Origin of the sequence: Salinivibrio sp. IB872 (assembly GCF_001995345.1) — a bacterium.
In the GTDB taxonomy this organism is placed as follows: domain Bacteria; phylum Pseudomonadota; class Gammaproteobacteria; order Enterobacterales; family Vibrionaceae; genus Salinivibrio; species Salinivibrio proteolyticus.
The window spans coordinates 57,672-110,462 of sequence record NZ_MUFO01000012.1; the positions used below are offsets into that span (position 1 = coordinate 57,672).

39 protein-coding genes and 2 pseudogenes (1 of these 41 cut by a window edge) are annotated in these 52,791 nt (G+C 49.6%); 11 read left to right on the plus strand and 30 right to left on the minus strand.

Translation table 11 applies throughout. The features are described from left to right. The 5 genes in view from kdsB to BZJ18_RS07065 are tightly spaced (at most 43 nt apart) and all read right to left on the minus strand, a layout consistent with a single transcriptional unit that may run on beyond the window. On the minus strand, nucleotides 1–222 hold the 5' portion of the coding sequence (gene kdsB, locus BZJ18_RS07045) for a 3-deoxy-manno-octulosonate cytidylyltransferase (RefSeq protein WP_077455882.1). It extends 534 nt beyond the left edge of the window; 222 of the gene's 756 nt are visible here — the first part of the coding sequence; the start codon lies at nucleotides 220–222; its stop codon lies off the left edge, out of view. Continuing rightward, entirely contained in the window at nucleotides 219–401 is a 183-nt protein-coding gene (locus tag BZJ18_RS07050; protein ID WP_069587307.1) for a Trm112 family protein, read from the minus strand. The genes kdsB and BZJ18_RS07050 overlap by 4 nt, the downstream gene beginning before the upstream one ends. A 9-nt stretch (nucleotides 402–410) precedes the next feature. Continuing rightward, the gene (gene lpxK, locus BZJ18_RS07055; RefSeq protein ID WP_108743128.1) at nucleotides 411–1,400 is read right to left on the minus strand and encodes a tetraacyldisaccharide 4'-kinase; all 990 of its coding nucleotides are present in this window, start codon (nucleotides 1,398–1,400) and stop codon (nucleotides 411–413) included. A gap of 2 nt (nucleotides 1,401–1,402) precedes the next feature. Further along, nucleotides 1,403–3,157 carry a lipid A ABC transporter ATP-binding protein/permease MsbA gene (gene msbA / locus BZJ18_RS07060; RefSeq protein WP_077455883.1) on the minus strand — a complete coding sequence of 585 codons (1,755 nt, stop codon included), beginning with the start codon at nucleotides 3,155–3,157 and terminating at the stop codon, nucleotides 1,403–1,405. Between the two features lie 43 nt (nucleotides 3,158–3,200). Further along, complete coding sequence (locus tag BZJ18_RS07065) at nucleotides 3,201–5,501, minus strand: DNA internalization-related competence protein ComEC/Rec2 (RefSeq protein ID WP_158011260.1); 2,301 nt, start codon at nucleotides 5,499–5,501, stop codon at nucleotides 3,201–3,203. Between the two features lie 29 nt (nucleotides 5,502–5,530). Here BZJ18_RS07065 and BZJ18_RS07070 point away from each other — a divergent pair, with 29 nt between their 5' ends. Beyond that, nucleotides 5,531–6,088: a DUF2062 domain-containing protein gene (locus BZJ18_RS07070; protein ID WP_077455885.1), complete on the plus strand. Its 558-nt coding sequence runs from the start codon at nucleotides 5,531–5,533 to the stop codon at nucleotides 6,086–6,088. Between the two features lie 200 nt (nucleotides 6,089–6,288). Here BZJ18_RS07070 and lolE read toward each other — a convergent pair whose 3' ends face one another. The 3 genes from lolE to BZJ18_RS07085 are packed head-to-tail and all read right to left on the minus strand — an operon-like array spanning nucleotide 6,289 to nucleotide 9,405. Continuing rightward, the gene (gene lolE, locus BZJ18_RS07075; protein WP_077455886.1) at nucleotides 6,289–7,527 is read right to left on the minus strand and encodes a lipoprotein-releasing ABC transporter permease subunit LolE; all 1,239 of its coding nucleotides are present in this window, start codon (nucleotides 7,525–7,527) and stop codon (nucleotides 6,289–6,291) included. Next, nucleotides 7,524–8,225, minus strand: coding sequence for a lipoprotein-releasing ABC transporter ATP-binding protein LolD (lolD, locus tag BZJ18_RS07080; protein WP_077455887.1), 702 nt, complete (start codon nucleotides 8,223–8,225; stop codon nucleotides 7,524–7,526). The genes lolE and lolD overlap by 4 nt, the downstream gene beginning before the upstream one ends. Then, nucleotides 8,218–9,405: a lipoprotein-releasing ABC transporter permease subunit gene (locus tag BZJ18_RS07085; RefSeq protein WP_077455888.1), complete on the minus strand. Its 1,188-nt coding sequence runs from the start codon at nucleotides 9,403–9,405 to the stop codon at nucleotides 8,218–8,220. Before BZJ18_RS07085 ends, lolD begins: the two co-directional genes overlap by 8 nt. A gap of 202 nt (nucleotides 9,406–9,607) precedes the next feature. On the opposite strand from BZJ18_RS07085, the gene BZJ18_RS07090 reads away from it, so the two are divergent. From BZJ18_RS07090 to BZJ18_RS07100, 3 genes are read left to right on the plus strand one after another with little or no spacing between them, the layout of a single operon-like run. Next, on the plus strand, nucleotides 9,608–10,201 hold the full coding sequence (locus tag BZJ18_RS07090) for a PilZ domain-containing protein (RefSeq protein ID WP_077455889.1): 594 nt from the start codon (nucleotides 9,608–9,610) through the stop codon (nucleotides 10,199–10,201). Nucleotides 10,202–10,205: 4 nt separating this feature from the next. Beyond that, nucleotides 10,206–13,670, plus strand: a complete 3,465-nt coding sequence (mfd, locus tag BZJ18_RS07095; RefSeq protein ID WP_077455890.1) for a transcription-repair coupling factor — start codon at nucleotides 10,206–10,208, stop codon at nucleotides 13,668–13,670. A 41-nt stretch (nucleotides 13,671–13,711) separates the two neighbouring features. Next, nucleotides 13,712–14,581 carry a peptidoglycan binding protein CsiV gene (locus BZJ18_RS07100; RefSeq protein WP_241824929.1) on the plus strand — a complete coding sequence of 290 codons (870 nt, stop codon included), beginning with the start codon at nucleotides 13,712–13,714 and terminating at the stop codon, nucleotides 14,579–14,581. A gap of 112 nt (nucleotides 14,582–14,693) precedes the next feature. Here BZJ18_RS07100 and BZJ18_RS07105 read toward each other — a convergent pair whose 3' ends face one another. From BZJ18_RS07105 to hinT, 9 genes are all read right to left on the minus strand, one after another. Next, nucleotides 14,694–16,088 (minus strand): DEAD/DEAH box helicase, encoded by a 1,395-nt coding sequence (locus BZJ18_RS07105; RefSeq protein WP_077455891.1) that lies wholly within the window; start codon nucleotides 16,086–16,088, stop codon nucleotides 14,694–14,696. 266 nt (nucleotides 16,089–16,354) lie between these two features. Continuing rightward, nucleotides 16,355–17,644: an NAD(P)/FAD-dependent oxidoreductase gene (locus BZJ18_RS07110; RefSeq protein ID WP_077455892.1), complete on the minus strand. Its 1,290-nt coding sequence runs from the start codon at nucleotides 17,642–17,644 to the stop codon at nucleotides 16,355–16,357. Nucleotides 17,645–17,969: 325 nt separating this feature from the next. Then, nucleotides 17,970–19,307, minus strand: a complete 1,338-nt coding sequence (hutW, locus tag BZJ18_RS07115) for a heme anaerobic degradation radical SAM methyltransferase ChuW/HutW (protein ID WP_077455893.1) — start codon at nucleotides 19,305–19,307, stop codon at nucleotides 17,970–17,972. A gap of 147 nt (nucleotides 19,308–19,454) precedes the next feature. Continuing rightward, complete coding sequence (gene ycfP, locus BZJ18_RS07120) at nucleotides 19,455–20,009, minus strand: alpha/beta hydrolase YcfP (RefSeq protein WP_077455894.1); 555 nt, start codon at nucleotides 20,007–20,009, stop codon at nucleotides 19,455–19,457. A 181-nt stretch (nucleotides 20,010–20,190) separates the two neighbouring features. Further along, on the minus strand, nucleotides 20,191–21,036 hold the full coding sequence (locus tag BZJ18_RS07125) for a DUF6279 family lipoprotein (protein ID WP_077455895.1): 846 nt from the start codon (nucleotides 21,034–21,036) through the stop codon (nucleotides 20,191–20,193). Nucleotides 21,037–21,047: 11 nt separating this feature from the next. Continuing rightward, nucleotides 21,048–21,914 carry a phosphotransferase gene (locus BZJ18_RS07130; RefSeq protein ID WP_158011261.1) on the minus strand — a complete coding sequence of 289 codons (867 nt, stop codon included), beginning with the start codon at nucleotides 21,912–21,914 and terminating at the stop codon, nucleotides 21,048–21,050. Beyond that, complete coding sequence (locus BZJ18_RS07135; RefSeq protein ID WP_077455897.1) at nucleotides 21,901–22,479, minus strand: hypothetical protein; 579 nt, start codon at nucleotides 22,477–22,479, stop codon at nucleotides 21,901–21,903. Before BZJ18_RS07135 ends, BZJ18_RS07130 begins: the two co-directional genes overlap by 14 nt. 69 nt (nucleotides 22,480–22,548) lie before the next feature. Next, complete coding sequence (locus BZJ18_RS07140) at nucleotides 22,549–22,947, minus strand: YcfL family protein (protein ID WP_077455898.1); 399 nt, start codon at nucleotides 22,945–22,947, stop codon at nucleotides 22,549–22,551. Between the two features lie 26 nt (nucleotides 22,948–22,973). Further along, complete coding sequence (gene hinT, locus BZJ18_RS07145) at nucleotides 22,974–23,324, minus strand: purine nucleoside phosphoramidase (RefSeq protein WP_069587271.1); 351 nt, start codon at nucleotides 23,322–23,324, stop codon at nucleotides 22,974–22,976. Between the two features lie 204 nt (nucleotides 23,325–23,528). On the opposite strand from hinT, the gene BZJ18_RS07150 reads away from it, so the two are divergent. Beyond that, nucleotides 23,529–24,884 (plus strand): dihydroorotase, encoded by a 1,356-nt coding sequence (locus tag BZJ18_RS07150; RefSeq protein ID WP_077455899.1) that lies wholly within the window; start codon nucleotides 23,529–23,531, stop codon nucleotides 24,882–24,884. Between the two features lie 619 nt (nucleotides 24,885–25,503). Next, complete coding sequence (locus BZJ18_RS07155) at nucleotides 25,504–27,135, plus strand: ABC transporter ATP-binding protein (RefSeq protein ID WP_077455900.1); 1,632 nt, start codon at nucleotides 25,504–25,506, stop codon at nucleotides 27,133–27,135. A 73-nt stretch (nucleotides 27,136–27,208) separates the two neighbouring features. Here BZJ18_RS07155 and BZJ18_RS07160 read toward each other — a convergent pair whose 3' ends face one another. Then, nucleotides 27,209–28,726: a fumarate hydratase gene (locus BZJ18_RS07160; RefSeq protein ID WP_077455923.1), complete on the minus strand. Its 1,518-nt coding sequence runs from the start codon at nucleotides 28,724–28,726 to the stop codon at nucleotides 27,209–27,211. Nucleotides 28,727–28,964: 238 nt separating this feature from the next. Here BZJ18_RS07160 and pabB point away from each other — a divergent pair, with 238 nt between their 5' ends. The 4 genes from pabB to BZJ18_RS07180 all read left to right on the plus strand — a co-directional run bounded on the left by pabB (nucleotide 28,965) and on the right by BZJ18_RS07180 (nucleotide 34,379). Then, nucleotides 28,965–30,347 (plus strand): aminodeoxychorismate synthase component 1, encoded by a 1,383-nt coding sequence (gene pabB / locus BZJ18_RS07165; protein ID WP_077455901.1) that lies wholly within the window; start codon nucleotides 28,965–28,967, stop codon nucleotides 30,345–30,347. Nucleotides 30,348–30,372: 25 nt separating this feature from the next. After that, the gene (locus tag BZJ18_RS07170; RefSeq protein WP_077455902.1) at nucleotides 30,373–31,272 is read left to right on the plus strand and encodes an NUDIX hydrolase; all 900 of its coding nucleotides are present in this window, start codon (nucleotides 30,373–30,375) and stop codon (nucleotides 31,270–31,272) included. Between the two features lie 249 nt (nucleotides 31,273–31,521). Continuing rightward, nucleotides 31,522–32,793 (plus strand): serine/threonine transporter, encoded by a 1,272-nt coding sequence (locus tag BZJ18_RS07175; protein ID WP_077455903.1) that lies wholly within the window; start codon nucleotides 31,522–31,524, stop codon nucleotides 32,791–32,793. Nucleotides 32,794–33,017: 224 nt separating this feature from the next. Next, nucleotides 33,018–34,379, plus strand: coding sequence for an L-serine ammonia-lyase (locus tag BZJ18_RS07180; protein WP_077455904.1), 1,362 nt, complete (start codon nucleotides 33,018–33,020; stop codon nucleotides 34,377–34,379). A gap of 153 nt (nucleotides 34,380–34,532) precedes the next feature. Here BZJ18_RS07180 and BZJ18_RS07185 read toward each other — a convergent pair whose 3' ends face one another. Together BZJ18_RS07185 and nfsA are read right to left on the minus strand one after the other, a co-directional pair. Then, complete coding sequence (locus BZJ18_RS07185; RefSeq protein ID WP_077455905.1) at nucleotides 34,533–35,126, minus strand: acetate uptake transporter; 594 nt, start codon at nucleotides 35,124–35,126, stop codon at nucleotides 34,533–34,535. A gap of 264 nt (nucleotides 35,127–35,390) precedes the next feature. Further along, nucleotides 35,391–36,113 (minus strand): oxygen-insensitive NADPH nitroreductase, encoded by a 723-nt coding sequence (gene nfsA / locus BZJ18_RS07190; RefSeq protein ID WP_077455906.1) that lies wholly within the window; start codon nucleotides 36,111–36,113, stop codon nucleotides 35,391–35,393. Between the two features lie 240 nt (nucleotides 36,114–36,353). On the opposite strand from nfsA, the gene BZJ18_RS07195 reads away from it, so the two are divergent. After that, nucleotides 36,354–36,617 (plus strand): GrxA family glutaredoxin, encoded by a 264-nt coding sequence (locus BZJ18_RS07195; RefSeq protein WP_077455907.1) that lies wholly within the window; start codon nucleotides 36,354–36,356, stop codon nucleotides 36,615–36,617. Nucleotides 36,618–36,748: 131 nt separating this feature from the next. Here BZJ18_RS07195 and BZJ18_RS07200 read toward each other — a convergent pair whose 3' ends face one another. The 10 genes and pseudogenes from BZJ18_RS07200 to BZJ18_RS07250 form a co-directional block, all read right to left on the minus strand. Then, nucleotides 36,749–39,964, minus strand: a complete 3,216-nt coding sequence (locus BZJ18_RS07200) for a response regulator (protein WP_077455908.1) — start codon at nucleotides 39,962–39,964, stop codon at nucleotides 36,749–36,751. After that, nucleotides 39,961–42,819, minus strand: a complete 2,859-nt coding sequence (locus BZJ18_RS07205) for a PAS domain-containing protein (RefSeq protein ID WP_077455909.1) — start codon at nucleotides 42,817–42,819, stop codon at nucleotides 39,961–39,963. The genes BZJ18_RS07200 and BZJ18_RS07205 overlap by 4 nt, the downstream gene beginning before the upstream one ends. A gap of 24 nt (nucleotides 42,820–42,843) precedes the next feature. Next, nucleotides 42,844–44,493 (minus strand): diguanylate cyclase, encoded by a 1,650-nt coding sequence (locus BZJ18_RS07210; RefSeq protein ID WP_077455910.1) that lies wholly within the window; start codon nucleotides 44,491–44,493, stop codon nucleotides 42,844–42,846. Beyond that, nucleotides 44,483–44,875 carry a response regulator gene (locus tag BZJ18_RS07215; protein ID WP_077455924.1) on the minus strand — a complete coding sequence of 131 codons (393 nt, stop codon included), beginning with the start codon at nucleotides 44,873–44,875 and terminating at the stop codon, nucleotides 44,483–44,485. The genes BZJ18_RS07210 and BZJ18_RS07215 overlap by 11 nt, the downstream gene beginning before the upstream one ends. 427 nt (nucleotides 44,876–45,302) lie before the next feature. Continuing rightward, the gene (locus BZJ18_RS07225) at nucleotides 45,303–46,118 is read right to left on the minus strand and encodes an arylamine N-acetyltransferase family protein (protein WP_077455911.1); all 816 of its coding nucleotides are present in this window, start codon (nucleotides 46,116–46,118) and stop codon (nucleotides 45,303–45,305) included. 60 nt (nucleotides 46,119–46,178) lie between these two features. After that, nucleotides 46,179–46,502, minus strand: a pseudogene (locus tag BZJ18_RS07230) (LysE family translocator); the annotation flags it as partial. Between the two features lie 233 nt (nucleotides 46,503–46,735). Then, a complete protein-coding gene (locus BZJ18_RS07235) occupies nucleotides 46,736–47,458 on the minus strand; it encodes an AbiU2 domain-containing protein (RefSeq protein ID WP_077455912.1) in 723 nt (240 codons plus the stop codon). A 394-nt stretch (nucleotides 47,459–47,852) separates the two neighbouring features. Further along, a pseudogene (locus tag BZJ18_RS17555) lies at nucleotides 47,853–47,948 on the minus strand (RidA family protein); the annotation flags it as partial. 8 nt (nucleotides 47,949–47,956) lie between these two features. Continuing rightward, nucleotides 47,957–50,779, minus strand: a complete 2,823-nt coding sequence (locus tag BZJ18_RS07245; protein WP_077455914.1) for a DEAD/DEAH box helicase — start codon at nucleotides 50,777–50,779, stop codon at nucleotides 47,957–47,959. Between the two features lie 80 nt (nucleotides 50,780–50,859). Further along, nucleotides 50,860–52,656, minus strand: coding sequence for a tetratricopeptide repeat protein (locus tag BZJ18_RS07250; RefSeq protein ID WP_131825270.1), 1,797 nt, complete (start codon nucleotides 52,654–52,656; stop codon nucleotides 50,860–50,862). Nucleotides 52,657–52,791 lie beyond the last annotated feature (135 nt).

Here is a 52,791-nt window from a genome sequence, read left to right on the forward strand (position 1 = left end):
TTGGTGATCATCTCGGGTCAAGCAGACTTCACCACCGAAAGCCTCGACGGCAGAAACAATCCGTGCATCATCCGTCGCAACGATGACTTGTTTGGCACCAGCGGCTTGAGCGCGCTCGTAAACGTGTTGGATCATAGGCTTTCCGCCGATATCAGCGAGTGGTTTTCCCGGTAATCGGCTTGAGCCATAGCGCGCGGGGATCACCACATAAAAGTCTGTCATCCCTGAACCTCTTCCAATGACATATCACGTGCTTCAGATTCGAGCAGCACCGGGATCCCATCTTCAATCGGATACGCAACACGGTCGAACTTACACACGAGTTCATTATTTTCTTTATTGAAGTAGAGCTTACCCTGACAAGAAGGACAAGCCACAATCTCAAGCAGACGGTGATCCATAAGTTTCCTTTAATTTTTATGCTTTTTCAGGTGGTGAAGCTTTTCTAGCACATAGTTTGCCGCTGTGTCAGGGAGTTTCGCTGCCACAGGCAAATACCACCAATTGTCTTGAGCAATGCCTTGATATTTCACAGCATCTTTTTCGGTCATCAATAGATGTTGCCCCTTTGCGGCTAAACTGTCTAGCGCTTCGGCACTCAATGATTGATGATCTTGCACCGCTTCACTGTGTACCGGGGTCACACCCATTTTTTGTAAGGTGGCAAAAAAGCGTGGCGGATGACCTATGCCCGCCATCGCGACCACCTCAGGGAGAATCGACACCTGACAACGTTGGCCACTACGTAAATTCACCGCTTCGGTCGGTACCAATGTCATCGGCCACTCCCCTTGGTGCGGCTCACCTCCATTGTTGACCACCATATCCACGGTATCGAGACGTGACGTCTGCTCGCGCAATGGTCCTAATGGAATATAGTGCCCGTTTCCGAATCGACGCTGACCATCCACAATCACAATTTCGAGGTCGCGATCGAGCCGGTAGTGCTGCATACCATCATCCGTAACCACTACATTGACGCCCTCATCGAGGAGTCGTTTAACTGCCGCGCTACGATCCGGGTCAACACAAACAGGCACTTGAGTACGGCGGGCAATCAAGACCGGCTCATCACCGGCCACGCGAGGAGAGGTTGTTTGCGACAACAACAATGGATACTGTTCCGACTTCCCCCCATAGCCACGTGATACCACTCCGGGACGGTAGCCTTGGGCCTTCAGTTGCTCCACCAGCCAAACCACAAACGGCGTTTTGCCATTGCCGCCGATCATGATGTTACCCACCACAATCACAGGCACGGGCGCGCGATAACTGGGGGCTTTACCACTCAGATAGCGCTGACGACGATAGCGTGCCACCGCGCCAAATAGCTTGCTGATGGGCCACAAAGGGGCGGCCCAAACCGGAACATCTTCACGAAACCAAAGTTTTTCAACCATGGTCAGTCACCAAATTGAATACGGTGCAACTGGGCATACGCACCGTCTTGCTCTAACAGCGCCTGATGGTTACCACGCTCAACAATTTCACCTTCATCCACAACGAGAATTTGATCCGCATCCTCAATCGTGGATAAACGGTGCGCAATCACCAACACAGTGCGGTTTTTTTGCAACTCGTCCAATGCTGCTTGAATGGCGCGCTCAGATTCAGTATCCAATGCCGAGGTCGCTTCATCCAAGATCAGTACTGGTGCGTTACGCAGCAGCGCACGAGCAATGGCAAGGCGTTGACGCTGACCGCCTGATAAGCTGACGCCATTCTCACCAATAATGGTGTCATACCCTTCATCCAATTCACGAATGAAGTCGTCTGCATACGCTAGTTTTGCCGCCTCAATGATCTGCTCACGGGTGAACTGATCTTCGGCTGCATAGGCGATGTTGTTGGCGACCGTGTCGTTAAACAGGTGGACATTTTGCGAGACCACCGCCACATGTTGGCGCAGATTGGCCAGCTTATATTCATCAATGGGCACGCCATCCAATGTGATGGTGCCACTGTCGATGTCATAAAAACGCGTTAACAGATTGGCAATGGTACTTTTGCCTGAGCCGGAACGTCCCACCAGCGCCAAGGTTTGCCCGGCAGGTAATTCAAAGCTGACATTGCGAAGCGCAGGCGCTTCTTTGGATGGATACGTAAAGACGACATTGTCCACCTGAATATCGCCCTTCACACGATCCGCTTCATGCTCACCGGTATCTTTTTCGGTGTCGAGTTCCATCAGATTGAACAGGCTGTGACACGCTGCCATGCCTCGTTGGAACTGCGACGTGACGTTAGTGAGGGATTTTAGTGGACGCATCAAACCAAACATCGCACCGAACACCACTGCAAACGTACCGGCAGTTAGCTCGGAGCGAATCGCCTCGGTATTCGCCAGTACCAAGACCACGACCAGCGCCATCGAGGCAATCAGCTGGATCACTGGGTTAGCAATAGCTTGAGCAGAGACCAGTTTCATCGTTTGTTGGCGCATGCGATTACTGACTTTATCAAAGCGCGCTTTTTCAACGTCTTGGCCACCGTAGCTCAGGACAACTTTATGTCCTTTCAGCATTTGTTCTGCCGAGCTAGTGACGGACCCCATGGCATCTTGCATATTTGATGAGATACGACGGAACCGTTTCGACACCACGCGAATCGAAAACGCCACCACAGGCGCGATAACCAACAAAATCGCAGATAGCTGCCAGCTCGACCAAAACATCAGTATCATCAAACCGAGAATTGACGCTCCCTCACGAACTAGGCTCACTAAGGCACTGCTTGTCGCCGATGCAACCTGTTCGGAATCATACGTGATACGAGAGAGCAAGGCGCCGGAGGATTCTTGATCGAAAAAACTGACGGGCATTTTCATAAAGTGGTTAAACATGCGTCGGCGCATGGTCATCACCACATTCCCTGATACCCATGACAAGCAGTAAGCGGAGACAAAACTAGACAGCCCGCGAACTACCATCAATACCACGAGATAAACGGGCATCCATTTGAGGAAATCCCCCGTCACGTCATCATAGGTAAAACCTTGATCGAGGAGTGGCTTGAGCATGGAGAGCATGAGGGTATCACTGGCAGCATTGATAACCAGTGCGACAATAGCAACGATCAAGCCAAGCTTATAGTTGGCGATGTATGGCCAGAGTTGCTTAAACGTCTGCCAGGTCGTTTTATCTTGATATTCGCTCATTAAAATCGTTTAGCTGTGTAAAACAGACCGGCATTCTACTCTTTTACCCGCCGTCGTCCAAATTTACCGGTCGCCGTTCAAACAGCGTCCGATACCATTGCCCTTGATGGTCACGCCGCCACCGTGTCATTTGCCATCGACCCTGGCGGCGCTGAAAACGCAATTGGCCATCTTTCGCAGTATCTAACCACGTGATCCCTGCTTGCTGATAACGCTCGCGAACAGCTACCGCTGGCAATCCCCACGGATTAAATAACCCGGTAGACGCCACCACCCAGTGCGGTGATACCGCGGTTATCCAAGGCGGTGACGATGACGATACACTACCGTGATGGGGAACAAGCATAATGTCGCTCTGCACAGCTTCGCGACGCTCTAAACGCGCCAGCAATGCCAACTCCCCCTTTGATTCAATATCGCCGGTTAGCAATATACTGGTGCGTCCATCACTGACCCGCACCACACAAGAGTCATTGTTACCCGCACGGTCCACTTGTCTCGGCGGCCAAAGCACGTTAAACCTCAACCCTTGCCAATCCCACCTGGCGCCTCTCTGACAGGGTAAATAACCACGTCTTTTCTCACTGGCCCGCTGCCAAATCGGTTGAAAGCGTTCGGTGACATACCCTGCTCCACCATCATGGTCACTGTCACCATGGCTTAAGAGTAGGCCATCGAGTTGATCAATGCCTCGTTGCTCAAGGATCGGCGTAATCACCGCTTGCGCGATCCCGCCTACTTGCCATCGGTTTCCGGTATCATAAAGCACCGCTCTGCCGTTTTTAGTGATTAACACCGCTAAGCCATGCCCTACATCGAGCACATCCACCTGCCAGTCGGGCAATGGTGGCGCACGCCATGCAAAACCAGTCGTCACCAATACCAATAAAAGCGACGTTTGGCGGTGCCAACGCCAACTCATTATCATCCAACATCCCCCTGCCACCAGCAAAGACCACAACCACGATAACGGTGGAGGCTGCAGCCAGGCTTGGCGGGCAACGTCGGCAAGCCATATCACTGGCGCTAGGCTCAAATCGGCCGCTTGCCAAATAAATGTCGCGACGGTACTGCCCGCTATGAACTGAGCAACCAGGGCGACAAAGACCAAGGGCACCGTAAATATTCCCACCCAAGGAACAGCAAAGAGATTTAACGGCGTGGCGGCGGCGCTCACACCAGAAAAAAAGCCCAGTTGCAGAGGCAACATGCCTATCAAGAGAACGAATTGAATAAACACCAGTTGCTTGCCCCGCCAAATCATACGGGCATAAGCTGTGGCCGGAAACTCTCGCCAACGAGGTAGCGAGTAATGCGCGAGGCACAGCGCTGACACTGCGGCAAACGACAGCCAAAAGCTCAACGAAAAACCAGCAAAAGGGTCGCGCAATAACACAGCCAGTAAAGTGATTTGCAACAAGGTACTGGGAGACACCTGTGCCCCCATGCGCTTTGCACTGGCATAGATAAATAGGGCAATCAAGGCGCGCTGGGTGGGCAACGCAAATCCTGCCAACGCGGCATACCCTAAAGCAACCAGCATAGCGCTATAGAGCGGCCACCAAAGGGTGAGTCGCCATTCGGGTAGCAGCAAGCGGATCGCCCAGCCTACTTGCCACCCCAACGCAAACGCCAGCCCAATATGAAGCCCAGAAATAGCCATCAGGTGAGCAAGACCACTGTGCGTCAAGATCTGCCAATCTTCATGGGTCAGCCATTGCCGCTCTCCCAAACTTAGCGCCAGTAAATAGCGGCCATAACGCAAAGGCTCAAGCACGGGGGACAGTGCATTTAAGACTGATTGCCGCCATGATGGTGTGTGGGTGAGCTGCTCGGCGTTTTTGAGGCTGGCTTTGCCATGAATCCGTCGCGCCACAAAGTAACGCTCTGCATCAAAGCCCGCTTCGTTTAAGCGTCCATACGGCGACTTAAGTCTGACAGTGAGTCTCCAACGCTTACCTTGTTGCGGAAAAGGAGGCGATTGCCAATAAAGGCGAACACGAACTGAACGAAAAGGCGGTAGTGGTTTATCATTAATTTTATCAACGTCAAAAATAATCGATTGTGGGCCGGCTTTGGGACTAAAAAGGCTGCCCACAGAGCCAGATATTGTAGTATCCTCTGTGCTAGAAATGATGTGGATCACGTCTGCTTGGTATAAGGTTGCGGATAATACAGCCCAAGTGAGCCCTAACGCGCTCCCCGCGAGCCACCACAGGCGCTTTTTCCACCCAAAACGAAACACAATACACGCAATGAAACACGTCCAAATCGGTGGCAGACTGGGCCACCATGGCAGCGATAAAATCGCCGCGGCCAAGCCGAGCGTGAATGTCAGCTTCATCGCGTAACATCCAGGTAAATTAAGCAGGTATGCCCAAGAAGTTTTTTCAACGCTACATGCCAAAACGCGAGGCATTGCGCGATAACAAAGCACTGCGCGTGTTTGGAAGCCTGTTGCACGACCCTAACCTGTGGTGCTTGAATCGTCGCTCCGCATCGGGGGCGTTTGCGGTCGGTTTGTTCATGGCATTTGTCCCTTTGCCCAGTCAGATGATCATGGCGGCGGGACTGGCAATCTTGTTTGGTGTCAATCTTCCTTTGTCGGTCGCTTTGGTCTGGATCAGTAACCCCATTACCATGCCCGTGCTTTTCTATCTCGCGTACAAACTCGGCGCGTGGATGATGAAGACACCGCCCTATCCCTTCCATTTTGAGCTCTCTTGGCACTATTTGGTTGAACAAATGGGCCACATTGGACCGCCTTTCTTTCTCGGCTGTATGACCAGTGGTTTGGTGCTCGCCGTGATTGGCTATTTTGCCGTCAGAGGCATTTGGCGCTATTCCGTGGTAAGAAGCTGGCAAAAACGTAAACTTCGTATTCCGAAAAAGTTAAAAGAAGTACTGCCGAAGCCGAATAAACCCTCTTGATATTCACGGTGATATCAGGCAACGCTAAAACGGTAAGAAAGGAAAACAAGCCGCTAGAGGGCGCATTGCGACGCAGTCATCATCCGGCATTATCAAAACGTAAAACCACCCCAAAATTGTCGAGACAGATCGAAAAAGGGCCAGTACTCATACTGGCCCTTTTGGTAATTGCTTGTAGTAGCTGGCGCGCTAGCTAGCCACTATTTTGCACTCAATACCGCTGCTGGCTGCAACTGACACGCGCGACGCGCTGGATACCAAGCGGCCAATAAGCTGAGGAGCATCGCGGTTAAACTCACCACCACCACATCCGACACGCGTAACTCACTGGGTAGGAAGTTAATAAAATACACATCACCGGAGAGAAAACGGTGACCCACAACCTGCTCTATCCATTGGATTAAGTGGGTTAAATTGCTTGCCAGCAATACCCCCAGTACACTGCCAATCAGGCTCCCCAACGCACCGGCGAATAGCCCATACCAAACAAAAATCCGTCGTATCAAGGTATCGCCTGCTCCCATCGTACGCAGAATCGCGATATCAGCAGCACGGTCTTTCACAGACATCATCAGCGTCGACACCACGTTAAAACAGGCCACCCCAATCACCAAGACCATGACGAGATACATAATCGAACGCACCAAATGGATATCGCGATACAAATAGCCAAATTCACTGGTCCAGTCTTTCATGTACACATATGCAGAGAGTGTCTGACCGACTTCTCGCACAATACGCCGAGCCTCCAATACAGGCTCGACTTTGAGTGAAACTCCTGTGACAGCATCACCCAGCGCCATCAATTGCTGCGCATCGGATAGGCGCATCAACGCCAACGCATGATCTATCTGTCCGCCAAGCCGTAACAATCCACCCACTTGCATTCTCACTCGCTGAGGTGAACGCAACTTTAAGCTCGCATCCGCCGCGGGGATCATCACCGTTAACCAATCGCCTACCTTCACGCCTAAGCTATCGGCGACACCTTGCCCGAGCACGATATTTGATTGCCYCGMTGGCAAACTGTCCCAACCGCCATCAATAAACGCACCAATGCGACTCACGGCCGATTCGTCGCTCGGTGAAACGGCACGGATCTGGGCTGGCTTAAGTGCACTGCCATGTTCCATTAACACAGTCATTTCCACGTACGGTGCGGCAGCCACCACTTGAGGATGCTGCAAGGCTTGGCGCTTTACTTGCTGCCAATCGTCAAGCGGACCATTCACGCCAAACACTTGCGCATGCGGCACCACAGAGAGCACGCGCTGATTAAGCTCACGCTCAAAGCCATTCATGGCCGATAGACCGACAATAATGACCATCACACCGATGGCAATGCCAATCACCGATGACAACGAGATAAATGAGACCAACCGATTACGCTGGCGAGCACGACTAAAACGGCGTCCAATAGCTAACGACAGTGGTTTCATTGCCCCTCCTCAGTGGCACTCACAGCAAGCAGTTGGCCATCTTGCATTCGCACTTGGCGGTCAAGTTTGGCTGCCAGCTCACTGTCATGCGTCACCACGAGAAACGCCGTCCCATGTCGTGCATTCAACGAACGCATCAAATCATAGATCTCCAAAGCTGTCGCATGGTCAAGATTCCCCGTCGGTTCGTCTGCGAGAACCAGCTTAGGATCGTTGACTAGCGCACGCGCGATCGCAACACGCTGACGCTCGCCTCCCGATAACTCAGCAGGGCGGTGGGATAAACGATGGCCCACGCCGACCGCATTCAGCATCTCCGTAGCCCTTGCTGTGGCCGTTTTGCGTGCAACTTTGTTGATCAGCAGTGGCATCATCACATTTTCAAGCGCAGTAAAATCGGCCAGTAGGTGATGAAACTGATAAACAAATCCAAGCGCTTGGTTTCTTAGCTGCGCTTGTTGGTTCGCAGACATTTGGCTAATCGCTTTGCCCTCAAAATACACCTCACCCTCGCTCGGTGTATCAAGCGTGCCCAAGGTGTGCAGCAAGGTACTTTTGCCTGAGCCAGACGAGCCGACAATCGCCACAAGCTCTCCCGATGCAATGGCCAGAGACACCTGATTCAATACATGAATCGCCTGACCACCCTCTTGATAGGTTTTACTGATTTGGTGACAGGACAACAAAGACTCATTCATAACGCAGTGCCTCAGCAGGTTGAACAGATGCCGCTTTAAAAGCAGGGAAAAGGGTCGCTAACGTGCTCAGCAAAATAGCCAACACCATGACCATAACGACGTGAATTGGATTGACGACCACGGGAAGCGCAAGGCCATTGCCCAGCAAACTCACCCCAAACAGGGCCATGATTTCATTAATATAGAGAGACGCAAGTACTCCCAATACGCCCCCGACCAATGCGCCCAATAACCCACTGAGTGAGCCTTGAGCGATAAAGACAGCAACAATATCGCGATTTTGCATGCCTAAGGTTTTCAAAATGGCAACCTCGGCTTGCTTCTCCATCACCACCATGATCAAGGCAGCAATAATGTTGAATGCAGCGACAATAATGATCAGACTGAGCATTAAGCTCATCATGTTCTTTTCCATCTTCACCGCTTGAAAAAGCTCGCCCCGCCAGACGCGCCAATCTTGCCACGCTGCACTCTCTGCCATCGGTTTGAGATCCGTTATCGCAAAGGGATCGTCAAGGAAAAGACGTAAGTCTTGCGCTTGCTGCGGCGGAATACGCATTAAACGCGCGACATCATGGATATTAGCCAGCATCAATTGATTATCGACATCGGTCCCGGTGTGAAAAATGCCCGCCACGGTGAATAAGCGCTGCGCAGGGATTCGCCCAATCGGGGTAAATTGGCTCGCACTGGTGACCATCACTCGCACCTGATCGCCAACACGTAAACGTAAATTACTCGCCATCGCTCGGCCAATGATGATTTGATAACGGCTCTCGGCTAACGCTTGAATATCTCCTTGTAATAAATGGTCTGCCAACGGCTCATAAGCGGTTGGGTCAACCCCTTCTAATAAACCTGCACTCAGCCCTGTTCGGCTTTGTAACACCGCCTCTGTGGTTTGAATGGGAGCCGTCGCCACCACATGTGGCCATTGTTCAACGCGGTTTTTTACCGATGCCGTTTGTCCGTCCGCGATGACCGCATGCGGTAGTGCGCCTAAAATGCGGCCTTTTAACTGGGCTTCAAAGCCATTCATCACCGATGACACGGTGATCAAAGCGAGCACACCAATGGCAATTCCTGCAGTAGACATAGACGACACAAATCGCCCAAAACGATCGGCCGATCGGCCGCGCAAATACCGCAAGCCAATAAACACCGATAAGGGTTGATACATAGTGCACCTAGCTTATTGTTTTGATTCGCTGCAAAGCATACCTGCCTGAGCGAATGTCGCCAAGTTTACACACCGATTTGACTGAATATTGACGAATACTGCCCAGAAGCGCACGTTGACGCCCGATAAGGCGGTCTTGAAACTTTACCTAACGCGACGGGTGCGTGATAATCATCAAATGACTGCAAGATAAGGCACAGTGATGAGCCAAGACGAGTATTTTTCTGTAAGAGCCGCCATACGCATCAATGTTGAGCCGCTTCAAGATAGCCAAGCCCAACCCGATGCGGATGCATTTATGGCGGAAATCCCCGCGCCCTTTCGGGTTGCAAGCCAATGTGGCCAAGTCGATAACGCGGTTGAAAAAGAGTTACAATCTCTTGAGCCGGACGATGCCTCAGCACTGTACCGTATCTTGCAAGCGCAAAACGAAAAGATCACTTTAATGATGGGCTATATGCTCAGTCAGGAAGACGATCCCACGCAGCGCTTCACCACCCATACATTCGGCGCAAGCAGCTTTGCCTATCTAAGCCCTGCGCCGTTAAAGCACGGCGATCATGCGCGTGTGAAGCTGTTTCTTAATTTTCCACCCACAGCGATTTATTGCTATGGCGTGGTCACCCACTGTGAAGAAAAAGCGCCTGACGGTGACCATCCACCCCAATATTTGATCCAAATCCAGTACACACGCTTATTGGAAGACGACCGAGACACTCTGATCCGCGCCGCCTTACATCATCAGCAAAAGCTTTTGCGAAAGCGCGCACTCAACCGAAAGAAATCAAGCAGTTAAATTCATGACTCAACAACCGCTTTACACGTTTACCCTTCCCCGTGGTGCGGGTGACGTCAAACACCTAGGCAACTTAACGGGTGCGGCGTTACCGATTGCCGTCGCCAACATTCGCCAGCAACATCAGGGACCCATTTTTTTGTTGGTGCCCGATAACCAAACCGCGATTCGTTTGCAGCCCGCTATCAGCCAATTCACCGAGGGGCAGTGCGATATTTTTCCCGACTGGGAAACCTTGCCTTATGACAGCTTTTCGCCCCATCAAGATATTATCTCTGCACGACTGGCGTGCCTGTATCAACTGCCAACCCAAGGTGACGGCGTACTGATCGCACCGGCGAGTACCGCCTTACAACGTGTGACGCCGAAGCAATTTCTCCATCAGCATGCATTAATGGTGAAAAAAGGGGACGTCCTGTCGCTCGAGAAGCTGCGCGACCAGCTAACGGATGCCGGCTATCGCCATGTTGACCAAGTCATGGAGCACGGTGAATTTGCCAGCCGCGGTTCGATCCTTGATTTATTTCCGATGGGCAGTGATGAGCCTTATCGCATCGACTTTTTTGATGATGAAGTGGACACGATTCGCCAATTCGATCCAGAAAATCAGCGTTCGACGGGTGAGTTAGCGCAAATTCAACTGCTACCTGCACACGAATTTCCCACCGATGATGCCGCCGTCGAGTTTTTCCGTGGCCGCTTCCGCGAGCACTTTGAAGCCCGCCGTGAACCAGAATCTGTCTACCAACAAGTCAGCAAAAAAACATGGCCGGCGGGGATTGAATACTGGCTACCGCTATTTTTCGACCAAACCGAAACGCTTTTTGACTACTTGCCCGATAACACCCTGATTTTAACCGTGGGTGATATCGAAGCGGCGATGACACACTTTCTTGATGACGTGGCACACCGCTACGACCAGCGCCGCGTGGACCCCTTACGTCCGCTGTTACCGCCGCACGCTATTTGGCTTAATAAAGACCAGCTGTTTAGTCACTTGAAGGATTATCCGCAACTGCGCCTATCAAGTGACAACGTCACAGAAAAAACAGGCCGTGAGAATGTCGATATCTCTCCACTGCCGACGTTAACGGTCAATCATCAAGCCAAAGAGCCGCTAGCCGCACTGCGCCAATTCAGTGAACAATTTAGCGGCCACTTGGTGTTCTCGGTCGAATCGGAAGGTCGCCGCGAGGCACTACTTGATCTACTGACTCAAGCCAAAATCCGCCCCGTGGTCGCTTCGTCGCTCTCAGACGCGCTGGCGCAACCGGGCCGATTCAGCCTCATCATTGGGCCGGTTGACCAAGGCTTTATTGATAATACTCGTCAATTTGCCCTGATTTGCGAAAGCGACATGTTTGGCGAACGTGCTGTACAGCAACGCCGTCGTGATAAGCGCAAGCAAAGCGTCAACAACGATGCCGTGATACGCAGTTTAGCCGAGCTCAAACCGGGACAGCCTGTGGTTCACCTTGAGCATGGCATCGGTCGCTACCAAGGACTGCAGACGCTTGAAGCCGGTGGGCTCAAAACCGAGTACATGACCCTTGAGTACCAGCAAGGCGCCAAGCTTTATGTACCAGTCGGTGCGTTACACTTGATCAGTCGCTACTCTGGTAGCGCGGAAGACACTGCGCCTATCCATAAGCTCGGTGGCGAAGCGTGGGAAAAAGCACGTCGCCGCGCGGCAGAAAAAGTGCGCGATGTCGCTGCAGAGCTATTGGATGTTTATGCCAAGCGTGAAACCAAGCCTGGCTTTGCCTTCAAACACGATAAAGAAGCCTATCAAGCGTTTCGAGCCAGCTTCCCGTTCGAAGAAACACCGGATCAATCCCAAGCCATTAACGCGGTCCTCTCAGATATGTGCCGCCCCATTGCTATGGATCGCTTAGTGTGTGGTGATGTGGGTTTTGGTAAAACGGAGGTAGCCATGCGGGCTGCGTTTCTTGCCGTTAACAACAGCAAACAAGTCGCCGTGCTGGTGCCAACCACCTTGCTTGCCCAGCAGCATTTTGAAAATTTCCGTGACCGCTTTGCCAATTTACCGGTACGCGTCGAGGTACTTTCTCGCTTTAAATCAGCGAAAGAACAAAAAGCCATTCTGGCCGACTGTGCCGAGGGAAAAGTCGATATTTTGATCGGCACCCATAAACTGCTGCAATCGGATGTGAAGCTGCGTGATCTGGGCTTGCTTATCGTGGATGAGGAGCACCGCTTTGGCGTCCGCCAAAAAGAGAAAATCAAAGCCATGCGCGCCAACATTGATATTCTCACCCTCACGGCAACCCCGATCCCGCGTACGCTCAACATGGCCATGAGTGGCATGCGCGATCTCTCGATCATCGCCACGCCCCCATCCCGCCGCTTGGCGGTAAAAACCTTTGTCCGCGAGCGCGAAGACACCTTGGTCAAAGAGGCGTTGTTGCGCGAAATTATGCGCGGTGGCCAAGTGTATTTCTTGCACAATGACATCGAAACGATTGAAAAAACCGCGAATGAAATCAGTGAAATGATCCCCGAAGCGCGCGTAACCGTGGCCCATGGTCAAATGCGTGAGCGCGAACTCGAGCGGATCATGAGCGATTTTTATCATCAAAAATATAACGTCTTGGTGTGTACCACCATCATTGAGACCGGTATCGATGTGCCGTCTGCGAACACCATCATTATTGACCGTGCCGACCACTTTGGTTTAGCCCAGCTTCACCAACTGCGCGGACGCGTCGGTCGCTCGCATCATCAGGCTTATGCCTACCTACTGACCCCACATCCTAAGCGGATGACCAAGGATGCCGCCAAGCGTTTAGAAGCCATTGCCTCCCTCGAAGATCTGGGCGCTGGTTTTACCCTTGCCACCCATGATTTAGAAATCCGCGGGGCGGGAGAGCTATTAGGCGATGAGCAAAGCGGCCAAATTCAATCGATTGGCTTTACCCTCTACATGGACATGCTTGAGCAAGCCGTCGAGGCACTAAAAGAAGGCAAAGAGCCGAGCTTGGATGCGCTGTTAAAAGAGCAAACCGACGTCGAGCTCCGCCTCCCCGCTCTGCTGCCGGATGACTATATCCCTGACATCAACACCCGTTTGTCGATGTATAAACGCATCGCCAGCGCGAAATCGAATGATGATATTCAAGAGCTTCAAGTCGAGTTAATTGATCGCTTTGGGCTGCTCCCTGATGCCACCAAAAACTTGTTACATGTCCAACAAATCAAGTTACGGGCGGCACACCTAGGGGTGAAGAAAATCGAAGCCAGTGACCACGGAGGAGTGGTTGAATTTCATGAGGATGCGCAAATTGATCCCGGATTCTTAGTCGGACTGTTACAATCGCGTCCAGACAAGTATAAATTTGATGGGCCAACCAAAATTAAGTTTGTCGAAAGCCTCACTGACCGACGTGAGCGGATGAACTTTATTGATGAGCTGTTGACTCAATTTGCAAGTCACCAACTGGTCGCCTAATCGGCGATCAGACTGGCTTGCCAGAGAGAACGGAGTAACCTGTGAAAAACCATCAACGTCAACTACAAAGCTGGCTAACCCGCATTGCCAAGCAGAGCATTTGGGCATTACTGCTTATTGCCATCAGTCAGCCGGCTTTGGCTAAACGGCTTTATGATGTCGAGCTGATTGTGTTTAAACGTAATCAAGATCCCGCGAGTGTCCAAGAAAGCTGGCCCACCCAAACCGATATCCAGTCGGTCAATCGAGCGGTTCCAGTCACCAATACAACTGCATTACAAAACGCAGGCCTAACCCCGCTACCACGTAGCCAATGGCAATTAACAGACGCGTACAACAAACTGGCCAACCATGCAGGCTTCACCCCGATGGTGCATGTGGCTTGGCGTCAAGATGATAGCGGGCGCGCAGCACTTCCCCTACTGCGGGTTAGCGCGGGCCGAGATTATAGCGACCGGTTTAACGTAGATGGCACCCCGATCACGGCCCAACCTGCTGCACCAACAAACGCAACCGCCTCGAATACCGAATCGCAGTGGGAAGAGCAATCATTGGATACTCTCCCCCCTCGCCAGCCGCTCTATGAACTCGATGGAACACTACGCGTCTATGTACAACATTACTTGTTTGTCGAGGCCGATATGGTGCTGCGCGAGCCCAGCGAGCGACGAGCGCTGGTTGAAGACATTATCGATATGCCGTTGCAAACCTCAGACGCACAACAAGGTGCGGCAACCAATACCAACAATGTACAAGTTGCAGGCTTGGAAAAGGTGAAAAAGCAGTATCACATCCAACGTTTCTTGCAGCCCTATGCTTTCACGCACAAACGACGGATGCGCAGTGGCGAGACCCACTATTTAGATAACCCGATGATGGGCATGATTATTCAAGTAAGAAAGGCAAACTAACCCTGTCCACTAATGGGCTATTGATCTAATCGTTTGAAGGATACTGAAATTAGATCATAAAAAACCGGCGAGTGGCCGGTTTTTTATTCTTGCTCAGTACACAGCGTCTAGATTAGGCGCTGGTTTTTGCCGCAGCGGGTCGCGCGCGGCGTGGCTTATTCGCGCCGTTGCTATCGCTGCGCGTGCGTGGTGGGTGATTGCCAGTACCACGTGACTTACCGTCGCCTGCGCTATCGGTATGACGTCGATTTTTGCCTACCGGTTTGTGTCCGCGCGCGTTATCGCCAGAGCGCTGTCCGTCTTGACGCGGTTTATTCTTTTTCGGTTTCTTTGGCTTTATTGGACGCGTATCCAATTTCGACTCTGGCAACGGATTCGTGACGGGAAAGTCCGCCAGAGTATGACGCGGCAATACCTGTTTAATTAAGCGTTCAATGGCGAACAAATCTTTCGCTTCGTCCGCACAAACCAAAGACACTGCATTGCCCACGGCACCTGCACGACCAGTACGACCAATACGGTGAACATAGTCTTCTGCCACATGGGGTAAATCAAAATTTACCACTTGCGGTAAATGGGCAATATCGATCCCTCGTGCGGCAATATCCGTGGCAACCAATACCCGTACTTCACCGGTTTTAAACTTCTCTAACGCTTTCGTTCGCGCGCCTTGACTCTTATTACCATGAATTGCCGCCGCGCTGACACCGTACTCTTCGAGATAGCGCGACAAACGGTTAGCGCCATGTTTGGTTTTGCTAAACACTAACACCTGCTGCCAATTATTATCGGCAATCAGCGACAGCAGCATCGGCGCTTTTTTCTTCTTATCCGCGGGGTAAATGCATTGCTCTACCCCAGTCGCGGTTTGGTTCGCAGGGTTGACTGATATCTCAACCGGATTGTTGACTAGCTCTTTCGCCAGTTGGCGAATTTCATCCGAGAATGTGGCGGAGAACAGCAAATTCTGGCGCTTAGCCGGCAGCAAGCCCAAGATCTTACGAATGTCACGAATAAAGCCCATATCGAGCATACGGTCGGCTTCGTCCAAGACCAGCACTTCAAGCTGAGAAAAGCGCACGGCATTTTGCTGGTACAGATCCAGCAAGCGTCCCGGTGTGGCCACCAGCACATCAGCGCCTTTGCGAAGTTTCATCATCTGCGGATTGATCTTCACACCACCAAATACCACGGTTGAGCTGAGCGACGTGTATTGGCTGTATTGCTCCACGTTTTTGTGCACTTGCGCAGCAAGCTCGCGCGTTGGCGTCAGGATCAAGGTACGTACATGGTTAGGGCGAGCACGTTTACCCGCCTGCAAACGCTCCAAAATCGGTAAGGTAAAGCCCGCGGTCTTACCGGTACCGGTTTGCGCGGCCGCCATGACATCGTGGCCTTCAATCACCGCAGGGATCGCTTTTTCCTGAATCGGTGAAGGTGTGGTATAGCCTTGCTCTTGCACGGCTTTCAATAGTGGTGCAGATAGTCCTAAAGAGGAGAAACTCATTAATTGATCTCAATAAATAAAAAATGTCGTCACAGGCCGCATGGCCCATCACTTAGGGTCATGAATATCAATATCGTGGTATGAGAAAAACTCGGCGTCAGGAGGGTTGCTCTAGAAGTGATATCAATAATCTTGATTACGGCGCTATTGTGACGACTTTCACGTCAAGCGGCAACTAGAAATGCGCCAATTCGAACAATAAAAAAGACCGAGGCAAGCCTCGGTCTTTGGGGTTATATGCTGTTTTAGCACAGCTTCACACGTGTTTAGTGCAGCTTCAAACTTGGACGTAGAACGCGGTTGATCCGCCCTACCAGCATCATCAGGCCAGTTTTCACGTAACCGTGCAATGCAATTTGGTGCATCCGATATAAAGAGATGTATACCACACGAGCAATCCGCCCTTCGATCATCATCGAGCCTTTGGTCAGATTACCCATCAAGCTGCCTACCGTAGAGAAGCGGCTGAGCGAGACCAGTGAGCCATGATCTTTAAACACATAAGGCTTTAGCTCACGACCATTTAATTTAGCAACAATGTTGCTAAAGCAGCGGCTTGCCATCTGGTGCGCCGACTGTGCACGTGGCGGTACCATGCTGCCATCGGCTTGCGTACACGCTGCACAGTCACCAATCACAAAGATGTCGTCATCACGCGACGTCTGAAGTGTGTTTTTCACGACCAACTGATTAATGCGATTGGTTTCCAAACCAGCGATATCTTTCAAGAAATCCGGAGCCTTGATCCCAGCAGCCCATACCATAATATCGGCGTGAATACGCTCACCCTCTTTGGTTTCCAAGCCTTGGTCGTCCGCTTTAGTGACAAAGGTATTGGTTTTCACCGTGACACCCAGCTTCAACAGCTCTTGGTGCGCAGCACTCGAGATACGAGTAGGCAGCGCTGGCAAAATGCGCTCACCGGCTTCCACCAAGGTCACGTTCAGTTTCGAGCTATCTAAATCACGGAAACCGTAGTTACGCAGTTCTTTGATGGCATTGTGCAGCTCTGCTGATAGCTCAACACCAGTCGCTCCTGCGCCCACAATCGCAATATCTACACTGCCTTGGCCGTGTTTAGCATGCAAACGCAAGAATTCGTTGTTCATTTCCGCGCGGAAGCGGTGAGCCTGTTTAGGATTATCGAGGAAGATACAATGGTCACGAACGCCCGGTGTGTTGAAATCATTAGAAGTCGAGCCAATCGCCATCACTAAGATGTCGTACTCGAGCTCACGCTCAGGCATCAGGAGTTCGTTATTTTCATCGTACATGGGCGCCAAGGTGATCACTTTCTGGTCGCGATCAATGTCCCACAAGGTCCCCATTTGGAAATCGAACCCATGGTTTTTGGCATGAGCACGATAGCTCAAAGCATCAACACCCTCATCCATTGAGCCGGTTGCCACTTCATGAAGCAATGGCTTCCATAGGTGGCTACTGTTTTTATCCACCAAGGTGATTTGTGCACGACGCTTGCGGCCTAACGTTCGACCCAGTTTGGTTGCAAGCTCTAGCCCGCCTACACCGCCACCGACAACGATAATTTTGGTCACTTCTACATCCTTACCTAATTAAAAACTCAAACATCAGCCACTTATATAGTCACTGACAAAAATGGGATTGGGCCAGTAATCAAATTACAGTTTGTTTTTCGCACGCTACGTATTGTTCATTGTTCTTTATGGCCGGAGCGCTATGCGTATTCTGCCGGAAAACGTCGCCTACTTCGAGCATAGATTCGGATTCGGCCGCCTTTTGCATGATGAAATAAAACACCATATTCTGTAGCTAAGACAAGTTAAATTTCGCCCTTTTCTTACACTTTTCTTCGAAATGAAGGTAGCTGACGATAAGCAATTGAATTTTAAATTCTGATAGTTAGAGTGACTGCAAGACATGAATGCAGGCTTGCGCAAGCGTTACGGACCAAAACTGACCAGCAAGAGTAAGTTGTAATTTATTTTCACATAATGTTACCAATCCATGTTGCTGCCAGACCGCGAATAGCGGCGAGAGATACTGAAACACGCTCATCCCTTGCCAAGGCGGTAACGTATCCGCGTGAAGCACACCCATATCTAATCCCGCTTTGATAGCATCATACACTCGACGATGCTCCACAGCGGCTACAACGCGCGCAATCGGCATGGTATTGGTTTGCATTGCATCGAGATAGGTTGCCAAGTCGCGATGTTGCATGATCCCGATACCGTCAATACTGCCACCGGCACCACACCCTAGCGGTAAAATATCAGCACCATGCTTGGCAAGCCGGTTGTAACGACTTTGCTCACGTTGATCACGTGCCCAGTGATTGACACTGAGTCGTCGACAATCGTGTTGGTCCATCAAACTAACGCCCTGCGCAAACAAGCTGGCTTTTTCTGCCGTGGTCGCCGGCGGGGGCATTTTCCCTTGCTCGACCATGCGCAGCATCGGCGTATTTGGCGCCACCACCAGCTGGTAGAGATCAATACCATTGGCGCCGGTTTGCAGATAGTCAGCCACATCTTGTGCAAAGATCTCAGCCGTTTGATAAGGCAAGCCATACAACAAATCCACCACAATCGTCGCTTCCTGACGGGCACTCAGTGCATGAATACGCTCACGCACAGTGTCACCATCATCTAAACGTTTTGCCGCGCGGCGGACTTGGGTATTAAAGCTCTGTACCCCAAACGAGAAACGGTTAAATCCCCCAGCAAGCGCATGCTCGAACGCATTATCATCAAAGCCATTGATTCGCCCCTCAAGGGTGATTTCGCAGTCGGGCGTGAGCCAAAATTGGCGACGAATTTCCTGACCCAATTGCTGCAATTGCGCTGCTGACAACGCAGTGGGTGTTCCCCCACCGACATACACCGCCTCAAAAGGCTGCGCTTGGGTCCATGGCATCGCCGCTTTCATACCAAGCTCTTTGAGTAAAGCCGCGAAGTAGCTGTCAATCAGTGTGCGGCTCGCCGCATGTTGGAAAAAGTGACAGTAAGTACACCTCACTCGACAAAATGGCACATGGATATATAAACACCGCGGCCCAGATTGCACAGGCGGAGATAAAAGCTGTGTTGTAACGCCTGCGATGCCTTGTTCGAGCGGTAAAGGCATTTGATGGGTCGCCGCGTGGGCGTGTTTTTTCGGCGGAAAGGCAAAACGCAATGGGTCTGGGGTATGCGTGCCCAAAATCGTCTCATCGAACGGAGTAAGATCAACAAACATAACGGCTCTGTAATATAAATACAAGTGATACGCGATCTCATTTGTTGTTTTATTGATCTCACATCGCTCTGAGGCGCTGTTGATGTTTATTCGGTCAATTCGACGCACCCCAGTGCGCAAAGACCCACTTTGCGACTGGGGAACCGATTAAGTGTGGAGGGCGGGCTGCTTTTTAAAATCCGCAATGGCGTTGAGGTGTGCCGATAGGTTTTTAAACTTGTGGGTTTGCGTTTCATCCCAACGAACAGGATAGAAAGGTGACAACACTTGATAACTGCGGCGACTGTCGAGGACTTCATCCTCTCGCGATAACACCACCAATGCTCGTTGTTGATTGCGTTGACGAAAGTCTGTCACACACTTGGTGGCAATATCCTCATACTCTTCCGGCCGATCAATTTTTCCAGTCATATTCTCGTGCGGATATAAGTTCGGGTTAAACAGGACCTGCTTGATCCCACACAAAAAACCCACCCGTTCTGCCCAATATGCGCCTAAGCCAACGCCGCAGATCAGTGGATTGGGATCCTGACTCGCGTCTAGCTGCGTCTGGACTTGTTTGAGCAAATGCTGCATATCGTGTTTTGGGTGCATAGTGCTGTAATTGATGGTACGCACGTCATCATCGACAAATTGGAGCTGCAACACTTTCTCATGGTTGCCTGGGCTGGTTGAATCAAAACCGTGGAGATATAAGATCATGGAAAGCCATCCTTGGTTATCGCAAAGCTGTGACCCCTATCAATAGCATAGCCACCCTGACAGAAAAATGAGCAAGATCACCCTAAAAATAATCAGGGTATTTGGCGTAACCATGAGGTAGGTGGTTTGATGCATACAGCAACGCCCACGCCCTACCCACTCCAAGGGAAGAGGAACGAGACTAACGGCTCATCTCGTTCAGACGCGTTTGCCACTCAATGAGGTTATCGACCAGTTGAGAACGCTGATCCTCATCAATACTACGATCAAGGCGCAACAACCAATCTAACCGGCGTGAACGGTAGATGGCCATTTCGGTTTCCGTCTCCGGTCCGGCTCGCCATGCCACCACATCGTCCACCCACTCTGACAACGCGGCCTCAGTGTCGATCGACTGTCGATTTTTGATAATCGCAAAAAGGCGGCTGACTAAGCGCTCTCGTACCTGACGGAACGTTGGCATCGCCGCTTGCTGATACTCTGCCATTTCGGCAAACAATGGCTGTTGATGACGCGCAGCGCTGCCAATCCACTCTTCCGTATCTTCCTCGAGATCATCACGTTGATAGGCAAATTGCTCGTCTTGCGAACGCTTTGCACGTCTTTCGGTTGCCTCTTGAATCTCGTCTTCCATCCACTGGGTGAGCGCCTGCGCTTGCTGGTCATCAAAGCTATCAAGTAAACGCGCCGTCGCGGGCACAAACGCCTGTAGCGTCGCGTGGATCCGCGCTTTTACCGCCTCTTGATGGTCACGTAATTGCGCCATGGTATGTCGCTCGGTACTGTGGGTGGCAATCAGCCCTAAACGTTCGGCTATCGCAGGTAACTCATGGGTTCGATGCCATTGCTGAATCTTGTCGAGGTCGGCTTTCACTTGGCGAGATTGCTCGGGGCGCAAGTTAACAATGTCATCGATGTAGTAATGAATCCAAAACGGCAAGGTGTTATACGCAAGCTCGGTGGTGCATCCGGTCAGGATCAGTAATAAGCCCCCTATCAAGCCATAGCGAAAACGCGACCTAGCCATTGCAACTCTCCTTATGATTCATCCATTCCCGCCAGTTGGCGATATAACCGCTGCGCTTGCTCTTGGTAAGTACTGAGCCCATATAACGTTGCGCCCACTTCATACCAGCATAGCGCGAGATAGTCGGCAAAGGGCAGCCATGCCTCTACCGCTTGGCGAACCGGTGCCGAGCCCTCGATGCATCGCAACGCACAATAATCGGACACGACCTGTGCTGGTGTATAGCCGTTTGCCCGACAAAAAAGTGCAATGTCCAAACACGCACTGCCTAATCGCGCATATTCCCAATCAAGCACACAGGGCTCGCCATTTGGCTGAATAACCGCGTTGTAACTACCCAAATCCATATGACACACCACAGGGGCGAGCGGATCCGTGGGTAATTGCCATTGGCGCCTGTCACGCAGCTGTTTGAGTGTTTGCTGCTTTGCCAAGGTCAACTGCTGCTCATAATGCTGGCATTGGGTGCGAACATCTTGCGTATCCAAACGACCTTCCATGGAATGAATACGTACCAACAGGTCGATCAGGATCGCTTGGCTCTCGGCTGAGTGCGGATCAAGGGATTCACCTTCCAGCCAAGGGACCAAAAGCCCTTCTGACAACTGACAAACGGGTACCGAGGCAAGTTGATAGGTAGCGGCCAGCGATTGCGCAGCCGCCTCGCGTGACCGAGAAATCGCAAAAGCGTCACTCACCTGACTTCGGGGCCGCCACACAAAGCGTCCCCCTTGTGAGTCATCAATCCGCAAACAGCGGTTGGTCAGGCCCCCTTCGAGGGGGGTAACACGCTGAATCGAAACGGGCGCTGAATAGTGCTCACACAACGCCGCTTCCAGTAAGCTTTTTAACGCGGGGGAAAGATTAACGACTGACAAAACGCTGAGTGTCCTGCCATTCAATCACACCTGTGGTCAAATCCATCAGCTGCAGTGATAAGGTTTTCTCTTCTTGCCCCGTGACCTTACCACCGAGCTGATACTGTGCCCCCAGTAAGCGTCCGTATTGCATCACCGTGGTCGGATCAATGAGAACCTGTCCCTCACCCAAACCTAGCGACTGACGGACTACATCGACTTGCGCCTGTGAGACCGTTCGTATCAGCCCTTGTGCGGCAAGGCCTTGCTCTAGCTGTTTTGACACACCCACAGTGTCAATATAACCGTCAGTCAGATTTTGTAGCGGTTGCACCAAAGTAACAGGGGCGCCTTGCAGGCTTTCACTGCCCATTAAGGACTGCACCGCAGCGCGCATGGCTTGATTAAAACTGCCATGCACCACCCCTTGCTGCACGGTGGTTTCTTTTGGCGCCGACGGCTGATAAATCGGCTGCGTGCGAGGTGCACAGCCTGCAACTGTGACAACAAATAGCACCATCGATAATGCTTTTACCAATGTATTTGGCTTACGTAAAGCGGCCGTCAATGCGCAGCATGCGGACATAGAGATGACTCCGTAAATAAAAAATGAATAGACCAGAAAAGCGTGAAAAAGTGCCAACAAACAAGGGGATTATTCTGGTTGCATGACGGCTAAACGAAACTGCGAAACCTTGATATCAGGTATCGGCGCATGAATATCGCGCTGTGTATGGGGAGGAATGATCACAGATTGCCAAGACGCCGCAGAGGTCGATAATTGGAGCCCTTGGCTATCGTACCAACTAAAGCGATACTGCATGGTTTGCGGGTGACTAGACGTATTTTCTAACCACACACACGCTTGATTTCCGTTTGGGGTGCGACGAACCATCGTCTCTTTAACCCATAGCGACGTCACCAGCTCTGAATCGGCAAAAACCACGGTTTGGTGTGGCGCAATGCGCAGGTCAGTCGACTGACTCCCTGCACAGCCCGCCAACACCAAGGCAAGTGCAATCATCAAAATTTGGATGTGATTTTTACACATCATTCACACCATCGTCGGCTTTGCCGTGGTTAACTCACCACCATGGGACCCAGCGCGCGTCCGCCTACTAGGTGCATGTGAATATGGTACACCTCTTGGCCACCGTGTTGGTTGCAGTTCATAATCAAACGGTAGCCGTCTTCAGCGATCCCTTCGTCAGCCGCCAGTTTTTTCGCCACCGTCACCATACGACCTAACGCTAACTCGTCTTCAATATTGACATCATTGGTGGTGGGGATCAGTTTGTTTGGTACCACCAAAATATGCACAGGCGCACGCGGGTTAATATCACGGAAAGCAGTGACTAAATCGTCCTGATACAAAACATCTGCGGGGATTTCTTTGCGAATAATTTTGCTGAAGATGGTTTCTTCCGCCATGGTGTGCTCCCTTTTATAAATATAAACCCTGCCAAGTATGCGGTACCCCTTTGCCAAGGGCAATATGTACAGCGCAGTTGCATGCGACAATTTGGTCAAACTTGTGTTAATTGATGTTTATATCACCTTGTAAAATCAAGGGCTGAATCAGGTAATCGTTTACGCTACTATAGCGCCGACGCCTTTACATGTAAGGATGACAACATGACCACCCTGCTATTTAAAAACGCTTCTGTCGTCAACGAAGGACAAGTTGTTGAGACCGATGTGCTGGTCGAAAACGGCCGAATCTCTCAGATTGCCCGCGATATTAGTGCCCCTGCCGCGGCGGACTGCCGTGTGATTGATGCATCAGGCAAACATTTGTTGCCCGGTATGATTGACGACCAAGTGCATTTCCGTGAGCCGGGATTCCCCAAAAAGGGAACCATCGCGACCGAGTCCAAAGCGGCCGTCGCAGGCGGTATCACCACGTATATGGAGATGCCTAACGTTAATCCCCCTACCACGACACTCGACGCCTTAGAAGAAAAGTATCAACGTGCGTCTCAATCCAGCCACGCTAACTATGCCTTCTATTTGGGCGCGACCAATGACAACATTGATGAAATTCGTCGCCTCGATCCGAACAGTGCCTGTGGTGTCAAAGTTTTTATGGGAGCTTCCACCGGCAACATGCTGGTCAATGATCCGGACACCCTTGACGCTATCTTCGCCGATTGCCCGACCTTGATCGCGACCCATTGCGAAGATACTCCAATGATCACCGAACTCGAGAACATTTATCGCGAGAAATACGGTGAGGACGTGCCGATTGATGCCCACGCGCACATTCGCTCAAAAGAAGCGTGTCTTAAGTCATCCCAGCTGGCGGTCAACCTCGCTAAAAAGCACGGTACACGCCTACATGTGCTGCACTTGACCACTGAAGATGAGCTGTATCAGTTTGAGCCCGCGAAAACGCTCGAAGCGCTTCAGCAAAAACAAATCACCGCGGAAGCCTGTGTGCATCACTTATTCTTTAACCGTGATGATTACGCGACCAAGGGCACCTTGATCAAATGTAATCCCGCCGTCAAAGAAGCCCACCACCAACAAGCGCTGATCAAAGCGGTGAAAGACGGTGTAATCGACGTGATTGCCACCGACCACGCCCCTCACACCTTTGAAGAAAAACAAAACACTTACTTTAAAGCGCCGGCAGGCTTACCGCTTGTCCAACACGCGCTTCAAGTGGCGCTTGAGTTTTATCATCGTGGTATTTTCGATTTGCCTCTGGTGGTGCAAAAAGTCTCACACGCGCCAGCGGTACGTTATCAGGTGAAAGAGCGTGGCTTTATCCGTGAAGGATATTGGGCCGACTTGGTACTCGTTGATCTCAACCAGACGCAAACGGTCGATAAAGACAACCTCTTCTACCAATGCCAGTGGTCACCATTCGAAGGCCATACCTTTGGCTCAAGCATCGATATGACGATTGTGAACGGTCAAGTCGCATTCGAGCACGGCCAGCATAGTGACGAGCGCTACGCGACACGCTTAGAGTTCGATCGCAGCTAACCTAACAGGGCGTGCGAATCACCTGATTCGCACGCTTTTTTACGCCCGACATCTCGACTCCCCCCTCTCAAATCGTCCACAAAACAAACACCCTATACTGAGCTTTTCCTCCTGATTATTGACTATCGCGAACGCTAAAAGCCGTGATTTTGTCTGTGAGTTCAAAGTCTGACATGGCAAATCTTGCAGTTAATAACAGTTTGCTTTTATATCCGAATCGTATATTGTGTGGGTGATATATGGATATTCACGCTGCTTGGTATCAACATCTGATTATGTTGAAAAGCCGTGTTCGCAAGGAGAGGTAACCTGAAGCGCATTTCGGTTATCGCGGCACTCGTATCCTACCTCTTCCACTGGCGCAAGCTGTTCATTTCCCTGAATGGGTAATGAGTCGCTCCAGCTGGCTGATATCCGCATCTAGGGGATATGTTGATGAGCTTGGCTCACAAATATCAACCCAACATGATTGAACCAGAGCAAGTGGCATCCCCACTCGCTTAATCTCTAACAATCGAGCGCTAGCCCTGTATCGAGCATGCACGTGTAATGCCTTGATACCTTGTACGACAATCTTGGGCTGGCGAGTGACGTCGAATAATCAACCAGTGAGGTGATGATGTCTTCATCTGCTTCTAAGCCACTGCTTAGTGTCAATAATCTAAGCGTGTCATTTACCACGAACGATGGCATCGTTGATGCTGTTAAAAACGTCAGCTTTGACATCATGCCCGGTGAAACACTCGCCATTGTGGGTGAGTCAGGCTCGGGGAAATCCGTCTCTAGCAGTGCCGTAATGGGCTTGCTCCCCAACAACGCCATCGTCAAACCAGAGTCACAAATCTCGTTTAACGACACCGATGTGTTACGCCTTTCCACCAAGCAGATGCAAGCGATGCGCGGCAACCATGTTGCCATGATCTTCCAAGAGCCGATGACCTCACTGAACCCCTACATGCGTGTCGGTGAACAGCTGACCGAGGCGATTCAGTGCCACCACCGCACCACACCTGCGAAAGCCAAAGAGCGCATTATCGAGTTGCTGAAATTAGTGCAGCTGCCTAACCCAACTGGCGCACTTGAAAAGTATCCGCACGAATTCTCAGGCGGCCAGTTACAGCGGATCATGATCGCAATGGCGCTGGTCAACGAGCCCGATTTGCTGATCGCCGACGAACCGACCACCGCATTGGACGTCACCGTGCAAGCCGAGGTATTGAACCTGATCGGCGATCTACAAAAGAAAATGGGCATGGCGATCATGTTCATCTCACACGATTTAGGCGTGGTGAAACACTTGGCTGACCGTGTTGTGGTGATGTGTAAAGGTGAAGTGGTAGAGACTAACGAAACCCAAGCACTGTTTGCAGACCCGCAAGAAGACTACACCAAGATGCTGATTGATGCAGTGCCTCGCGGGCGCAAAGAAGCCCCACAAGAGGACGCAGAAAATCTCTTGTCGGTGGATAACGTCACTATCAAATATTTCTTGGGCGCTGACTTCTTTGGCGGCAACAAGCGCTATTTTGAAGCGGTAAGCAACATCAGTTTGTCACTACGCCGCGGTGAGACCCTCGGTATCGTGGGTGAATCCGGCTCGGGTAAATCCACGCTTGGGCGTGCCATTATGCGTCTGCTTCCCGTCGCGGAAGGCAGTGTGCGTTTTAAAGGCCAAGACATTCACGACATTAAAAACAGCGAAAACAAAGCGCTGTGCCGTGATATGCAGATGGTGTTCCAAGACCCATTTGGCTCTCTGTCGCCACGCATGACGGTGGGTGAGATTGTCGCCGAAGGCCTTCGTACTCACTTCCCTGAGCTGAGTAAAAAAGAGCGCCTCGATCGCGTTAAAGATGCGCTTTATGAAGTACGCCTTGATAGCTCTGCAATTAACCGTTATCCGCATGAGTTTTCAGGCGGCCAGCGTCAACGTATCGCGATTGCGCGAGCCCTGATCCTCAACCCAGCATTCATTCTGCTCGATGAACCAACGTCTGCACTGGACCGCTCCGTCCAATTGACTGTCATCGACTTGCTGAAAGATATTCAGAAACGCCACAACATCGGCTACCTGTTTATCAGCCACGATTTGAGTGTGGTTCGAGCCCTGTCTGATCGCGTGATGGTGATGCAAAAAGGGAAAGTGATGGAAGCAGGTACGCCAGAAGAAATCTTCCATAACCCGCAACACGAATACACACGTAACCTAATTGCCGCCTCATTCGATCTCGACGAAGAGGAAGTCGCCTAACACAGACGCGTGGTGATACGGTTAAAAAAAATGCGCCAAAATTGGCGCATTTTTTATTGCTGCTTATGACAGACTAGCTGTCCATTTCCGCAATTTTCACTTTCCAAGTATCCGGACCAATTTGGTGCGCGTTCTGTCCTTGCGAGTCAACCGCGACGGTCACCGGCATGTCTTCGACTTCAAACTCATAAATTGCTTCCATACCCAGATCTTCAWACGCCACCACGCGCGCTTTCTTAATCGCCTTCGATACCAGATAGGCAGCACCGCCAACAGCCATTAAGTAAACGGCTTTGTGGTTTTTGATCGATTCTACCGCCGCTGGACCGCGCTCGGCTTTACCAATCATGCCCATCAAGCCGGTTTCGGCGAGCATCATATCGGTAAATTTATCCATACGTGTTGAGGTGGTTGGCCCAGCCGGACCGACAACTTCATCACGAACCGCATCCACAGGGCCGACGTAATAGATAAAGCGGCCGTTAAAATCGACCCCGTCGGGCAACCCTTCGCCATTGCGTAGCATTTCTTGAATACGTTTATGCGCCGCATCACGCCCGGTCAGAATTTTGCCCGAGAGCAAGACAGTCTCACCGGTTTTCCAGCTCTGCACATCTTCTTTGGTGACCGTATCAAGATTTACGCGGCGGACGTTGTCGCCCACTTCCCACGTCACTTGCGGCCACTCTTCCAATTTCGGTGGAGTCAGGTCCGCCGGCCCAGTCCCATCAAGCGTAAAGTGCACATGGCGAGTCGCGGCGCAGTTGGGGATCAAACACACAGGTTTTGAGGCAGCATGCGTGGGAGCCGTTTTCACTTTTACGTCAACCACAGTCGTTAAACCGCCAAGCCCTTGTGCACCGATACCTAACTTGTTCACACGATTGAAAATATCGAGACGTAGCGCTTCTTCGGCATTGCTTGGACCACGGTCGATAAGCTCTTGAATATCAATGTGCTCCATCAGCGACTCTTTCGCCAACACCGCCGCTTTTTCCGCCGTGCCGCCGATACCAATGCCTAACATCCCCGGAGGACACCAGCCCGCGCCCATTGCAGGCAGCGTTTTTTCCACCCACTCGGCCACATCGTCCGACGGATTGAGCATCACCATCTTGGTTTTGTTCTCTGACCCGCCCCCTTTGGCAGCAATTTGAATATCGACCGTATTGCCCGGCACCATATCAATGTGAACCACCGCTGGGCTGTTATCGCGGGTGTTTTGGCGCTTACCCGCAGGATCGGCGACCACAGAGGCACGCAGTGGATTATCTGGGTTGGTGTATGCGCGTCGCACGCCTTCATCGACCATCTGCTGAACGGTCATATCATGGCGATCCCACTGTACCGCCATACCCACTTTAACAAAGCAGGTCACAATGCCGGTATCTTGGCAAATCGGACGTTGCCCTTCTGCCGACATGCGGGAGTTAATCAAAATTTGTGCAATGGCGTCTTTCGCCGCTTGGCTTTGCTCCTTGTGGTAGGCTTTTTCTAGGGCTTGAACAAAATCAAGGGGATGGTAGTAAGAGATATATTGCAGGGCATCTGCAACACTTTCGATCACGTCTTGCTGTTTAATTGTGGTCATCATTGCCTCTGGTGTCATTTGCAGGACCCAAAGCGGGTATCCAGTGTGGGGGAGCCTTCCCCTCGTTATTATCGTTACGTCTGTTGAGCACGCACACCCTGTGATTATAGAAGCCGCGGGTTTACATGACCTCGGCGGGTTTATTCAGTGTGCGTCTGCCGGAAAAGGCCTTGCTATGATACGCTTAGCGCTATTCTCGCGCCATACGGCGCATCAATCGTGATCACAAAAAAGAAGAATGCAGCCACAAAACGCCACTATGCTGACCACTACACCGATTCCTTACGCAACAGACTTGGCCCTCACCCTGTTTAATAACATTGCCCACCAGCCTTGGGCCATGCTGTTGCACTCGGCAACCCGTACCCATCCGGACAGTCGTTTTGACATTGTGGTCGCCGACCCTCTTGCCACCGTGACGGCGCGAAACGGTCAGGTTACCACCCATTACACCGCCAGTGGCGACACCCAAACGCACATCGACGATCCATTTACATGGGTAAGTTCGCTTCAAGCGCAGCTACTCCCTGATATCGACGCTATCGAGCCCTGGCCTTTTATTGGCGGGGCACTGGGCTATTTCGGCTATGATTTAGGCCGATGTGTGGAAACCTTGCCAGTCATTGCCCGTGATGAGCTCGATGTGCCCGACATGGCCGTGGGGATTTATGATTGGGCGCTGATTGTGGATCACCACCAGCAAACGGCAGTGGTAATTGCACCGGATAGTGACACACGTTGGGCATGGCTTAATCGCCAGCAGGCGCCGCAAACCACACCATTCGAGCTCACCGAAACCTGGCAAGCCAACATGAGCGAAGCGGAGTACACCGCGAAGTTTGCCAAGGTCAAAGACTACCTGCATGCCGGCGATTGCTATCAAATCAACTTGGCCCAACGCTTTAGCGCACGCTATCAAGGCGACGAGTGGCAAGCCTACCGCAAACTCGCCACCAGCAATGGCGCGCCGTTTTCTGGATTTATCCGCTTAGCAGACAGCGCTGTGCTCTCGGTCTCGCCGGAGCGCTTTTTATCCGTGCACGACAAACACATCGAAACCAAACCCATTAAGGGCACCCGACCACGCTTTAGCGACCCCGAACAAGATGCCGACAGTGCCCACGCGTTGAAATCAGCCAGCAAAGATCGGGCGGAAAACTTGATGATTGTTGACTTGTTACGTAACGATATCGGTCGTGTCGCCTCGCCAGGTAGCGTTTCTGTGCCTAAACTCTTTGATATAGAGAGTTTTCCTGCGGTACACCACTTGGTCAGTACGGTCACCGGCACCCTGCCCGAGGACAGAAGTGCGCTTGAACTGCTACGCGCCGCCTTTCCGGGCGGTTCGATAACCGGCGCCCCCAAAGTGCGTGCCATGGAAATTATCGAAGAGCTTGAGCCGCACCGACGTCATGTGTATTGCGGCAGTTTCGCTTACCTCAGTCGTTGTGGCCGAATGGACTCTAGCATCACCATACGCACCTTAGTGGGGCATCAAGGCCAGCTCCATGTCTGGGCAGGCGGTGGGTTGGTTGCCGACAGTGAAGCCGACGCGGAATACCAAGAAACACTCGATAAGGTCAGCCGTATCCTGCCCGTTCTAGCACAGTCTGATGGGTAAGCGGCAGGAATAAAGAGAGGTTGTTATGACAGAGATTGCTCCCCCACGAATGTGGACATCACACCGCTTCGCGGCATCCATGCGTGCCTCAAGCCAAGGTGAGGGAGCACCTACCTCTGCGCCACAATATGGGCTCGATCATAACCCACTCTTTATCGACCATCCTTTGCAGCACGTGGCTACAACTCCTGCTTATTTCAGCGATCATAAAATAAACAGCCGCCACATTGCCGCCAGCCAAGAGAGCTTGTCACCGGCGGTGCCCCCGCATTGGGAGCGAGGAGAGAGAAAAACGCGTACACCACTGCAACCGGGTGACATTCTCCAACGCTTTAGCCTCAGCCCACTGGCACGTCACGACAATCGTATTCTTAACCGCGTTCGACTCGCCCCCCGCATTCTACGCGGATTAGACTTTCAACCAGCAGCAGTACTGATCGGCTTAGTGGCGCGCCCCAAGGGCATTCAGTTGATTTTGACCCGCCGCGCCGATCATTTAAAGCATCACCCGGGCCAAGTGAGCTTTCCCGGCGGTAAGCGCGAAACGGTCGATTGCGACAATATCGCGACTGCAACCCGCGAGATGTGGGAAGAAACCGGCATTCAGGTTGGCCGCGAACACATCATTGGCGAGCTTTGTCCTCTGCCCACCGTCACCGGTTACTACATTCATCCGGTGCTGGCATGGGTGGACCCCCAGTACCAACCGATACTGGATGACAACGAAGTGGCTGAATGTTTTGAAGTGCCTCTTGATACTCTGTGCCAACCCGGCCATATCCGCGAACAATCCTTCTATCTCTACGGACAATGGCATCCAGTTGCCGCGTTTTATCATCAAAACCGGTTAATATGGGGGGCAACAGCACAACTTTTGCGCGCGCTGGTCACGCAATTATCATTACATGTCTCTTGCTCAAGATAACCGCAAAAACCATGCAATAAGTACTGTTTTTAGTGCACATTGGTGCTTATTCAACCAACAAAAAACTTGACACTTTTGCCGATAATCTTGGCGGACCCCGTCACTTTAGGTGATTATAATCACACTTTGGTGCAATAGTTTCGCCTCTCTTTTTCATATAGCGATCCAGCTCTTGGTTTTCTACGTGGAAATCGCCAGAATTCGCCATCCCTGATTTCTGTTCCCCTACACAATGTGAGTAGTATTGTTATGCAAACGACCTCGACCACAGGTACCAGTGCGACATCGCGCCTGCGCTGGACCAAACAAGATACAACTTGGGCGCTCTCTCTTTTTGGCACCGCGGTAGGCGCAGGCATCCTGTTCTTGCCAATTAACGCCGGCATGCACGGATTCTGGCCGCTCGTAGTGATGACCCWGCTTGTTGGCCCTATGACCTTTTTTGCCCACCGTGGCCTATCTCGCTTTGTCCTATCTTCAAAGAAGCCCGGCAGCGATATCACCGAAGTGGTTGAAGAACACTTTGGCGCGACCGCGGGTAAGATCATCACCCTGCTCTACTTTTTTGCTATTTACCCTATCGTGTTGATCTACGGCGTCGGTATCACCAACACCGTTGATTCTTTCTTAGTCAACCAGCTAGGTATGGCCTCACCGCCACGCGTGATCCTGTCACTGGTTCTGATCCTCGGTATGATGGCTATCATGCTGCTGGGTGAGAAAATCATGCTACGCGTGACCCAGTTCTTGGTTTACCCACTGGTCGGTATCTTGCTGTTTATGTCGCTATACCTGATCCCAGAGTGGAACACGGCGGCGCTATCACAAGTCCCTTCTATTGGTGACTTTACCATCACTCTTTGGATTTCTATCCCAGTGTTGGTCTTCGCGTTTAACCACAGCCCAGCGATTTCAGCGTTCTCAATGGCACAAAGCCGTGACCACGGTAAAGATGCCGAGCAGAAATCTGCGCAAATCTTGCTGCGTGCGGCAGGTATGCTACTTGGCTTCGTGATGCTGTTCGTGTTCTCTTGCGTACTGTCACTGACCCCTGCCGATCTGGCAGCGGCGAAATCAGAAAACATCGCGATTCTTTCTTATCTCGCTAACAAGCACGAAAGCCCATTCATTTCGTACCTAGGTCCTATCGTCGCGTTCGTAGCTATCGTCTCTTCGTTCTTCGGTCACTACTTAGGTGCTCGTGAAGGTCTGAACGGTTTGATCGTCAAGGTGATGCGTGGCGCCGATAACAAACCAGTCAACCGTAAGAAAATCGACGTGTTCACTGTGGTCTTCATGATCCTGACCATTTGGCTGGTTGCGACCCTAAACCCAAGCATTCTGGGTATGATTGAATCACTTGGCGGCCCAATCATTGCCACCATCCTATTCATTATGCCAATGTACGCCGTGAAAAATGTGCCAGCAATGAAGAAGTATTCAGGTACAATTAGCAACGCCTTTGTATTGGTCATGGGTTTGATTGCAATCTCAGCCATTCTTTACGGTTTGTTCTTCTAAATCGCAATAAAATGCGTGATAGTCATAGAGGTGACTATCGGGATGACTCAGTCAACCGCATCCATCGATGTTTGCGGTGATTCCCAAAAAATCAGGAGTGGGGTTTGCCCTGCTCCTGATTCTCATTACGAGCGCGGTATCGCTCGTTATCACAGTCAATACCACGGACGGATTGCGTAAACACTAAATCCATTGCCCTTAGGGCATTGACTGAGGTAAGACACATGATCAGTGTTTTTGACATTTTTAAGATTGGTGTAGGTCCTTCCAGCTCTCACACCGTTGGCCCAATGAAAGCCGGTAAATGCTTTATTGATGAGCTCGTCGCGAATCAACGGTTAACCGACGTCGATCGGATTAGCGTTGATGTCTACGGCTCTTTGTCTCTCACCGGTAAAGGCCACCACACCGATATCGCCATTATCATGGGCCTTGCTGGCAACAGCCCTGAAACCGTTGATATTGACTCTATTCCTGGCTTCGTCAAACGCGTCGAAGACACCGAGCAATTGCCGCTGGGCGAACAGCAGCATGTGGTCGCTTTTCCGCGTGACGGTGGAATGAACTTCCATACCTCTAACCTCTCCTTGCACGAAAACGGCATGCAAATTCATGCGTGGCAAGGTGATGAATGTGTGCTGAGCAAAACCTATTACTCGATCGGCGGCGGTTTTATTGTCGAAGAAGCCGAGTTCGGTCAGCCTGCCATGCAAACGGTTGAAGTCCCTTACGACTTCAATACCGCAGACGGCTTGTTGGCGCTCACGCAAGAAACCGGTTTTTCCATCAGCGGTTTGGTCATGGCCAACATGCGTGCCATGCACAGCCAAGAAGAAATCGATACCTACTTTGCTGACGTTTGGAAAACCATGCAGGCGTGTATGAACCGCGGCATGGAAAACGAAGGAGTGCTTCCGGGACCACTGCGTGTGCCTCGCCGTGCCGCTGCGCTGCGTAACCAATTAAAAACCAGCGAAAAATACAACATTGATCCGATGGCCGTAGTGGATTGGGTGAACATGTTCGCCTTTGCCGTCAACGAAGAAAACGCCGCCGGTGGCCGTGTCGTAACCGCACCAACCAATGGCGCGTGTGGCATTATCCCCGCCGTACTGGCCTACTACGATAAGTTTATCGAAACTGTCGACAAGCAAACCTACACGCGCTATTTCGCCGCATCCGGTGCAATTGGTGGCTTGTATAAGCAAAACGCCTCGATTTCTGGTGCAGAAGTCGGCTGCCAAGGCGAAGTAGGTGTTGCCTGCTCTATGGCCGCAGCAGGCTTGGCGGAGCTAATGGGTGGTAGCCCTCATCAAGTATGCATGGCGGCAGAAATCGCTATGGAGCACAACCTTGGTTTGACCTGTGACCCAGTTGCGGGCCAAGTGCAAGTGCCTTGTATCGAGCGCAATGGTATTGCCGCGGTGAAAGCGATTAACGCCTCTCGTATGGCGCTTCAACGCTCTTCCGAGCCACGTGTTTCTTTGGATAAAGTCATCGAAACCATGATGGAAACCGGTAAAGACATGAATGCAAAATACCGTGAAACATCGCAAGGCGGTCTTGCGGTTAAGGTGATGTGCTAACCGTCTTTGACGCGATAAGCACCGTTCACACGGTATAAAAAAGCCCGAGTTCGTCATGAACTCGGGCTTTTTATTTGGGCTTAGCGCTAACCTATTAAGCCTCAGCGAAGCCACGATAACCGCGTGAGCCTATACGCCCACGCGGTATAGCGATTAAGCGGCGTGTTGCGCCACAGCTGCCTGTGGCTGTTTGTCGCCCACTGGCAAAATAGTGCGACCATATTCTTCGTTTAGCACTTGCGCCATCGCGAAATAGATCGCGCTTAAACCACACACAATCCCTTCAAAGCCTGCAATGGTGCCAATAAATTCACTACCGGTGAAATCACGCGCGGCAAGTAGGAAGAACAGTACCGTCAAACTACCGAAAACAAACTGCTTGGCGAAGCAATAGCGCAGTGAGCCGATAAACATAAAGCCGGTAAACAGGCCCCACATGACCAAATACCATCCCATAAATGCGGCTGGGCTGGCCTCAGCAATGCCAAGCTTTGGCATCACAATCAAACCAACCAGCGTCAACCAAAACAGGCCGTATGAGGTAAACGCTGTAGTGCCAAAGGTGTTGCCCTTTTTAAATTCCATGATGCCCACGATCACTTGCGCGAGGCCTCCGTAGAACAGGCCCATCGCCAAAATCATGCTATCAATCGGAAAGAACCCTGCGTTATGAATGTTTAACAGCACGGTTGTCATACCGAAACCCATCAACCCCAAAGGCGCTGGATTAGCCAATTTGTTTTCCATAGTTACCCTACTTCGAAAAAATATGATTCAAAAGTCAAAAACTGTGCTCACAACCCTAAGGAAAAATGATCGTACAGCACAAAAACGCGGCAATATTACGGGTTATACCAAGGATGTAAATAGGTTTTGGCGCATTAAGGAAAAATCCAACTTTAAGCCAACAAAACAGTGAGAAAACTTAGGCACATTGCGCCCAAAAACATAAAAAAAGCAGCGTAATGCTGCTTTTTTACACGGTGAATATGAAAGGGAAACTTAATGCGTTTAGCGGGTGCTAAAGCCCTGCTTATTCACGAAATCCTTCATAAATGGGCGCGACTCTTTTTCCAATGTTGCCGAGATTTGCTCACTCCATGACATATCTTTGTTGCCCCCTGTGCGGGTTTGATAATACTCGCGTACTTGCTGGTCGTATTCACCAAGCGCTTTTTCATCCATCGCTTGGTAGCCGTTCTCGTGCACTAACAAAGATGCAGGCAACTTAGGCTTGCGCTCCGGATCTTGAGCGGGCACCCCCAAACACATCCCGAATAAAGGCAACACATGTTTAGGTAATGCCAACAACTCAGCTACGTTGCTCGGCTGGTTACGTAGGCCACCAATATATACGCCGCCTAGGCCCATCGACTCTGCCGCCACCATGGCATTTTGCGCCATAATAGCGCCATCAATCGCACCGATAAGCGTCTGCTCGGTAAAGCCTAACTTGGCATTAGGACTGATTTGCTCATGGCGATGGAAATCGGCACACCACACTAAAAATTCCGCACAGTCGGCTACATACGCTTGGTTGCCCGCGTATTCCGCCAATAAGCGTCGTTTTTCTTTGTCCGTCACACGGATAATGCTGGTGCACTGCAAGAAACTTGAGCTGGATACCGCGCGCGCCGCATCAATAATCTGGGTCAATTGCTCGGGAGAAATCGCGTCTTGAGTAAATTTACGAATAGAGCGGTGAGAAAGCAGTGTCTCAATCGTTGGATTCATGATGGGTCCTTTCAATCGGTATAACATCAGGTGATACGGGTATACACTTTTCTATACGGTGTCGCAAACCATTGCTCTGCCTACTATTCCGCCATATTGTTAGCCATCCGCGTCATACAAGGCCTTACGTGCGGTGAAAAAGAACAATCGATTTTTTCTATCAATGCAAAAGGTAATTTCGTCTTTTTTCTTACCCGGGGATCGGGCATAGTAAACCCATTGACGCTAAAGGAGATGACTATGTTCGTCGTAATTTTTGGCCGCCCTGGCTGCCCATTCTGTGTTCGCGCAAAAGATTTGGCTGAAGAATTGAAAAGCCGTGAAGATTTCAACTACCGCTATGTGGATATCCACGCAGAAGGTATCAGCAAAGCCGATCTGGAAAAAACCGTCGGTAAACCGGTTGAAACCGTGCCACAAATCTTTGTTGACCAAGAGCACGTTGGCGGCTTTACCGAATTTGAAGCCTACGCCAAAGAAAACCTCGGCCTGTATCAAGAATAAGGCGCCGATGATCTTGCTAAAAAGCCAGCATCTCGCTGGCTTTTTTTGTTTGTAGCCACATTTTCATGCACCATTGGACACAATCATGCTGGTGCACACCGGGTGTTTCAGTCACGTTGACAAATTCTCTGTTAGCGCACAGGTTCATCGCTTGAGCACAAGCGCTGACGCCTAACGCGCTTGCCGATGACATCAACTAACTTGCCCGTTGTCAGTCGTCTTTTCAGTAACACATCATGCACGATACCGTAACGAGCAGCGCTTACCTCTTCCCCTGTTAGCACAATGATCGACGCTGTCGGCTGTGTCTCTTTAATCTGCGGGATTAAATTCCAACCAACACCGTCGGGTAAGCCAATATCCAGCAAGATCGCATCATACGTGTGTTGCGCTATCAACGATTGAGCTTGGTCCAGTGTGAGCGAATGATCGATGGTCATATAATCACTGATCATCGCCTGAACGATTCGATGTAAATCCATATCATCTTCAACATGCAAAATTTTTGCATGTGTCGCATTCAGCAACTGTTGTTGTACCAAGCTGATAAGTTGTTTGTGCTCGATGGGTTTGGCTAACCACTCAATATTTTCAACGTCACCATTGAGCGCTAAACGCCCCTGCTCCATTTTTGCAGACACCACGACGATTGGAATATCAGCCGTTTCAGCATGCTGTCTTATACGGCGAATAATATCGAGCCCATCAATATCGGGCAGCATTAAATCGAGACTGATTAAATCATAATGCTTCGCTTCTAACGCGCTTAACGCTGTCATGCCATCGTGACTGATCTCAACCCGATATCCCGAATCTTCCAGCATCATTCTTAACAGGCTGGCGACGTCGGGATCATCCTCTACGATCAGGATATTATACAAAGCATCCATATCTGAATCTGGCTTATCACCAACACTCGAATCAGTCAGCCTATCCTGAACAGTCGGTTTCATTTTCGCCGTTTCATACACAGGCAGCTGAAAGTAAAAACGTGACCCTTTGCCTTCTGTTGATTCAACGTGGATCGTTCCATTCATATTCTCAATGAGTTCACGAGTAATCGCTAACCCCAGCCCCGTACCGCCTTTTTGACGAGTATCTGTGCTGTCAGCTTGTGCAAACTTCTCAAACAGCTTAGGTCGGAAGTCTTCAGCAATCCCACAACCTTGGTCAATGACACTGACGATAATTTGCTTTTCATTCACTGCGGAATCGATGATGACCGTGGCTCCATCAGGCGAGAACTTGATCGCATTAGATAGCAGATTAGCCATGACTTGCTTCAGCCTTTGTTTATCTACCCGAACCTCAACATCAGCGGTTTCACTGTTCAAGACAATACCGACTTGTCGCTCTGCACCGTATGCTTTATTTTCTTCTAAACATTGCTCAAGGATGGGATCAATGGATTGAACTTGCATATCAAAATACAACTGGCCGGCCGCTATTTTTTCGATATCGAGTAAATCGTTGATCAACAAGGTTAACCGCTCGCTATTACGATGTGCGGTGTCCAGAATTTTTTGAGCTTTATCAGGGATCTCACCCAGGCGTCCACTTCGTACCAAACTCAGTGCCCCGGACACCGAGGTGAGTGGCGTGCGTAACTCATGACTAACCGTGGAAATGAATTCATTCTTCATTTTCTCATGGCGTTTACGTTCGGTGATATCTTGAGCAATACCGAGGAAACCGGTAATCGTTTGACGATCGTCGTATATCGCCGTCACTGTCAACGTAACGGGAATATAATGGCCTTGTTTGTGGATGTAACACCATTCACGCGTTTCTGCGCCCTCTAACACCGGAATCGCCACGAAGGTACCGAACCCGGTTATCGGACGATTCAACTGGTCCGTTAACGTCTGAGCTCTTTCTTCCACCTCTTCAGGCACATGAAACAGTGCAGGGCTAACTTTATCGACGACCTCTGAGGACTGATAACCAAGTAGTCTTTCAGCGCCGGTGTTGAATAAAGTAATTATGCCTCTCGTATCCGTCGCGATAATCGCAACCTCAGTCGAGGCGGCCAATATATTACTTAATAGATCGGAAGTGCTTGCCAATTCACGGGTACGATCCTGTACCTCTTGCTTCAAGTTTGCCCGTGCCTTTTCTAATTCACGGAAGTTATCGCTAAGCGCATGGCTCATATCTTGCAGCGATGTCGACAAAACAGCATATTCCGCTACTCGGCTTTGAGGCAGCACAACACTCAATTGATAGCGTATTTTTTCAGGTAGATGACGGCTTGCCCTATCGAGTCGTGATAGAGGCTGAATCAGGATTCGGCTCAACGAAAAGGCCGCGAGTATACTCAAAAAAGCAATACCCGATAGCACCGTAAAACTTTGATTACGCATATTTTCAATGTTTTTTATCAGTGGTGCTGCGGGCCGCTCTACAAGTAATGCGGACACGTTGGGCCGGTCTGCTATTGGTAATTGATACTGATAAAAACCCGCTTTCCAGCGGTTAACCAAATTATCCCCGGATTTCGGCAACCAAATAGACAGGTTATCGGCACTGGTTAGCGGCCGGACTCCCCCTGGTAAACCAGAGTGTAAATCACCGACCTGCACTGTCGGTGTTCCCTCGCGATTTAATATCGCCACACCAGACGTACCTTGAGACAGTGACGGCCGTAATGATCTCTTTTGACTATCAAACGAGCGATCGGATTGCTGGTTGAGCCGAGCCACGGCACCCTCGGCAACCCGCTTAAGTTCGTCAGCGATCCGTTGCTCGTTTTTTATTATATTATGTTGGTTGTTGATAATGATGGGTGTCATCCCCGCGATAAGGGTCAGGCACAACAGGGCATCAAAAAGCAGCTCCTGGAGCCGTACCTTTGCCGGTAACCACTTGATAGTGCCATTCTGGAAATACCAAATCAGCAGTTTCACCAATAGCCCTGCAATAAGCGCGTTGAATACGCCGTTCAACGCTTGCTTCAGAGCAATCATGATAGCGGAACTGGCCTCCATCCCGATGACTATGACGTCGAGTGGCATCAGCACTATCGGACTCACCACTACCCAAAAAGCGAGATCCGCGAGTACCAAGTTTTTTACGCCGCGGCGATACAATAAACTGACTGCAAACGCTTCCAATGTCAGTGTCAGCATCGCGTAAGGGTGACCCCAAAGTATCCAGGTATAAGAACCGCCAGCTAGCGCCACGAACACGGCTGGCCATAGCCCGATCAATCTTATGGCCAGCATGACAGCCACCGAGCCAAAGATTAAATGCACGCCGAAAAACAAAGGCAAGTTAATCATGTTACCAACGACAGCAATAAGGGCCAGTAACAGCGTTGCCATCACCTGTTTAGCAACTACGCTCATTGTGCAACCTGCAACTGAATAAAAAACAACGCCCCACCGCCCTCAGCATCGCGGTAACCCACATCGCCACCCATCTGTTGGCAGATTTCCCGAGTAATAGCCAGCCCTAGCCCTGTACCAGGTAACTTTCGATTATCACTGCTGTCAGCCTGACTAAAACGTTGGAACAGTCGGTTTTGAAATTCCTTGTCCACGCCGGATCCGTAATCTCGGATGCTAATTTCAACGTCTTTACGGCTTTTTGTAACAGATACGTCCACCTGCCCTTCTTCAGGGGAGAATTTGATCGCATTGGACAGTAAATTGGTTAATGCTTGAATCAATCTTGCACCATCAACATTGACCATTACTGTCGGCCAGTGATTTGGGGTGTGAATTCGTATCTGGTTTTGGTGCTGATAGGGTTTAACAGACTCTATCGCGTCATCCAATAGCGGACCAAGCTCTTGTTTTTTTAATTGAATGAGCATTTTTCCTGCGACAAGCTTTTCCATATCTAACAAATCGTTTATCAGTAGGCTTAAACGTGTTGCATTCCGTTCAGCCGTATGCAATAGCTGATTCGCCTTCGGCGGTAAATCTCCAGTTGCACCGCCATTCAATAGCCCTAACGCGCCTTTGATCGACGTTAATGGTGTGCGCAGTTCATGGCTGACGGTGGCAATAAATTCATCTTTCATTTTGTCGAGTTTTTTACGCTCAGTAATGTCTTCGACAAGCGACCAGATCACCTTTCTTCCGTCCAACTCTGTGCTCAGCATGCCTTGTAGACGCACTGGATAACGACTGCCATCTTTACGGATGTACTCTTTTTCAAACGGCCCATAGCGACCTGTGTTCTGCATACTTGCCAGCGCTTTTTGCTCCTCTGGCTCATATTCTTTAGGCGTGACATCCCAATAACTGAGGGAAACGAATTCTTCGCGGGTGTAACCCGTGGGGGCAATCAAAGCATCATTGAGATCAAGAAACTGTCCGGTGGCAAAATCGTTCAAAGCGATACCAATAGGGGAAAAGTCAAACAAGCTACGCAATCTCGCCTCGCTCTGCTCCAAAGCTAAACGCGCCTGATGCTGTTCGTGAACATCCTGCAAATAACCATGCCACAAAACACTGCCGTCAATCATTTTTTCTGGCCGCGCCTCACCCGAAATCCAACGGTACCCCTTTTCTGGACAATCACTCTGGTAGGTCGCTTGCCAATATTCTAACGTGTCTGCCGAATGCTCAATGGATTGCTGGATAGCTTCGATATCACCAGGATGGATACGTTCAAACGCTGGCGTGGCGTCTTCAGCGGCCTGCTCTGGTGTAATGCCGTACAAAGATTCTATTTGAGGGGAGCTATAGGGAAAAACCATCCGTCCATCGGGAAAGCGACGGAATTGGTACAGCGTTCCCGGTAGCAATGCCGCTAATTTGGTCAGCCGTTGCTGGCTCAGATTTTGGGTCAGTACATCAGATAACCAGTTGCCCAATAGACGCAGAAATAGCTTTTCACCATCATTGTAACCTTCCGAACGCGCACGAGAAGACGACACGTTCAATGTGCCCCAAGGGCGACCATAGACATAGATAACCACACCTGCATAACTACCTAACGGTGCCACTTCATAGCAAGGATGTTGGCGGAACTCCGGACGGCAGGTGTCGGCGATAAACTGTTCCGTCTCCGAGGTACGGGAATTATCTGACATGAGCAGCTGGCACCACGTATCTTTTAACGCAAACTGCTGTCCTGCATCAATGACCGAGTCTGGAGGTCCGACTATCCAGTTAACTATATACACATCGTCTTTGATTTCACTGACAATCGCCAGTTCAGCCCGCAAATACTGCTTGGCTTCTTCCAAAGCATGATTAATTCTATCATCCAAGCTACTATGGCTTGAAAAGGCGATGTCGGTGAGTACGGTTAACGCCTGATGATGCCGCTCTAGCTGCGTCAAGGCATTGCGCTCTCGAGTAATATCGATAATAAACCCTTCAAGCACCTGTGGATGCCTAGGGTCTGTGTCAATACATTTACCCCGTTCCTCCACCCAACGATAACCCAGTGTACGATGCCGAACACGGTACTCAATATGCCATTCTTCATTATTGGCCATCGCGTTAGTAACAGCTTCATCAACCAATGAAACATCATCAGGATGAATGAGATCCGTATAACAAACTCGTTTATTATTTATCAAATCCTCGGCGGTATAACCACTGATAGTGTCAACTTGATTACTGATGTAAAGCATGGTCCAACTTTCATCTGGCAAACAACGAAACGTAATGCCAGGTATGTTATTAACCAACGATTTCATTTCATCGTGGCTAGCCTGCAGTTGTTGCTGCAACGCCGTTGACTCACGTCGCTGATAGGTATCGGTCCAAATCAGATCCTCCACCATGCCAGCAAGGTTCTTTAGTTGTGCCACGTTCTGTTCACTAAAGTGCCTGGGTTGGTCATCGATCAGGCATAGCGTGCCCAGCCGATAACCCTCACTATTATGAATCGGCATACCTGCATAAAACCGAATATCTGGCGCACCGCAGACGAGCGGATTATCACAAAAACGCGTGTCATCTAGCGCGTTTTCAATAATTAATGGTTCACTACCCAGAATGGCATGCCCACAAAAAGAGATATCTCTTGGGGTTTCAGTGGCATCTAATCCCTGACGAGATTTAAAGTACTGTCGCTCCCGATCGACCAGTGATACCACGGCGATAGGCACAGAAAACAAGTCAAGGCACAAGCGAGTAATGCGATCAAAGCGTGGGTCAGCACCACTGTTAAGCAGCTCCGTTTCGTCTAACGCCTGTTGACGCTGCACTTCGTTGTCTGGAACAGGTGGCGTTCGCATACAAAAGCTCCCGTGTATTCGCGGTTAAGAAGTAATGACTGCTTGTACCACACAATTTCGACCATCATGTTTGGCGCGGTATAAGGCTTTATCAGCGAGTGTCAATAGGGATTCACTTGTTTCTGCCGGAAAACGCTGATTATCGGCAATACCGGCGGAAAGCGTGCAGGAAAAAGGTGTATCATTTGCTTTAAACTTAACCGCTGCAAAGTCTTCGCGTAACTGGTTCACCAGTTTCTCTGCTTGGTGCATATCGCAATCGGGTAATACGAGTGCAAATTCTTCTCCGCCGTAACGGCCAAGCTTATCCGTATTTCTAAAGTGCTGACGTACCAGCGTGCCAATTGCCGCAATCACTTGATCGCCAATAGCATGACCGTAGGTGTCGTTGACGCTTTTAAAATGATCGATATCTAACATGACTACGCTAAACACTTGCGACCGACGCTGTGCCAATTGCCATTGCTTTTGCAACGCGTCTTTGATGCTCGCGTGCTTCAACAGACCCGTGAGGCTATCCTGGTGCTGGGTACGATTGAAAGTCCGAAGGCGCTGGACCCTCCGCTGACAAAGGCGCACCAAAAGCTCTTTATCCACTGGTACCTGAAGAATGGCATCGCCGTCGATCAGCAATGATTGATGACGCAAATCTGCATTAGGGTCGCGAGAAAGGAAAATAATCGGCAGATGTGCCCAGTGTTCTGTCTGCGCCAACAAAGTGGCCAATTCCGCACCGGTAACCTCAGATAGCCAGACGCCAATGAGAATAACTTCAGGATTGAACTCACTGATACACTCAAAAATTTGCTCGGGGTTAGGTACTACCTCGATGCTCATGTTTGCGTTTTCTAAAACAGATTGGCATTGCGAGACTAAAGCAGCGTCTTGATCAATAATCATAACTCGCCCAGGTTCTGTATCACTGTGCGAGAGCATATACGCAAACTTCGACGCGAGTGTAGCCATGTCCAACGGCTTGATATAATAACCTGAGCCTCCTGCACGCAATGCTTGCAGCCTGGCTTTATAACTTTCTTCCGCGCCAATGAAGAAAATTGGGCATTTGAAGTCCCGCAGCTTGATCTTCCACAAATCCGCTAAATCGGTATCAGATACGTCGTCCTGAATAGCGTGATGGTCAATAAGTAATAAGTCAGGTGCGTGTTTAGTCAATTGTTTTAGTTCGTTCGCATCCTTTATCCAGTACACCTGAAAACCAAAACGAGCAAACTGGGATTGGGCGTATTTCGCCAAAATATTGTCGCGCTCGACCAATCCGATAATAGGCGCCCCTTCCATGACCGGTTGCTGAATTGTTGTGGTGCTCTCATTTACTGAGAGACTGTCTTTGTTGTGCGCTGACTCCAGCGCCTTAATCCAATCGTCAGGTAAACTGGCTTGCCGTTCAACTTGAGATAAGCGGTTGGCAACTTGTTGCTCGAACTGGCGAGCTGCCTCCCCAAGACTAGGAAAGCCAAATGTTCCCGCCGCGCCTGCTATCGTGTGCAGACCCGCATGCAACGCTTTTAAGGTTTCCTGATCATCATGGCCTGATACTATCTTTTCATTGATGGCATGGAGCTGCTTAAATTCAGACGATAACCTTTTTGCATACGCTTCTTTTAGCTTCTCAAGGCGCTTTTCGGTGTCATTATTCTTTTTGTTATCGTCCATCGAATTCGTCCCAAAATGCCTTAATTTCGTCAGCCAATGTCATAGGGTCAAAGGGCTTAGAAATAACCTGACTCACGCCTAACGCTTTATAGCGGGCCACTTCTTCTGGATGAACTTTCGCGGTCATAAAAAGAACCAGTACCGAGTCATCAACGAACCCTCGTTCCCGCATCGCAGTGAGAGTTTCGGGACCATCCATATTCGGCATCATGACGTCGAGCAGTATGATTTGCGGCTTAAAGTCTTCTACTTCCTGCAAGGCTCGCTCACCCGACTCACAGGTTTTGAGGGTGAGTCCTCCCACATCCTCTAATGCGAGGGTAGCAATTTCGCGTATATCAGGGTCATCCTCGACATATAAAACTTTATCTAAAACAGACACATACATTCCTTACTCATTCACTCAACGGTGTACAATCACCCGCTCGCTATTGTCAGCTAGCTCAGCTTTCTCTTTAAATTTTAGTCAGTTGTATTGTTAGCGTAGTGTATATTGCTAACGTGTGATGAGAGAGATTGATAATTATCGCGCGCCAAACATAATGCACAGCCCAGAGAACAACGCAATCAACAACAGCAGCCAATATATGCCTGTGACAGCCACCATTCATAATGGCCCCAGAGCACTTTCACCACCTGTTCATCCTCGAGGACTTGGTAGACCAAGCGATGCTGAATAGTAATACGGCGTGAATAGGCACCGCTGATCACTGGCAAGCTTTCAAATGATGGAAGTTTACGGTAGCGGTGTCTTTAATCAGTGCTAACCAACACCTCATCGCATTCATCCGTCGCGAACATCCGCTCACTCAAACCGCCGCGTTGGCCGTCACCTTTGCAAACGCAGTTTCCAACACTGCTTTGGGCGGTTGCAATAAAAACACCTCCTGAACCAACTGGGTTAATGCCTCGACGCTATCGATGTTTTTATCGGTGACAAGTTGCCCTGCCGCATCCCACACCAAAAACTGCTGATTACGAATCAAATAGCGGTGTGACGCGGTGATCAACGACACCACGAGATTATTGACGAAAATGGCTTCGGGGTGTTGATGAGAATAGAAATGCGCCACTTCAAAGTCGGCTTCTACTACGTCATAAAGCTCAACCTCATACAGCGTTAATGGTGGTTGGCCGGGCTCGTATAATACCACCATCACCACATCGCCATTGCGTGTGATTTGATAGGTATCGTGCCCGATGGTGCAGGTGCGCTGGTTGATATTGAGTAAGCCGCGCGGGGTTTTATTGCCAAAACCAACGTCCACTAGATAAGTCTCGCCATCGAGCTCAAGCACATTCATACGGTGGGTGCGTGGATTGGTAGGTTTACCATTGAGCATCACCCGCGCCAGCACACTGCGCACCTCAAACCCCAAATGTTTCAGGGCAAGGTAGGCAATTTTATTGTGCTCAAAGCAATAGCCGCCTTGTCGGTTCACCACCAACCGTTCAAACAAGACATCCGTCTGTAAAGAAAGCGACTGCCCTGCCAAGGCATTAAGGCTAGAAAACGCATACCGTGCCAAGTGCTTTTCAATAAGCTCAGTAACCAGTGCCACGCCCTTCGCCTCACTCAACGCGAGGCGATGTAAATACTCTTCAATCATGGGTGCTGATGTCATCGTCGACTCCTTATGTGAATGGCACCAGATTAACCCCTCAAGTTGGGTTGAGGTAAAGCCTCACGCAGGATTGCGACTAAAAGCAGAGCGCAGCAATCCTAACCCTGCCAGCGCAAAGATCCCAGATACGACGCGCTCAATCCAATGCGCCACTTTTTGGTAGACGTTCATCACGCCGTTGATTGAAAACAAGAGGGAGTACATCCCATTCACCAAAAAGCCGACCAGCATACAAGTCAGCACCGCAGCGACAAGAAATAGCCCATCGCTGCTTGAGCCCATTCCAACCGACAAAGCCGCCATCCAAGCCACCACGGTTTTAGGATTAGAGGAATTTAGAACCACGCCACGAACAAACCATTTTCGGTATCCCACTTCTTGGCTATCGTTTGTAGAGACAGTCGCGGCGGCGTTAAAGGATGATTTTTCTCCCCTTACTCATGGCGACGGTTGCATTGGAGATATTCGCCGGCCCCGGGGAGACCGCAACAACAAAAAATGCGAACCCGATTGAAACGAGTGATAAAACGTCAGTCATCCTTGCTCCCTATTATCTATGTTGTGTTTAGAGTGGTTTTTCCATCGGCACGCAGTCTAAACCGCATTGTTAGGCAATGCTATTTCGCCCAAAACTCTTTGGCAACGATTTCATGATGCTCCATTGAGTGTTTACTATCAAAGTGAGACTTAGTAAACAGGCTATACAATGGAAAAATGATATCATGCGACATTTCAATAATATCTTTTGCGTCAGAGTAAACTAAATCGAAGTCATTGGCTTCGAACAATCTTCGCCCCGCACCTTCAACAGATCGAAACTCTTTATGGGATATCATTTTATTTCGAGCGTTATTTACACGTGAACCAATTTCAGATGTAAGCAGTGCTTCATAATTCGTAGTTGCTTGCTCAAGCAGTTTCTCAAACCAAATAGCCTTCGACTTGCTATCCTCCGCACGGAAGTGATTTTTTGTTTCCTCGGACAAACTTCCGTCAAATGAAAAGATTTCCTTTTGGCTTGTGTCACAAAACCATTTTCTTAATTGAGTTAAAAATTTTTCATCTTTAAGGGTCTTTAGAACATTATGAATGCTTGCTACTTTTTCGTGTGTGTCGAATAAGATTGCACGCATTTCTGACAACACGTACATATATAACGAAAATCGAATACTGCTGGCCCCACTTGCTGCGTACGAACCATCCCAACGAGCAAGCAAACCAGGATTGTTTAATAATTGTCCGAACAACTTCTGACTTTGATCAGCTTGAAAGTAGGTGTTTACGATACTAGAAAGTATCATCTCATTTTTTTCTATTCGATTCTGTATTTTTCTGTTCATATTCTCTCTGTTTTCCTAACGCCCGAATTTTCGGCTGATTTGGAGCGCAGCGAATAACCAACCCGACAACATGCGCTTGTTATGTTTTTGTTAGTTTAAGTCCATGCTTATCCTCTAGATATTTAAGGACTTTATGTAGAGCCCTAACTCGTTCCCACGCTCCTGCKTGGGAATGTATAAAGATTTTGAATCATAGGCAGAGTTCGCCACAAAATCACCGATCTGCACTTGACCTCTGTTCTAACACTAGCGGACAGCGTCAATATCTGTAGCGAACAGCCAGTTCAATGCCCTAGGCAGCATAATGTTATACTAGGTACGGTGCTATTTGCGTTTGCATGATAGCAAGAGCTAGATATGCGTTCCCACGCAGGAGCGTGGGAACGAGATATAATGCTATGACAGCCTCGATTTCTATTTGTAAATCCGAATGAATGAGTTTGAAACCTTCTACCAATGTGCATGCAGGTAAATTTACTTCATAGAAATCAAGATGATTTAAAGATCGTTGGTAAATACGGCCCCTGCTATCGGATACACGCCCTGTGGATGGAGTAACTGGTTTGATTTGTCCTTTAACATATCCGCGCATTTGGCCTCGTTAGTGACAAAAAACTCCTTTAATTGTGGGAAGCAGTTTTCTCTCACGTCGGGGATTTCGGTACTGAGCCAGTGTGAGAATGCCTGAGAATTTAGTACGATCTGTTTTTCACGCACTTGAACAGCTACTAGCTCTTGTCGCTGCCGCATACCCTGGGCATTTTGCCACCTTAAATACGAGCAAATCACAGCGCCTTCGAGCGATTCTCCCCCTGCCACAGATGCTGTTAACCCGCCAAACTCGTAAGACTTCGCTTTCGAGAGCAAGAACTTGAAGATGAAGTTATCTAAATCCATCATCTCACATGCCTCTCTCTGACTGTGCAGCATACGATCAAAAGTCACTTCCCAACGAGTTCGTCTAACACCCAGCTCCATAGCTACTTCATCGGGAAGCCGTATTTGCCAAATGAGATCTTTGTGGGTTTTGTCGACGACTTCGATATCTAGTAATTTGAACATGCCTGCAACGAAAGATTTGACGTGCTCAGATGTGATATTTAGTTCATCTTTAGCCTCATTGGGATCAAAGCCAGCTGCGTATTCGAAGAGTTCACGTTGCTTACTGGCCGCATTTTTAGCTTTCTCCAAAGCCTCTTCAATGCGTTCTCTGGTGCGTGTAATTCCCTCGCTTGTCGCCTCTTGGAGGATGCCTTCCACATCGACTAAGTCAGCAACCTCACCCATAATGTCTTCGCCGAGCCGTTCATTGAATTCACCACTGACGGATGCGAGGTCGCCAACAACCTGGTCAATACGCTCATGCATAAGCTCGATAATCTGATCATCCATTGAATCGGGCGAATAAAGATTAAACACAACTACTCGATGTTTCTGTCCATAGCGGTACAGCCGGCCAATACGCTGAACAAGTCGCATAGGGTTCCATGGCAGGTCATAATTGACCATGATATGGCACTTATCCTGTAAGTTGATACCCTCACCACCGGCTTCCGTCGATATTAGAAACTGTCCACTTTCTTCGAAATTTCGTATTGCTGTCTTGCGTTCCCGATGCTTCATCGAACCATTGATTAGATCAACGCTGCCGATGCCAAATTGCTTTTCTAATGCTTCTTTTAAGTACTCTTGAGTAGACCGATATTCCGTAAAGATAAGCACTTTCTCAGAGTTATGACTGTCGAGGATCGATGGTATCAATTCATTTAAGAACTTTTTCAACTTAGGATCATGCTTAAGCACTTGTTCACTCTCGGCGATCAACACTTCAAGCTGCTCCAATTCACCTTCAAAGAATTCTTTACCACGAATCACTTCTAACTGATGCTCTTCAACTTCACCCACATAGCGCTCATCCTGTCCTTCTAGACTATGTGACACAACTGATTCCGCTTTCTGTAATAAGCGCAATTTGCGGTTGTGAAGGGCCCTATTAATGGCTCTGGCACTTGACGCGGCTAATTTGCGATACACGGTCATAACAAACCCAATCGCATTACCGGTCTGTCCCATTTCACTGGCAGTCAGATATCCTCGGCGAAGGTAAGACTGAAGAGATTTATCAAATTCTTTCATTGCCTCATCCTGAGACACTCTTATGGCCCTCGTAGTTTTACCTTTGAAAATGAAATTCCCTTCTAAATCGGTCACATCGGATTTGTTATTACGGATCATCATTTCCGAGAGAATTTCAGGGTTGAGCGCTAATGTTTGGATCTCTTCCTTACACTCTGGGTTAAGCAGCATTAACAAGCTTTGGAACTTATCAGGTTTCCCCTGATGCGGCGTTGCACTCAGTAGCACCATAGCTTTGGTCTTTGCTCTCAGATAATTTGCTAGCTGAAATCGCTGTGATGCATCAAACTTAAGGCCGTATTGTCGTCTACTTAAACGATGGGCTTCGTCAAAGATGACCAAGTCCCAATTGTCAGCTCGCAACAGTGTTTCCATATGACTCTCATCCTTAAAGCGGTCAATCGAGCCGATGACATGCTTGTACATGCCCCATTCGCGATCTTCCTCAATATGGAAATTTTCCCCGTAGATCCGGAACTCACTCAAACCAAATTTATTGTGGAGTTCTTCCTTCCATTGAGCAGTTAATCCAGCAGGTGTTATTAACAACACTCGTTCGGCTTGCCCTCTTTGTTTAAGGGCCTTGAGTAGCAGACCTGTTTCAATTGTTTTACCGAGGCCGACATCATCAGCAATCAACCAATTGAGGTGGCCTGACGCGAGAATATGGTGAACCAAGTGGACTTGATGCGGCAAAGGATCGATATCCAATCGCGATAATGAACCGGTGTTTTCATTCCAGTTTTCAATCGCATGGGCAAGTACTTTCAACCTAAATTTCTGCGGTGAAGTTTCATCACCAAAATCATTGGTACAGAAACGGTGTTTTACTCCTTTTACCCAAGCGAGTCTCTCAAACGGCAGCCAGCGGGTTTCTCCTCTATCAGAAAAATCAACCAATACCTGATGATATCCTGCAACTTCCCGCGTCTTGAGCACTATTCCCTCGCCCAGAGACTTTTCTGCCTTTGATATGGGAACATGTTTCACTTCCATACCAACCATAAAGCCAGAGGTGACTGATTCCAAACGAACAATCGGTGAGCACTGTGAGCAGTCTTTCCAATTCACTTTTAACGTCATGCCATCGACGCCCTCCATGACGTTTAGCACCATGCCTACACCAAATCTCTCGTGTTTTACCCAACACCGGTTGACTGGTTTCAGACGTTTTTGATCTCGCATTATTCGGCCTTTCCTTTACCTGATTTATCAGTAGCTCTGAGCGGTGCCAAAATGAATCCATTGATTTACAGTTCAATGGCTTAACAGCTTCTGGTTGTATATTTAGATACCAAATCAATCCCTAGGGCATTTAGTTTCATCATCGGATTGCTAAGTTCGTGAGAAAAGCATTGTGCATCAAGCCCGTCCTGTTCATCTGGCAAACCAAAACCATGGTGGGTGCTAATTTCATTTCGGCTGTTTAATCGATATAAAAACAAGTATTTATTAAATGCGGGGAAGCAAGATCGTAACACTCGATTGTGATACCACCGGTCGAACTCGCGTTCTAAAAAGTCATAAATTTCATCTAACGTAGGCAGTTGTTCAAATAGCCGTATCAAATGAAGTGCTTGTTTCCAGCTACAGTGTCGGTAAGTAGCATCTGTACTTTCTCCCGGCGCCCGTACTTTGGAAAATGTGATCCAGTACCTCGATGAGTCCTGCCACAGCTTTTTGACGGCAAAAGCCAACTCTAATTCTGCTACTGTCGTGCCTGATTGCACTTCTCGCGCTAACGCTATTTTCGCGCTACTCCAACCCAGCGTAGAGAAAACTTCGATTACAAAAGGTAATTGCTTGGCGTGCCAATCAAACTCCATAATACAATCTGCCGCAACAATTCGCGCCCGCTCCTCTCTGCTTAACTTATTATCGAGAAACGCAGTATTCTCAGTACTTTCCTCTTGCAACTCTTCACTTTCATCATCCCAGAAGTCATAAAGTGCCGCTTCATTGTCATCAAAAGCAAAACTTTCATTCCCATCATCAAGGTCAAATAGCGCAGGTCCAAAACTGCTTTCTTCCGCACCCTCAGTGTCTTGCTCGTCCACATATACAGAGAGAAAGTCAAAATCATCCTCGTCCAATTTAAGTTCATTTATGTCAATGGCCTCAGTATATAGCGTTGGACTAACGGATTCAGTGTATGATTCCTGATTCTCATCATTGGCATTTAAGATGTCACTGGCTTGCGATTCTGCTATCACCATTTTCGGCGTTGCCGAATTCCATTCTACCGCTTTTTGCTTCGCACCATCAGTGCCTCGCTCATTCTCTTCTGTATTACTAAGTGGACTTGAAGCCGGTTTTTCTGTTCCTGATTTATAGATAATTGTGACATCAGGCGTTTTACATTCCCGCTCATTCTTAAAAGTCGGCTTGAGGCTAAGCGTTCTTCGCTTATTATGCTTTTTTTCAGAATCATCCGCAGCTAACGATATCGATGATTTTTCGGTTACTGCATGATTGTCATCTACTTGAGCTTTATGACATTTGGAATAGTCATCCGTGGCTTTCTGTTGATTGTCATAGGTACTCTGCGTCTCGGATAGCGGCTGTGTGCCTTGTATTTCAGCTTCTTCTCTTTCTCGCGAGAATGTTTGCTCAACGCTTTCACGCGATTTGTATAGGATGTTAACCTTATTCAATTCTGTTTTCGTTTGTTCTTGTGCGCTACTTTTTAGTCTTAGCCTTGACTTAGATATCAATGGTTGTAAAACCTTTGGTTGGTCGAAATGATATTCTTCTTCACTCAGTTTACGGGACTGTTCCTCTAAAAATGCGAAGTCATTATTATCGGGAAAATCGGAGTTCACACCCATTTTGAGAGTATTCGCAAATAGTGATTCTTGGGTCTGTCTGGCTTCTACCAGTTCCCCTACTCGAATATACAGTTCACTCAACACCTTCCGGATCTTTTCAGAATGAGAGTGACTGACCAGCGCTTGCTCGAGCAGCGCTATAGCGTTTTTTAGCTCGCCCTTGGCAACAAGGTTAGATACTCGCCTAATTGTTTCTCCTTCACTTAGAGAATTATCCCAACCGTACTCAGGCATAGTAAGCACCTGAAGCTAGGTTAAATGAATACGTTTTTTCTCCTTCGATATTCTTCATAACAACCATATGACGCCCTTTCCCATAATGATTTATGTGCTCACAAATTATTGTTTTGGTGACAAGCTAATATCTGA

Coding starts and splice junctions, on each gene's coding strand:
- BZJ18_RS07210 (WP_077455910.1), bottom strand. CDS start 44,493: ATGGACGATAACAAAAAGAATAATGACACCGAAAAGCGCCTTGAGAAG.
- ycfP (WP_077455894.1), bottom strand. CDS start 20,009: ATGATCTTATATCTCCACGGTTTTGATTCAACCAGCCCAGGCAACCAT.
- BZJ18_RS07150 (WP_077455899.1), top strand. CDS start 23,529: ATGACCACCCTGCTATTTAAAAACGCTTCTGTCGTCAACGAAGGACAA.
- BZJ18_RS07105 (WP_077455891.1), bottom strand. CDS start 16,088: ATGAGTTTCTCCTCTTTAGGACTATCTGCACCACTATTGAAAGCCGTG.
- BZJ18_RS07170 (WP_077455902.1), top strand. CDS start 30,373: ATGACAGAGATTGCTCCCCCACGAATGTGGACATCACACCGCTTCGCG.
- pabB (WP_077455901.1), top strand. CDS start 28,965: ATGCAGCCACAAAACGCCACTATGCTGACCACTACACCGATTCCTTAC.
- hutW (WP_077455893.1), bottom strand. CDS start 19,307: ATGTTTGTTGATCTTACTCCGTTCGATGAGACGATTTTGGGCACGCAT.
- lolD (WP_077455887.1), bottom strand. CDS start 8,225: ATGAATGAGTCTTTGTTGTCCTGTCACCAAATCAGTAAAACCTATCAA.
- BZJ18_RS07195 (WP_077455907.1), top strand. CDS start 36,354: ATGTTCGTCGTAATTTTTGGCCGCCCTGGCTGCCCATTCTGTGTTCGC.
- BZJ18_RS07065 (WP_158011260.1), bottom strand. CDS start 5,501: ATGAAGCTGACATTCACGCTCGGCTTGGCCGCGGCGATTTTATCGCTG.
- BZJ18_RS07225 (WP_077455911.1), bottom strand. CDS start 46,118: ATGACATCAGCACCCATGATTGAAGAGTATTTACATCGCCTCGCGTTG.
- BZJ18_RS07235 (WP_077455912.1), bottom strand. CDS start 47,458: ATGAACAGAAAAATACAGAATCGAATAGAAAAAAATGAGATGATACTT.
- BZJ18_RS07140 (WP_077455898.1), bottom strand. CDS start 22,947: ATGATGTGTAAAAATCACATCCAAATTTTGATGATTGCACTTGCCTTG.
- BZJ18_RS07125 (WP_077455895.1), bottom strand. CDS start 21,036: ATGGCTAGGTCGCGTTTTCGCTATGGCTTGATAGGGGGCTTATTACTG.
- BZJ18_RS07180 (WP_077455904.1), top strand. CDS start 33,018: ATGATCAGTGTTTTTGACATTTTTAAGATTGGTGTAGGTCCTTCCAGC.
- nfsA (WP_077455906.1), bottom strand. CDS start 36,113: ATGAATCCAACGATTGAGACACTGCTTTCTCACCGCTCTATTCGTAAA.
- BZJ18_RS07070 (WP_077455885.1), top strand. CDS start 5,531: ATGCCCAAGAAGTTTTTTCAACGCTACATGCCAAAACGCGAGGCATTG.
- BZJ18_RS07185 (WP_077455905.1), bottom strand. CDS start 35,126: ATGGAAAACAAATTGGCTAATCCAGCGCCTTTGGGGTTGATGGGTTTC.
- BZJ18_RS07245 (WP_077455914.1), bottom strand. CDS start 50,779: ATGCGAGATCAAAAACGTCTGAAACCAGTCAACCGGTGTTGGGTAAAA.
- BZJ18_RS07200 (WP_077455908.1), bottom strand. CDS start 39,964: ATGAGCGTAGTTGCTAAACAGGTGATGGCAACGCTGTTACTGGCCCTT.
- BZJ18_RS07090 (WP_077455889.1), top strand. CDS start 9,608: ATGAGCCAAGACGAGTATTTTTCTGTAAGAGCCGCCATACGCATCAAT.
- BZJ18_RS07250 (WP_131825270.1), bottom strand. CDS start 52,656: ATGCCTGAGTACGGTTGGGATAATTCTCTAAGTGAAGGAGAAACAATT.
- BZJ18_RS07205 (WP_077455909.1), bottom strand. CDS start 42,819: ATGCGAACGCCACCTGTTCCAGACAACGAAGTGCAGCGTCAACAGGCG.
- BZJ18_RS07050 (WP_069587307.1), bottom strand. CDS start 401: ATGGATCACCGTCTGCTTGAGATTGTGGCTTGTCCTTCTTGTCAGGGT.
- BZJ18_RS07085 (WP_077455888.1), bottom strand. CDS start 9,405: ATGTATCAACCCTTATCGGTGTTTATTGGCTTGCGGTATTTGCGCGGC.
- mfd (WP_077455890.1), top strand. CDS start 10,206: ATGACTCAACAACCGCTTTACACGTTTACCCTTCCCCGTGGTGCGGGT.
- BZJ18_RS07155 (WP_077455900.1), top strand. CDS start 25,504: ATGTCTTCATCTGCTTCTAAGCCACTGCTTAGTGTCAATAATCTAAGC.
- BZJ18_RS07135 (WP_077455897.1), bottom strand. CDS start 22,479: ATGTCCGCATGCTGCGCATTGACGGCCGCTTTACGTAAGCCAAATACA.
- hinT (WP_069587271.1), bottom strand. CDS start 23,324: ATGGCGGAAGAAACCATCTTCAGCAAAATTATTCGCAAAGAAATCCCC.
- msbA (WP_077455883.1), bottom strand. CDS start 3,157: ATGAGCGAATATCAAGATAAAACGACCTGGCAGACGTTTAAGCAACTC.
- lpxK (WP_108743128.1), bottom strand. CDS start 1,400: ATGGTTGAAAAACTTTGGTTTCGTGAAGATGTTCCGGTTTGGGCCGCC.